This window comes from Lysobacter sp. MMG2 (assembly GCF_016735495.2).
Lineage (GTDB): Bacteria > Pseudomonadota > Gammaproteobacteria > Xanthomonadales > Xanthomonadaceae > Lysobacter_J.
Map to the genome: position 1 here is coordinate 632849 of NZ_JAERQY020000001.1, position 57671 is coordinate 690519.

Below are 57671 nucleotides of genomic sequence, written 5' to 3' on the forward strand. Positions count from 1 at the left end.
CTTCCCCGGCTACTTCCTGATCGTGGCGGACTTCATCAACTGGGCGAAGGACCACGATATCCCGGTCGGCCCGGGCCGCGGTTCGGGTGCCGGTTCGCTGGTGGCGTGGGCGCTGGGCATCACCGATCTGGATCCGCTGCCGTACGACCTGCTGTTCGAGCGATTCCTCAATCCCGAACGCGTGTCGATGCCCGACTTCGACATCGACTTCTGCATGGACCGTCGCGACGAGGTCATCGACTACGTCGCGCGCAAGTACGGCCGCGACCGCGTCTCGCAGATCATCACCTACGGCACCATGGCCGCGAAGGCCGTGGTGCGCGACACCGGGCGCGTGCTCGGCCATCCGTACGGCTTCGTCGACGGCATCGCCAAGCTCATCCCGAACACGCTGGGCATCAGCCTCGACGACGCGATGGGCGAGTCGGAAGCGGCCAAGCAGGACAACACGCTCGCGTCCTCCGACCTCATCCAGCGCTACCACAGCGAGGAAGACGTCCGCGACCTGATGGACCTGGCGCGCAGCCTGGAAGACCTCACCCGCAACGCCGGCAAGCACGCCGGCGGCGTGGTGATCGCGCCGAGCCCGCTGTCGGACTTCTGCCCGCTGTTCGCCGAACACGACGGCGAAGGCCGCGGCCGCAACCCGGTCACGCAGTTCGACAAGGACGACGTCGAAGCCGTCGGCCTGGTGAAGTTCGACTTCCTCGGCCTGCGCACGCTGACGATCATCGATTGGGCGGTGAAGGCGATCAACAAGCGCCTGGCGAACACGGCCGTCGAACCCGGCCCGGCGATGGCCTACACGTTCAAGGACGTCGCCACGCCGCAGTTCGACATCGCCGCGCTGCCGCTGGACGACAAGCTCAGTTACGAGCTGTTCGCGCGCGGCGACACGGTCGCGGTGTTCCAGTTCGAATCGCGCGGCATGCGCGAGCTGCTCAAGCGCGCCCGGCCCGATACGTTCGAAGACATCATCGCGCTGGCCGCGCTGTTCCGTCCCGGCCCGCTGGGCTCGGGGATGGACCGCGAATGGGTCGATCGCAAGCACGGCAACACCGAAGTCACCTACCCGCACGAATCGCTGGAACCGGTGCTGGCGCCGACCTACGGCGTCATCGTGTACCAGGAACAGGTGATGCAGATCGCGCAGGTGCTGGCGGGCTACACGCTCGGCGGCGCCGACATGCTGCGTCGCGCGATGGGCAAGAAGAAGCCCGAGGAGATGGCGAAGGAACGCGCCAAGTTCGAGACCGGCTGCAAGGAGCGCGGCATCGAACCCAGGGTCTCCAGCCCGATCTTCGACCTGATGGAGAAGTTCGCCGAGTACGGCTTCAACAAGTCGCACTCGGCCGCCTACGCATTGGTGGCGTACCAGACGGCGTGGCTGAAGGTGCACTACCCGGCCGAGTTCATGGCCGCGGTGCTGTCCTCCGACATGGACAACACCGACAAGGTCACCGCGTTCCTCGACGAATGCCGCGTGATGGGCCTGACCGTGCTGCCGCCGGACGTGGATGCCTCGGCGTACATGTTCGAAGCCAAGGACGCCAGCACGATCCGCTACGGCCTGGGCGCGGTGAAGGGCGTCGGCCGCGGCGCCTGCGAGGCGATCGTGGAAGCGCGCCGCGCCGGTCCGTTCGATGCGCTGCTGGATTTCTGCAAGCGCGTGGACAGCGGCAAGCTCAACCGCCGCGCGCTGGAAGCGCTGACGCATGCGGGCGCGCTCCACAAGCTCGGCAAGAACCGCGCAAGTCTGATGCTGCAGCTGCCGGAAGTGCTCAAGGCCACCGACCAGCTGGCGAAGGAGCGCGAGGCCGGTCAGGTGTCGCTGTTCGGCGGCTCCGAAGCCTCCACGCCCGCGCTGCATCTGGACCTGCCGGAAACCGACGAGTGGCCGCTCACGCAGATCCTGCACGGCGAGCGCGAAACGCTGGGGCATTACCTCAGCGGCCACCCGTTCGATCCGTATCGCGATGAAGTGCGCGGGTTGATCGGCAACGACCTCAGTGCGCTGGAGAAGATCTGGGAAAACCGCCCCGAACAGCGCGGCTGGCGTCAGGAAGTGGAGACGGTGGTCGCCGGCCTCGTCGTCGGCCTGCGCAAGAAGGGCGACAGCCAGATGTTCGTGCAGATCGAGGACGGTCGCGGCCGCCTGGAATGCGCGTTCTTCTCCGAGACCTACACCGAATTCGCATCGCTGCTGGTGCGCGACCGCCTGCTGGTGATCCAGGGCGGACTGCGCGAGGACAGCTTCAGCGGCGGCTTCGCGCTGCGCGCCGCGCGTGCGTGGAGTTTCGAGCAGATCTGCGAGAAGCATGCGCAGCGCCTCTCGCTGCGACTGGACCTGCGCGAGGCGGGCACGATGCAACGCGTGGATGCGCTGCTGTCCTCCTTCCGCCCCGGTTCCACGCCGATCCGCATGGATCTGCTGGTGCGCCGCGGCGCGGCCGGTTCGCTGGACCTCAACGGTACGCAATCGATCCGCATCGACGCGGAGCTGCCTTCGCGCCTGCGCGCGACGCCGGGCGTGCGTGCGGTGAAGCTGGCGCTGTCGAAGCCCTGGGCGAATTGAGTGAGTAGCCGCGACGCGGCCCTGGCCCGTAACGCAAGGGCATCCCTTTCGCGTGAACTACCTCACCGTCATTCCCGCCTTCGCGGGAATGACGGTGAGGTGGGTTTCCGCAACGGGAGTGCCCGCAGGTTGTGGGCCTGGGTCCCGGCCTTCGCCGGGATGACGATGCAGCGCCGTAGCCCGGGTAAGCGAAGCGCACCCGGGAAGCCGGGCGGGCGTGCCCCGGGTGCGCTTCGCTTACCCGGGCTACGGGACGACCTTGAGCATCAGAACACCACCTCGACACCCCAATCACGCTTCGCTTCAACCACGTCGAACACCACCGTCTTCGCACGCGCATCGAACGTCCACTTCGACAGCGAACGCCCCTCCACGCGCACGTCCACCGGGCGACGCTCTACACCGAACAGCGTCACCCTCGCCTCGCGCCACCACGGCGCGAAGCCATCATTCGATACGCGCGAACGCAGCACGAACGAGCCTGCACCGACCTCGCATTCGTACGCCACGCGCAACAACGCGCCGTCGCGGTACGCGAAGCTCTCGCCGTCGTCCTGGTACAGCGTGCCGCGGCAATCCTGCGCGCCGGCATCGGGCAGGTAGACCTGCAGTTCCAGCGGCCCCTGCGGCGTTTCGCCGGTGTGCTGGACCAGCGGCTGCATCGGAATGATCGCGCCGGCACGCGCATACAGCGGCGTGCTCGAAGGGCGTGGGTCGATCTTGATCGGTTCCTTCGCCGCGACGAACCGCTGCGAGGTGCCGAACGCATACCACGCACCCGGCGGCAACGACACCGCATGCGCATCCAGGCGTTCGTCGACGACCGGCGAGACGAACAGATCGCCGCCGAACAGGAAGTCGCGATCGTTGCCGTAGAACGCGTCGGCCTTCGGATAAGCCAGGAACACCGGCCGCATGATCGGCATGCCCGTACGCGCGTTCTCTTCGGCCGCGGTGTAGAGGTAGGGCATCAGGCGATAGCGCAGTTCGATCGCATCGCGCCGCAGCGTTTCGTGCTTCGGGCCGTCGACCCAGGCTTCGTGCGGGCGCGTGTCGGTGGCGGCGTGGTTGCGGAATACGGGATTGAACGCGCCCAGCTGGAACCAGCGCGTCAGCAGGTCCGGCGGCGGCGAGCCGATGAACCCGCCGACGTCGTCGCCCGCCAGCGCCATGCCGGACAGGCCCAGGCTCATCAGGTTCGGCGTGCTCTGCGCGAGGTGGTGCCAGCCGGCGGTGTTGTCGCCGGTCCACGTTGCCGCGTAACGCTGCGCACCCGCGTACGCCGCGCGAGTGAGCACGAACGGCCGCTGCGCCGGTTGCAGCTTCAACAGACCTTCATACGTCGCGCGCGCATTGAGCATGCCGTACACGTTGTGGATCGCGCGGTGGTCGCGCGCCGTGCCGTCGTCCATGCGGTGCACGGCATCGAGCGACATCGTGTTGCCCGGCACCTTGAACACCGACGGCTCGTTCATGTCGTTCCAGTAACCGGCCGCGCCCATCGACGCGAAATCGCGGTACAGCCCGCCCCACCAGTCGCGCACGCGCGTCAGCGTGAAATCCGGGAACACCGCATCGCCCGGCCACACCTCGCCGATGTAGAGCGAGCCGTCCGGCTTGCGGATGAAGGCATCGGCCGCCATGCCGGAATCGAACGCGCCGTAGCCTTTTCCCGGATCGTGCTTGATGTGCAGGTCGGTGATGAGCACCGTGCGCAGGCCTTGCTTGCGCAGGTCGGCGATCATGTCCGGGAAGTGCGGGAACTGCGCGCGGTCGACGGTGAACGGCGCGTAGCCTTGCTGGTAGTCGATGTCGAGGTAGATCGCGTCGCTGGGGATGCGGTGCTCGCGCAGCTGCTTGGCAATCTCGCGCACCTTCGACTCGGGGTTGTAGCTGTAGCGCGATTGCTGGAATCCCAGCGACCACAGCGGCGGCAGCGGCGTGCGTCCGGTGAGCGCGGTGTAGCGCTCGATCACCTGCGCCGGCTGCGGGCCGGCGATGACGTAGTAGTCCAGCGCGCCGCCTTCGGCGCCGAAGCTGAAGAAGGCGTCCGACTCCTTGCCGAAATCGAAGCCGCTGCGGTGGGTGTTGTCGAAGAACACGCCATACGCCACGCCGCCGCGCAGGCCGATGAAGAACGGGATCGACTTGTACAGCGGGTCACTGTAGCCCTGCCAGGCGTAGGCATCGACGTTCCACATCGCGAAGGCGCGGCCGCGGCGGTCCAGCGGGCCGGCCTTGTCGCCCAGGCCGTAGTAGTGCTCGTCGTTCGGCATGGATTTCCATGCGCGCACGCGCGTGCCGTGCGCCGTGGGCATCCACGCCATCGGCAACTGGGCTTCATCGGCGAGCAACGGGCGCCCGTCGCGATCCACGAAGTCCACGCGCAAGGGCGATCGGTGCACGATCGCGACGACTTCGCCCGCTTCGATGCGAACGGCCTGGCGTGTTTCCTGCACCGCAACGGCCGGTGGCGCGGCGGCCTGGACGACGGCCCAGGAGGCATCGCCCTCGAAGCGCCCTTCCGGCGCCAGGCGCACGCGGAACACGCCGGGCGCGTGGGCGCTCACCTGCAACCGGGCCGGCCCGCTGTGGACGATCACCCCGTCCGCGCGACGCTCGACCTTCCCCGCATCGCCCAGGTGGCGCCAGCCGGCGGCCTGGACCGGCCCGACCAGCCCCCACGCCAGCAGCGCGCAGGCCGCCCATCCCCATGCCTTCATCCGACGATCCCCGTTCGAGTCCCTGGCCGGATTCAAGCACGGGCCCGGCACCGTGCGGCCCGTGGAGGCCATGAAGTCGTTTTCAGTGCCGATTCCGTACTGCAAACACACCTCTCGGTACGGTCACCCGGCCTCGGCTAGACTGTCGGCCGTTTCCGGCCAACGGCCCCCGCATGAATCCGAACTACCTCGACTTCGAGCAGCCCATCGCCGACCTGGAAGCCAAGATCCAGGAGCTGCGCCACGCCAGCAATGCCCCGGCGGTGGACGTGGACGCCGAAGTGCATGCGCTGCAGGACAAGCTGCGTATCCGCACCGCGCAGATCTTCCGCGACCTCTCGCCCTGGCAGGTGTCGCAGCTGGCCCGCCATCCGGCGCGCCCGTACACCAACGATTACATCCGCGTGATGTGCGACGAGTTCCAGGAACTCGCCGGCGATCGCGCGTATTCCGACGACGCCGCCATCGTCGGCGGCCTGGGCCGCATCAACGGCCGCAGCGTGGTGATCATCGGCCACCAGAAGGGCCGCGACACCAAGAGCAAGATCAAGCGCAACTTCGGCATGCCGCGTCCGGAGGGCTACCGCAAGGCGCTGCGCCTGATGAAGCTGGCCGAGCGCTTCCGCCTGCCCATCCTCACCTTCATCGACACCCCGGGCGCGTACCCGGGCGTCGGCGCGGAGGAGCGCGGCCAGTCCGAGGCCATCGCGCGCAACCTGCTGGAGATGAGCGAGCTGAAGGTGCCGGTGATCTGCACGGTGATCGGCGAAGGCGGCTCCGGCGGCGCACTCGCGATCGGCGTGGGCGATCGCACGATGATGCTGGAATACAGCACCTACTCGGTGATCTCGCCCGAAGGCTGCGCTTCGATCCTGTGGAAGGACGCGGGCAAGGCCAAGGACGCCGCGGAACAGCTCGGCCTCACCGCCAAGCGCCTGCTCGGCCTGGGCCTGGTCGACAAGATCGTGCGCGAGCCCATCGGCGGCGCGCACCGCAATCCCAAGCAGATGGCCACGCGCCTGAAGGCCGTGCTGCTCAATGAACTCGACGCACTGGAGCAGTTGCCGGTGGAAGAGTTGCTCGAGCGGCGCTATCGGCGTCTGCGCGGGTATGGGGCGTACGAGGCGGCGTAAGGTCGATCGAGCGGACGGCGATCGCTACGACACACGGTCGTACCGAACGCCGTCATCCCGGCGAAGGCCGGGACCCAGGCCCGTAACTCGGGGGCACTCCTTTCGGATGAACGACCCTCATCGTCATCCCGGCGAAGGCCGGGACCCAGGCCCGTAGCTCGGGGGCACTCCGTCTCGGGTGAACTGCCTCACCGTCATTCCCGCGAACGCGGGAATCCAGGGACGTTCCACGCTTTCCCGATTGCGCTTGAACGACAACAGCTAAGGGCTTGCCGCGGCTGACATGCAGCAGATAGAGCCTGAAAAGTCCCTGGATTCCCGCGTTCGCGGGAATGACGGTGAAGGCAGCTCACTCGAAAGAGAGTGCCCATGCGCTAACGCCTAGGTCCCCGCCTTCGCGGGGATGACGTTGATTGAACGGCCAGGCCACGGGCACAGATCACCACGCCCGCAAATACTGCTCCGGCGCATGCAACTCGCCTGACAGCTCCTTCGCCGCGCGACGCGGGAAATACGGATCGCGCAGCAGTTCGCGCGCGAACAGCACCACGTCCGCCTCGCCGTTCTCGACGATGGTTTCGGCGTGCTCGGGCTTGGTGATGAGCCCGACTGCGCCGGTTGCGATTCCAGCTTCATTACGAATGCGTGAGGCGAACGGCACCTGGTAACCCGGCGAAAGCGGGATCTTCGCGCCGTGCATCAGCCCGCCGCTGGAGACGTCGATGAGGTCGATCCCGCGCGACTTCACGATGCGCGCCAGCTCCACGCTCTGTTCGATGTCCCAACCGCCCTCGGCCCAGTCCGTCGCCGACAAACGCAGCCACAGCGGCAGCCGTTCGGGCCAGACCTTGCGCACGGCGTCGATCACTTCCAGCAGCAGGCGGATGCGGTTCTCGAACGAGCCGCCGTACTCGTCGTTGCGGTGGTTCGACAGCGGCGACAGGAACTGGTGCAGCAGGTAACCGTGCGCGGCGTGGATCTCCGCCAGCTGGAAGCCGGCTGCCTTCGCGCGCCAGGCGGCGCAGGCGAAGTCGTCGACCACGTTCTTCAACTCGCTTTCGTGCAGCGCGCGCGGCAGCGGCGAGGTTTCGCTGAAGGCGACGCCCGAGGGCGCCACCGGCGTCCAGCCGCCGTCCTGCGGCGTCACCGCGATCCCGCCCAGCCACGGCGGCGCGACGCTGGCCTTGCGCCCGGCATGCGCGAGCTGGATGCCCGGCACCGTGCCCTGGCACGCGACGAAGCGCACGATGCGCGACCACGCCTCGGCCTGGCCGTCGTTCCACAGGCCGGTGTCGGAGGGCGAGATACGCCCCTGCGCGGACACCGCGGTGGCTTCGGCGATGATCGCGCCGGCGCCGCCGACGGCACGGCTGCCCAGGTGCACCAGGTGCCAGTCGTTCGGGACGCCATCGACCGCCGAGTACTGGCACATCGGCGCCACCACGAGGCGATTGCGCAAGGTGAGCGAGCGCTGTTCGAGCGGGGCGAAGAGCCGGGCCACGGCGGACTCCTGTAAGGCGATTGCGGGGACAGCCAAATGGTGCGGCCGCGCGGCGCCGGCCGCAGCCCCATCGATGGGTTGCTGCATTCCACCGCCGTGGCACCATCGCGCGATGCCCGCCTCCACGCTCGCCCAGGCCTTGCACGACCGTCCCTCCGCGCCGCTGTGCGTGGGATTCAGCGGCGGCCTGGATTCGACCGCGCTGCTGCACCTGCTCGCCGCCGAACGTCCCGCGTCGGGGCTGCGGGCGATCCACGTGCACCACGGCCTGCACGCCGACGCCGACCGCTGGGCGACTCGCTGCGAACGGGCCTGCGCGTCATTGAACGTTCCGCTGGCGGTGATCCGTGTGAACGTCGTGGCGGCCGGCGACGGCCCCGAGGCGGCCGCGCGTGCGGCGCGGCATGCGGCGTTCGCGCAGGCCCTCGCGTCCGGCGAGGTGCTGGCGCTGGCGCATCACCGCGACGACCAGGCCGAGACCTTCCTGCTGCGCGCCCTGCGTGCCTCCGGGCCGGACGGACTGGCGGCGATGCGGCGCTGGCGGGCGTTCGGGCCGGGTCGGCTGTGGCGGCCGCTGCTCGACATCGACCGCGACACGCTCCTCGCCTACGCGCGTTCGCACGCGCTGGAATGGATCGACGACCCCAGCAACGCCGACACCGCCTTCGACCGCAACTTCCTCCGCCAGCGCGTGCTGCCGCTGCTGCGCGAGCGCTGGCCGCATGCAGGCGATGCGCTGGCGCGCTCGGCGGCGCTGTGCGGACAGGCGAACGATCTGCTGGACGATGGCGACGCGATCGCGCTCGCCGATGTCGCCACGGCCGATCCGCACTGCCTGTCGCGCACGCGCCTGCTCGCCCTGCCCGATGCGCGCCGCGCGCGGGTGCTGCGCCGCTGGATTAATGAACTCGACCTGCCGCCACTGCCGGCGAACGGGATCGAACGCATCGAGCGGGAGATCCTCGCCGCACGCGCCGACGCCGAGCCCGCGTTCCATTGGCAAGGCGCCGTGGTGCGCGCATGGCGCGACCTGCTGCACGTGGAAACCGCGCGCCCTTCGCTGGACGTGGACTGGCGCGCGCAATGGGACGGACGCGCGCCGCTCGCGCTGCCGCACGGCGGCACGCTGGCGCTGGAAGGCGCGGCGGCGTTCGACGCGCCCCTGACCGTGCACGCACGTCGCGGCGGCGAGCGGCTGCTGCGCGCCGGCCGCACGCATTCGCACGCGCTCAAGCACGTCCTGCAGGAACTCGGCGTGCCGCCCTGGGAGCGCGAACGCTTGCCGTTGTTGAGCGATGCGGACGGCGAACTTCTCGCCGCGGGCGACGTGGCCCATTCCGCCGCCTTCGACGCATGGCTGCGCGCACGCGGCGCACGGCTGAGCTGGCATCGCGATGGCCTCGTCGCGCCCGGGACCGTGTCCTGCGCCCCAACCGCCGGCGACGGCAATTGACCCCCGCCGGGGCGCGGTCGCACACTTCACGCATGCCCCGCAAACCCGCCTCCGAAGACGCGCCGGCCACCTCGCCCGTCAGCGATTTCGAGCAGTCCCTGGACGCGCTCGAACAGCTGGTGGAGAAGATGGAACACGGCGAGATGAGCCTGGAAGACTCGCTGGCCGCGTACGAACGCGGCGTCGGCCTGTACCGCCGCTGCCAGAGCGCGCTGGAAGAAGCCGAATTGCGCGTGCGCCTGCTCAGCGACCCGCAGCAGCCCGCAAGCGGGGAGCCGTTCTCCACGCCGCCCCTGCAGAACGGACAGAGCCCCGGCGATGTCTGACCTCGCGCGCTGGCGCGAACGCGCCGACGCCGCGCTGCACCGTGCCCTGCCCGATCCGCACTCGCCGCCGCAGCGCCTGCACGCGGCGATGCGCCACGCCGTGCTGCTCGGCGGCAAGCGCATGCGGCCGTTGCTCGTGTACGCCGCCGGCGCCACGTTCGGCGCGAACGCCGACGCGCTGGACGCACCGGCGGTCGCGGTCGAACTGATCCACGCCTACTCGCTGGTGCACGACGATCTGCCGGCGATGGACGACGACGCCCTGCGTCGCGGCCAGCCGACGGTGCACGTCGCCTTCGACGAAGCCACCGCGATCCTCGCCGGCGACGCGCTGCAATCGCTGGCGTTCGAAGTGCTCGCATCGACCGACGCGCCCGACGCGACGCGCGTGGAGTTGCTGCGCACGCTCGCCGTCGCCTCCGGCGCGGCCGGCATGTGCGGCGGCCAGGCGCTGGACCTGGCGGCGACGGGCAACGGCGCTTCGCTGCCGGTGCAGGCGCTGGAACGCCTGCATTCGCTCAAGACCGGCGCGCTCATTCGCGCTGCCGTGCGCATGGGCGCGCTGTGCGGCGGTGCTTCGGGCGATGAGATCGAACGCCTGGACCGTTACGCCGCCGCGCTGGGCCTGGCCTTCCAGGTGCGCGACGACATCCTCGACATCGAAGGCGACAGCGCCACGCTCGGCAAGACCGCCGGCAAGGACATCGCGCAGGACAAGGCGACCTTCCCCGCGCTGATCGGCCTGGACGCCTCGCGCGCGCGTCTGGACGAACTGCGTCGCGCCATGGACGAGGCGCTGGCACCGTTCGGAGAACGCGCGAACACGCTGGCTGCGCTGGGGCGGATGGCGATCGAACGCGATCGCTGAGGAGCGCACGCGGATGCGGGTGGGGATGCGGACGCGGGCGCTGGCGGTGCGTCCGATATCGTCATCCCGGCGAAGGCCGGGACCCAGGCTGTCACGCCATCAGACACTTCACGTCGTCCGACACATCACGTCATTCCAGCGAAAGCTGGAATGACGGACACCACAAAGAGAACGCCCGCTTCAATGAAGCGGGCGTTCTGTTTTCAAACGAGTCTTCGACGCGTCGCCTACTTCACCAACCGCAACGTGAAGGGATAACGGTACGCCACGCCATCGTTGGCCTTGATCGCCGCGACGATGGTGAACACCAGCCACGCGATGCCGATCACGAACCACGCCGGAATCGCGATCAGGAACCCGATCCCCAGCGTCACGAACACCAGCACCCACAACGCGAAGAACACGATCGCCACGGTGATGTTGAAGTTGAGCGCTTCCTTCGCCTGGTCGTCGACGAAGGGCATCGTGTCCTTCTTGATCAGCCAGATGATCAGCGGGCCGAGGAAGGTGCCCCAGGCGCCGACGCCGGAGGTCAGCACCGCACCGGCGATCGCCGACAGATGCGCGAACATCGCCCACTGCCGCTGCTCGGCGGCCACGCCGCTGGGATGATCCTGCGACGGCGACGGTGGCGGCGGTGGTGTGGAGGTCTGGCTCGGGTCGAACGGATTTTCGCTCATGCCGGTTGCTCCCTGAATGGACAGCCCCACTTTCCGCCCGGCCCGATGACAGGTCAAGCGGCGCAGGTCATGCGCCGCCGCAGCGCGAGGCTCAGCTTTCCGACTCGCCGGCCACCGTCATGCGGCCGACCAGGATGGAGCCGGTGCGCACGTGTGAACGCGGGTCGACGTCACTGCCCACGGCCTCGATCGCCGCGAACATCGACTTGAGATTGCCCGCCACCGTGATGCCATCGACTGGATACTGGATCTGGCCGTCCTCGATCCAGAAGCCCGCCGCGCCGCGCGAGTAATCGCCGGTGACGTTGTTCACGCCCTGCCCCATCAGCTCGGTGACGAGCAGCCCGCGGCCCATGCCGCGCAGCATCGATTCGAAATCGCCCGCGTTCGCCTCGACCTGCAGGTTGTGCACGCCGCCGGCATTGGCCGTCGTCGCAAGGCCGAGCTTGCGCGCCGAATAGCTGCCCAGGATGTAACGCTCCAGCACGCCGTGCTTCACCAGCGACGATTCGCGCGTGGCCACGCCTTCGGCATCGAACGACGCGGAGCGATAACCGCGCGGCAGGAACGGGCGCTCGTCGATGCCGAACCAGTCCGGGAACAGCTGCTGCCCGGCCGAATCGACGAGGAAACTCGCGCGGCGATAGAGCGCGCCGCCGGACACCGCGCCGAGCAGGTGGCCGATGAGCGAACGCGCCATTTCGGCGGCGAACAGCACGGGGTACTCGCCCGTGGCGATCTGGCGCGGATCCAGGCGCGAGGCGGCGCGCTGCGCGGCCTTGCGGCCGATGGTGGCGGCCGATTCCAGGTCGTCCGCCGACAGGCCGATGCTGTACCAGCCGTCGCGCTGCATCGCATCGCCGCGGCCGGCGATCAGCGCGCAGCCCAGGCTGTGCTGCGTGCTGCGCTCGCGGCCGATGAAACCGTGCGAGTTGGCGTACACGCTGATGCTCTCGCCGGTGCCGAGCGAGGCGCCGTCGGAGTTCTCGATGCGCGGATCGGAGTCGCGGCCGGCCTGCTCGCAGGCCAGCGCCAGGTCGAGCGCACGGTCGGCGTCGATGGGCCACGGATGCCAGGAATCGAACTCGCGCAGGTCCGTCGCCATCAGCGCGGCGTCGGCCAGGCCGGCGGCGGCATCGTCCTCGGTGTGGCGGGCGATCGCGCAGGCCTGCTCGACCGTGGAATCCAGGCTGTCCTCGCGCAGGTCGGCGGTGCTGGCGCTGCCCTTGCGCTGGCCGAAGTAGACGGTGACCGAGATGCCGCGGTCGCGCGTGGACTCGACCGTCTCCACCTCGCCCATGCGGACATTGACGCTGAGGCCGGATTCCTCCGAGCACGACACCTCGGCCTGCGTGGCGCCGCGCGCGCGGCAGTGGTCCAGCAGGCGCTGGGACAGGCCGGCGAGCGCCTCCAGGCGCGCGTGGCTGTCGCCGAGCGAGGCGGCGTAGGCGGTCGGGTTCAGGGTGGCGATCTGGCTCAAGAGGGGGTCCTTCGGGGTTTTTCAGGCGCCGGACTCGCAGGATGAACGCGGAAAAGCCCGTGTGAAGTGCTTTATCCGCGGCGATCCGCGAAAATCCGTGCCGGAGACTTTGGAAACAACAGGTGCGCCATGCGCGGTAGAGACGACGAAACCGGTGAATTCTTCAGCCCCAGCCGCAGCCAGAACCGGCGCGAGGCGCTGGAGGTGCTGGCGCTGGGCGAGAAGCTGGTGTCGCTGACGGAGGCGCAGCTGGCCAAGCTGCCCGTGCCCGATTCGCTGCTGCCGCACATCCGCGAGTGCAAGCGCATCACCGCGAACATCGCGCACAAGCGTCAGCTGGCGTACCTGGCCAAGCAGATGCGCCGCGAGGACGACGAGGTGCTGGAGGCGATCCGCGACGCGCTCGACGAGGACGGCGAGGCCGCGCGGCGCGAAGTGGCGGCGATGCATCGCATCGAAGCGTGGCGCGAGCGCCTGATCGCCGACGGCGATGCGGCGCTGGCGCAACTGCTCGACGAATACCCGACGGCCGACCGCCAGCATCTGCGCGCCCTGGTCCGCAGCGCGCTGGACGAGCGCAACAAGAACAAGCCGCCGCGCGCGTTCCGCGAGCTGTATCGGGAGCTGCGCGAGTTGATTCTCGGTGGCGCGAACGCGGCGGACGATGCCGAAGACGACGGCTCCGACGAACGCCTGCAGGACTGATCTGAGCGGCGCCTGCCGAAAAGACGTCAACTCCATCGCAGGATTCGCCATCCCAGCAAAAGCTGGGATCCATCTTGATCTCACGCCGAGCTTCATTCGCTGCGCGTCGAACGCAGAAGCAACATGGATCCCAGCTTTTGCTGGGATGACGAGGCGACCGGGTCCGGCTTGGTCCATTGCCACGTCTCGCTCCTGAATCCCCGCATCAAGCCTGCGTACCGCCCACCGTCAGCTGGTCGATCAGCAACGACGGCTGGCCCACGCCCACCGGCACGCTCTGGCCGTCCTTGCCGCATACGCCGACGCCTTCGTCCAGCGCGAGGTCGTGGCCGATCATCTTCACGCGCTGCATGGTTTCAGGGCCGTTGCCGATCAGCGTGGCGCCCTTCACCGGCGCGGTGATCTTGCCGTCCTCGATGAGGTAGGCCTCGGTCGCGGAGAACACGTACTTGCCGCTGGTGATGTCCACCTGGCCGCCGCCGAAGTTCACCGCGTACAGGCCCTTCTTCACCGAGCGGATCATCTCTTCCGGATCGTGCTGTCCGGCGAGCATGTAGGTGTTGGTCATGCGCGGCATCGGCAGGTGCGCGAAGGATTCGCGACGGCCGTTGCCGGTGGGCGCCATGCCCATCAGGCGCGCGTTGAGCGTGTCCTGCATGTAGCCCACGAGCACGCCGTCCTCGATCAGCGTCGTGCAGTTGGTCGGCGTGCCTTCGTCGTCGACGTTGAGCGAACCGCGACGTCCCGGCAGCGTGCCGTCGTCGACGATGGTCACGCCGGGCGAGGCCACGCGCTGGCCCATGCGGCCGGCATAGGTGGAGGTGCCCTTGCGGTTGAAGTCGCCTTCCAGGCCGTGGCCGACCGCTTCGTGCAGCAGCACGCCCGGCCAGCCGCTGCCGAGCACCACCGGCATCACGCCGGCCGGCGCGTCGATCGCCTCCAGGTTCACCAGCGCCTGGCGCAATGCTTCGCGCGCGAGCTTCTCGGGCTTGTCGCCGTCGAGCAGTTCGGAATAGCTGTAGCGACCGCCACCGCCGGCATAACCACTTTCGCGGCGGCCGTTCTGTTCGACGATCACCTGCACGTTCAATCGCACCAGCGGGCGCACGTCGGCGGCGAGCACGCCGTCGCTGCGCGCGACCAGGATGGTGTCGACGCCGCCGGACAGGCTCACCATCACCTGCTGCACGCGCGGATCGGCCGCGCGCAGCAGCTTGTCGACGCGACGCAGCGCTTCGACCTTGGCTTCGTTGGCGTAGCCATCGATGGGGTCTTCGGGCACGTAGAGTTCGCGACCGCCGCCGCGCACCAGCGAATGCGGCGCCTGCACCGAGCCGTCGCGGGCGATGGCACGCGCCGACTTGGAGGCGGCGAGCAACGCCTGCGTGTTGATTTCATCCGAATAGGCGAAGCCGGTCTTCTCGCCGCTGATGGCGCGCACGCCCACGCCCTGCTCGATCGAATGCGCGCCGTCCTTGACGATGCCGTCCTCCACCGTCCAGCTCTCGCGGCGCGCGTGCTGGAAATAGAGGTCGCCGAAATCCACGCCCGGGCCGAGCAACGTGCCGAAGGTGCGTTCGAGCCCGACCGCGTCGAGCCCGGCGGGCAGCAGCAGGCGGTGTTCGGCGATCTGGATGGGCAGGGTCATTCGGCTTCTCTGGAGTGGATCGGGAGCCCACGGGCCGTGCGCGGATGCGGCGTTCCGGCCGGAAAGCCCGGCGGACACGGCGGTGGAGGGTCAGGAACGAGATGGTGGCACAACCGGCGAACGCAACGGCTTCACGTGGCGGCCGGGCGGCAGGAAACGCGGCATTTTCGGTGTGGGGCACGCGAAAGCAGCTTCTTGCCCCTCTCCCCTCGTCTCGTCCCGCCCGGCCCGAGCGCGTAGCGCTCGGGCGTTCGCCAGCGCGCGAACCCGTGGTTCGCAGGCAGCGCTGGCTCACCCCTCCGGTTTCGGCTCTCCCGCCTTCGCCTGGCCGGACTGGCTGCCCACAACCTCCACCTTCGGCTCCTTCCACGGCCCCGTGACGCGGTACGTCCGCGAGGCCATCTCGCCGATGGGTTTCTGCAGCACCGCATTGGCTGCCGCGCCGATGGCGGCACCGACGGGGCCGGCGGCGATCGCGCCGGCCACGGTCAGCAGGTTGCCGGCCTTCGGGCGTACTTCGATGGTCTGGTCGAAAGTCTGCGCGCGCAGGTTCGCCGTGCCGCGAATGCCGATGGACGCAGCCGGCCCATCAATGGACAGGTTGTCGCTGTGCGCCATGCCGCCGGCGAAGTTCACCTTGCCGCCGGCGCGGTTGAAGGCGAAGCCCTTGTTGAAGAAGTCGCGGAAGTCGAGCATCAGCCGGCGCGGCAGTTGCGCCAGGCTCAGCAGGCCGAGCACGCGGCCCGCGCCGGGTTCGACTTCCAGCAGGCGGCCGTCGCGGATGTCGGCCTCCAGGCTGCCGTCGAGCGAAGCGACGTTGAACGCCGCCGGGCTCCCCGCCCAACCCGCCGCGAAGTGCATCGTCCCGACGCCGCCGCCGAGCTGCCGGCCCATGCCGAACCCGGCCAGCAGGCTGCCCAGGTCCTGGCTGTCGATGCGCACGTCCAGTTGGGTGCGCGCGGTCGCGCCGCGTCCGTTCCAGTCGCCGCTCACGTCGATGCGCTGCTTGTCCGAACGCATCTGCACTTGGTCGATGCGCATGCCGGTCGCGGTCGGCAGCGTGCGCAGCTTCGCTTCCCCCAGGCGCGCGTCAGACACGCGCAGGTCGGCGATGTCGATCGTGAGCGGCGGAATCTTCGCCGGATTGAACGCATCGTCGGCAGGCGGCGCGGACGGAGGCGGTGTCGGCAGGCCCGCGGGCGGTGCGGGTTGCTTCGGCGCGCGCCAGTACATGCGATCGAAACGGCCGGCGATGGCCGCACCTTCGGCCGCCGGAATCAGCACCGCGCCCTGCAGCGCCGCGCCTTCCGCCTGAACTGCAGTGGCGCCCTGTGCCGCCGGCACCACCACCAGATGCGTGTCGTTGAACACGCCTCCCAGCAGGTTCAGGCGCTGCGCGGTCACGTCGATGCGTTGCAGTGACAGGCCTTCGCCGCCACCGCCGCCTTCGAGCAGCGCGATCCAGTCGATCGCATCCAGCTCGTTCGCACGGCCCGTCGCCACCAGTCCGCGCGCGGGCGGCACATCGTCCACGCGGTTGCTGCCGAGCGCCAGGCGCACGCCGGTCTGTCCGTTCTGGCTGCGCGCGCGCACCGCGATGACGTTGCCCAGGTTCACGCGAATGTCGCCGCTGCCCATCGGCAACGGTGTTTCCACCGCCGTCGCCAGCGATTCGTCGGCGTCCTTGCGCAACGGTTCGGGCAGCGTGAGCGCGGTGCCGACCAGGTTGGACTGCAACTGCAACATCGTCGGCGCGGTCTTGCCGGCGGCGACCTTGGGAATCGCGATGCCGACCGTCCACGACGAGCGCCCATCCACGTGCGGCTTCAGCCACGCCATTTCAGGCGCGCGGTCGAGCAGTTCCTTCGTGCCCATCTGCGCGTCCAGGCCGGCTTCGAACGCGTTGCCCTTGTCGCGCACGAACGCCTCGCCGGCGCGCAGCGACAGCGTGCCGGGCTGACCCTCGTGACGCACCTTCAGGCCGTCGGCGCGGAAGCCGCCGCGCGCGTACTCGGCGCGTCCGCTGACCTGGTCGAAGTCGAGCTTCCAGCGCGGATCGCCCAGCTTGGCGTTGTCGAGCTGCACCGTGCCGCCGATCGCCGTGACCGCATTGGGATGCAGCGGCATGTTCATGTCGAACCCGACCTTGGCCGGGCCGCTGGCGACGACGTTCTTGAGCGTCTCGCCGTGTTCCTTCTGCAACGGGCTTCGGCGCAGCAGTTCGAGCAGCTGCGCCGCATCGGCGGCGCCTTGCGCCTGCACGGTGAGTGCGCCGCCGCGGTAATGATCGATGCCGGCGCGGATCTGGCCGATGGCCACGCCCGCAATGCGTCCGCGTCCCTGCACGGTGAAGCCGTCGGCGATGAAGGCCACGTCGGCGTCGAGGTTCTCCGCCGCCGGCCAGTCGGGCTGGAACTTGACCGACGCCCCGTCGAGCTTCGCGGTCGCTTCGAACAGGCCGTTGCGATCGCGGAACGGCCAGTCGTCCAGATCGCCGGACACCACGGCGTGCCCATCGCGCAGGCGCCCGCCGACCAGCGCCGAATCCAGCCAATCCACCACCTTGGGCGACATCAGGTGGCGGACCCAGAAGCCCTTGGCGACGGGCACCTGGGTTTCATCGATGTCGGCGGCGATGTCGATGCGCGGGCGCGAACCGTCGCCCTGCCACCACAGGCCACCGCGTGCATGCACGCCGAAATCGGGGCCCTTGATGGCCAGTGCCGGCGTACCGATGCGCCAGCCGTTGCCTTCGCGCCATCCGGCGACCGAACCCTGCAACGCCACCGTGTGCGCGACGCCGAATCCGCGCGGCCAGTCGAAACGCATCGGCGAGGCGGGATCGAGCTGCAGCGCGAAGCCGTCCGCATCGCCCAGGAATTGCCCGGCCAGTCCGCTCACGCCCGGCGCGTTGCCGACGGCGTCGAAGCCGAACGCCGCGATGCGCGCCTGCGCGCGCAATCCACCGCCACGCACGCCGGCCACTTCGACGTTCTGCAGCGAAACGCGCGGACGCGTGTTGTGCAGCCACACGCGCAGGCCCGGTGCGAGGTGATCGCTCAGGGACGCGGCGGTGAGCAGCGGACCGGCATCGATGCGGTCGGCGAGCAGCGCATAACGGCGGCCACCGGCGACGACGAGGCCGTCGAGCTTCTGCGCTTCCTTGCCGGTGTCGATGCGCAGCGTCTTGGCATCCACGCGCCAGCCGCCGTCGATGACGCGCCAGCGCGCCAGCGCCGCCACGCGCGTGAACTGGACGCGCGGCACCGCGCCGCCCGCGAGCGGCGCGCCGCGCAGGCCGACGCGCTCGAGCGCGACGTCGGCGGTGACCTGGGTGATGCGGTGGTCGCGCAGTTCGGCCCAGGCTTGCGCGCGGCCTTCGCCGGATTCGCTGCCGATGCCGGCGATCTGCAACAGCGGCGCCCATGCCGCCAGATCGGCGCGGCGCGCGCCCATGTAGGCGCGGCCGTCGCCCTTGATGCGGTCGAAATCGAGCACCGTGTCCAGCGTCGAGGACGCAACGCCTGTCGAATTCACGCTGGGCCATGCACGCACGCCGGCGCGCACGCGCGGACCGTCGACACGCAGGCGCAGGTTGATGCGCGGGACTTGCGCATTGATGCCCAGGTTGGGCGCGATCACGGTGATCTTGCCGTCGATCACCTGCAGCTCGCCCAGTCCTTCCAACGCGGAGAACGGATCGCGCTGCGGCTGCTCCTGGCCCGGCAGGCCGCGCACCTTCCAGCGACCGTCGGCGGCGCGTTCCAGCGTCAGGTCCAGTCCACGCAGGCGCAGCTCGGAGAACGCATGCCCCGGCAGCAGGCCGGCGTACACGGAGACGAGCATTTCCGTGTCGCCGACGGTGAACGCCGAATCGCCCGCGCCGATGCGCAGGTTGTCCAGCCGCAACAGCGGGCCGCGGCGCGTCCACGCGGTCTGCACCTTGTCGAACGAGACCGGCCTGCCCGCGCGTTCACTCAACCATGCGGCCACGCGCTGCGGGTTGCTCTCCGCCAACGGCAGCACCTGGCTCGCCACCGCCAGCACCAGCGCGACCAGCACCAGCGAGAGCGCGACGAGATAGCCCAGCCCGCGACGGGCCATGCGCATGCGGCGGCGCATCGGAGTCGGCATCGTTCAGCTCGCGCGCAAAGGGAACCGGGAGACGGAATGGCGCATCCGGCCATTCTCCCGCCACGTACGAGAACGCCGCGTTACCGCGGCGTCGACCCTCCGGTGTTCCCGGCGGCGCATCAGTTCACAGCAGCACGACATCGAACTGCTCCTGCGCGTACTGGTCGTCCGCCTGGAAGCGGATCGACTTGCCCAGGAATTCCTCCAACTCGGCCACCGCGGCGGACTCTTCGTCCGTGATGCGCGCGACGACCTTCGAAGACGCGATCACCATCAGTCGCTGCGCATCGAACTGGCGCACCTGGCGGACGATGTCGCGGAAGATCTCGTAGGTCACCGTTTCGGGCGTCTTCAGCGTGCCGCGCCCGCCGCATTCGTGGCAGGGCTCGCACAGCTGGCGCTCCAGGCTTTCGGTGGTGCGCTTGCGCGTCATCTCCACCAGGCCCAGCGGCGAGAACTCGTACACCGTGGTCTTGGCGTGGTCGCGCGCGAGCGACTTCTCCAACTGCCGCAGCACCTGGCGCTTGTGCTCGGAATCGGTCATGTCGATGAAGTCGATGATGATGATGCCGCCCAGGTTGCGCAGGCGCAGCTGGCGCGCGACCGACTGCGCCGCTTCCAGGTTGGTGCGGTACACCGTCTCTTCGAGGTTGCGCTGGCCGAGGAACGAACCGGTGTTGATGTCCACCGTCGTCATCGCTTCGGTCTGGTCGATGACGAGGTAGCCGCCGGACTTGAGCGGCACTTCCTTGTCGAGGGCGCGCTGGATTTCGTCTTCGACGCCGTAGAGGTCGAAGATCGGGCGCGCGCCGGTGTAGTGCTCGATCTTCTCGTCGAGCCCGGGCATGTACTGCGCGGCGAACACGCGCAGGCGCTCGCAGGTCTCGCGCGAATCCACGCGCACCTTTTCCACGTCCTTGCGCATCAGGTCGCGCACGGCACGCAGCGGCAGGTTGAGGTCTTCGTACACGCGCTCGCCGACGCGGGCGCTGCGCGCGCGTTCCTCGATCAGGCCCCACACGCGGCCCAGGTAAGCGACGTCCTCGGCGAGCTGCTCCTCCGGCTGGCCTTCGGCATTGGTGCGCACGATGTAGCCGTGGCCGTCGCCCGTGGGCGCCAGCGAGGTGATGTGGGTCTTCAGGCGCGCGCGCTCGGCTTCGTCCTCGATGCGCGCCGACACGCCGACCACGCGCGTGCGCGGCAGCAGGACGAGGTAGCGCGAGGGAATGCTCAGCTGCGTGGTCAGGCGCGCGCCCTTGCTGCCGATGGGATCCTTCACCACCTGCACGACGATCTCCTGCCCTTCGCGCAGGAGTTCGGCGATGGGCCGCGTCGGCGTCGGCGGCAGCGGGGCTTCCTCGCCGGCGTTGTCGCCTTCGGCCACCGGCGTGGGCTTGACGATGTCGGCTGCGTGCAGGAACGCCGCGCGCTCCAGGCCGATGTCGACGAACGCCGCCTGCATGCCCGGCATCACGCGCTGGACCTTGCCCTTGTAGATGTTGCCCACCACCCCGCGACGCCAGCCGCGCTCGATGTGCAATTCCTGCAGCATGCCGTTCTCGACGACGGCGACGCGGGTTTCGCGGGGGGTGACGTTGACCAGGATCTCTTCGCTCACTTCACCACTCCGAACTCGCGCAGCAGCGTGGCCGTCTCGTACAGCGGCAGCCCCATGACACCGGAATAGCTGCCGGACAGTCGGGTGGTGAAGGCCTCCGCGAGGCCCTGGATGGCATAGGCCCCGGCGCGCCCGTGCGGCTCGCCGCTGGCGACGTAGGCGTCGATCTGCGCCGGGGTCAGTTCGGCGAACGTCACCTCCGACACCGATACGGCCTGGCCCTCGCGCGCGGGCGAGACCACCGAAACGGCGGAGATGACCTGGTGGGTGCGGCCCGACAGCCGGCGCAGCATCGCGGCGGCGTCCGCCTCGTCGGCGGGCTTGCCGAAGACTTCGCCGTCCAGCACGACCTCGGTGTCGGACCCCAGCACGACCGCGGCGGGGTTGCCGACGACGCGCAGCAGCCCGGCCCCCGCCTTTTCGCGGGCGACCCGGCGCACGTAGTCCTCGGCGGGCTCGCCGGGCTGCGGGTGTTCGGGGATGTCGATGTCCAGGACGCCGAACTCGGCGCCGGGCTGGCTCGAGAGCAGCCGGCCCAGCAATTCGTGACGGCGAGGGGATTTGGAGGCGAGATACAGCATCGAGGAAGAATAACCCGCGCTGACTGACGGACCGAACGGGCATTATCTGCAACCCCGACCGGGCTCACGAATCGTTCACCGGAACGCCAAGACCCTAGGGCCCGTCGCTGACGGCCGGCCCTACCACCCCAAGGAGTTGTCATGCCCCAGCTGTCCCGCCTCTCCCTGCGCCCCCTCGTCATCGCCGCCGCCCTCGCTTTTGGAGCCCTGCCCGCCGTGAGCCCCGCCCAGACCACGCCCTTCGTCGCCACCGACGGCACGCTGCTCAACGTGTCGGCGCAGGCCGAGGCCCGTCGCACGCCGGACATCGCGACCCTGTCCACGGGCGTGGTGACGCAGGCCGCCGACGCCAACGCCGCCATGCGCGCCAATGCCGAACAGATGGCCAAGGTGGTCGCGGCGATCAAGGCCGCCGGCATCGCCGAGCGCGACGTCCAGACCAGCGGCGTCAACCTCAACCCGCAATACAAGTACGGCGACAACCAGCCGCCGACCATCACCGGCTACCAGGCGATGAACAACGTCAACGTCGTGGTGCGCGACATCAACAAGCTGGGCAAGATCATGGACGCGCTGGTGGCCACCGGCGCCAACCAGATCAACGGCCCCACTTTCGACCTGGACGAAGGCAAGAAGGAAGCCGCCTACGACGAAGCCCGTCGCGCGGCGGTGGAGAAGGCCCAGGCCCGCGCCGAGATGTACGCCAAGACGCTGGGCAAGAAGGTGCGCCGCATCGTCAGCATCAGCGAGGGCGGCAACTTCGCCCCGCCGCGCCCGATGCCGATGATGGCGATGAAGGCGATGGATCGCATGGAATCCACGCCGATCTCACCGGGCGAAAACGTTCTGTCGGTCAACATCGACGTGGTGTTCGAACTCGGGAACTGACCATGTCGAAGTCCGGCAAGACCGCTCCGCCCGCCGCCGATCCCAAGCCCGGTCGTAACCCGGGCTACGCGGAGACCGAACCGCGCGATCGCGAGGACGCGCATTCTCCGAAGCCTCGCGACAAACCGCATCCCGACGATGGCGGGTTGGATCGCAAGCCGGAGACGGAACCGGACAAACCCTGACATCGCCGATCGTTCTACAAACGGGCCCGCCACGCGGGCCCGTTTCTTTTGTGCGTCCTCAACCCCGTAACGCGCGCGGGTGCGTTTGCGGTCATGGCACACCCCAGGAGGTCACGCCATGGCACACGCGATCCACTTCCCTTCCGGCACCACGCGCGATCCGATCGACGGCGGCCGCATCGCCGCGAACACGGGAACCCTGCTGATCAACGGCGCGGTGGTGCTCGCGCTGCTGGTGCCGTTGTCCCAGCAGATCGTGCAAGCGCCGGTGCAACGCGACGATGCGATCCAGATCGTGCAACTGGAAAAGCCCAAGCCCATCGTTCCGCTGCCGCCCGACCCCGTCGAGATCGTTCGCAAGCCGCCGCCCCCCACCTCGCAACCGGTGCGCACGCCGCAACCCGTCGCGCGCGTCGAACAGCAGGTCGTGGATTCTCAGCCGGGCGATGTCGCGATCACCGCGCCGGACGTCGCCATCGACACCACACCATCGCTGGAGCCCGTCGCACCGCCGGCCGCGGCGCAGTTGCAGGCGCTGGTGTCGCCGCCTCCGCCGTATCCGGGCGACGCGATGCGCGCCGGACTGAGCGGCACGGTGGAGCTGGAGATCCTCGTCGGTGCCGACGGCCAGCCGCTTGACGTGCGCGTGGTGCGCAGCAGCGGGCACCGCGTGCTCGATCAGGCCGCGCGTCGCACGGTGCTGTCGAAGTGGCGTTTCCAGCCGGCCACGCGCGACGGACGCGCGGTGGAGGCGCTTGGACGTGTTCCGATCGAGTTCAAGCTGTAGTGCGGGGTAGCACCCCCTCGCGTGGATAGCACGCAGCCCGCTGCGTGCTGCCAACCGCATCAGACTTCTTCGCATATCGAAGCAGAAAGCCGGTCAAGACACTGAAGCCGCTCCGGGTGACCGGGGCGGCTTTTTTGTTTGGCAGGCGTATCCGAGTCGCGCGACAGCGACATCCGCCTGCAGGCGTCCGCTCCGCCACGCAAGCGCCTGCGCAGCCACACGTTGCGTGCACACCGTCTTCCAACTTCACAGACAAGGCTTCCGCCATGGAATCTCGCAAGGGAAAACCGAACTTCGCTTTCAACAAGCATCCTCTGGCAAGCATCATCGGCGTGTTCTTCCTCAACAGTAGTCCGGCGGCGTACGCCCAGGCCTGCATCGTTTCTTCGACGTCAGGCACCGACGTCCCGGCCACCGCGTCCTGTACGGCTGGGCAGATGGTCCTATTTGCCAGCGGAAGGGGCAGCAGCATCACCGGCGCTCCCGGCATTGCGCTGGCGACCTCTGGTCCATCAAGAGCCACCGTTCGTGCTCAAGAGGAAGGAGCATTGACGCTCGATGGAGGATCGGTCACCTCCAGCGGAAATTCGGCTATCGCAGTCAGTACCCAGTCGCTTGCGCATGCGTCGCTCAGGAATGTAGTCATCACCTCGACGGGAGATTCCACAGCAGGTCCGACTGGCGGCGTCTTGTCCGAGACTGGATCCACTGCACGCCTGATCGGCGGGTCTGTCAGTTACACCGGCACCAACGGAAACGCTGTGAATGTCTTCAGCGAGGCATCGGATGCGGCGGAGTCCGTCGTAACGCTGGAAGGAACCACCGTCACGGCCAACGGGCTCGGTGCATGGGGCATCAATTTGCAAGGTGGCAAGGCGGTGGTGCGCGATACCACCATCAATACGCGGGGCGAGATCGCCGACGGCATCCACCTGACCGACCATTTCGCCAGGTACGACGACGGGTCCACGCTGGTTCTGGAGGGCAACAACACCATCGTGACGGATGGGGTGCAAGCCAATGGCATCGCCATCAGTGGCGGCGCCCAGCTGACCATCGATGGCACCACCAATCGTCTGCCCGACACCACCGTGAAGGGGAGGCGAAGCGCGGTGCTATACGCGGATCAGGTAAGCGCGCCAGTGGGCGCCGTCTCCCTGATTACCGTTCAGAACGGCACCCGGATAACCAACGGCGGCAGCTACGAAGGGACGATCGGTGTACGGGCGAAGGACGGTGCCCGGGTTTCGCTGATGTCGGGAACGGTCGTCAGCATGTCGGGGACCTCGGTGGAAGGCGTACGCGCCGACAACTTGGGCAGCCGGATCTCGGTTGATCACAGCCAGATCGAAGTCGCCGGCTCCGGAGCACAGGGCGCCCGCCTGGAAAACGAAGGCCGGCTGGAATTGAACGCGAGCACGCTCCAGGCCAGCGGAACGGACGCCACGGCATTGCGCATGATTGGCGTGAGCACCCAACTGGTGAACACCGCCACGCTCGATGCCAGCACCCTGACCAGCACCGACGGGCCGACGATCAGCGTTCTCGGCGGCGATGCCACTGTCGCGGCGACAGACTCGGAGATCACCAACAGCCGCAATGGCATCGTCCTGTCGAGCACACAGGACAGCATCGTGAGGCTCAATGCGGTCAACTCGTCCATCCGCGGCACCGTCCAGACGGAGGCAGGCAGCCGGGCGACACTCGCGTTGGACGCCACAAGCCTGTGGAGCCTCACTGGCAACTCCAGCCTGACCACCCTGACCAATGAAGGCACGATCGCCTTCACCGCTCCCGCGGCAAGCGGCTTCAAGACCCTGGTGACCACGGGCAATTACGCCGGCGACGGGCTGATCGTGCTGAACACTCAGCTCGGCGACGACAGTTCGCCCAGTGACAAGTTGATCGTGAAAGGCGACACCAGCGGCGACGGCCGGCTGCGCGTTCTCAATGCAGGCGGCGCAGGCGCGGCTACTGCACAGGGCATCGAGGTCGTCCAGGTGGACGGCACGTCCACGGGCACCTTTGCGCTCGACGGCCGCGCCGTGGCCGGTGCGTACGAGTACCGGCTGCACCAGGGCGGCAACGCGGCCGCGGGCGGCGATCCCACCGATGGCAACTGGTATCTCCGATCGGAAGCGACCCCTCCTGTTCCGCCCGTTCCGCCTGTACCGCCCGTGCCTCCAACACCGCCGACGCCGCCCGCACCTCCCGTGCCGCCGGTGACGCCCATCACTCCCACTCCGAGCGGCCCGACCTCCCCCATCCCGCTCTACAGACCCGAACCCGCGGCCTACCTCGCCAATCAGGCCGCGTCGACCCGCATGTTCAATCACGCCATGCACGATCGCATGGGCGAGCCGAACCTCGGCCTACACGGCGCCGATGGCCGCACGTCAGCGGCCTGGGTGCGCGTCACGCGGAACCAGATGGACGGACGCACCGGCGAGAATCAGCTCGATGCCGGCACGGACACTTCGGCGCTGCAGATCGGCGGGGAGATCGCACGCTGGAACGATGACAGCCGTTTCCATCTCGGCCTGATGGGCGGCACCGGACGCGCCGAAACCCGCGTGACCTCCACCGCGCTGACATCCGCCGCCAAGGGCAAGGTGATCGGCTACAGCCTGGGCCTGTACGGCAGCTGGTTCGCCAACGCGAAGGACTCCACCGGCCTGTATCTCGACAGCTGGCTGCAGTACGGCCGTTACGACAACAAGGTGCACGGCGACTACCTGGCAGAGGAACGCTACGACTCGCGTGCGCTGGCGGCATCGGTCGAAGCTGGCTACGCCGCACGTTTGAGCTCCGGCGGGAAGACCGACTTCTACATCGAACCGCAGGCGCAGGCGATCTTCAACGACTACTCCGCCTCGCGGCATGTCGAGAACAACGGCACCGTCATCGATCAGGTCAAGGCCGGCGGTTGGACCACCCGAGTCGGTGTGCGCTTCTACGGCCATGCCGCAGACGCGGACGCCAACCTCGTGCAGCCCTTCGTCACCCTCAACTGGTGGCGCGACAGCGATGCACATGCCATGTCGTTCAACGACACCAGGCTGGCGCTGCAACTGCCGCGCGACCGCTACGACGCCAAGCTGGGCGCGCAGGCGCAGCTCGGCGGCGGCTGGACGGGCTGGGGCGACCTGGGCCTCACCTACGGCGCCGGCGATTACCGCGATGTCGCGGGCCAACTCGGCCTGAACTATCGCTGGTAAGCCCGTCACCAGTGGCGATCGCGAAGCCACCCCGGGCATACCGGGGTGGCTTTTTCATTCCAGGGGAACGGCGCCCTCAGGCGCGGTGATACGGATGATTCGCCAGCAACGCAGCCGCGCGATACAGCTGTTCGGCGAGCACCAGCCGCACCAGCATGTGCGGCAGCGTCAGCGGGCCGAGCGACCAGGATTCATCGCCGCGCGCGATCACGTCGGGCGCATGGCCTTCGGGCCCGCCGATCAGGAACGCGAGGTCGCGACCCTGCGCGCGCCAATGTTCGAGCCGCTGCGAGAGCTGTTCCGACGACCATGTGCGTCCGCGTCCATCCAGCGTGACCACCAGCGCGTTCTTAGGCAACGCGGCGATCACGCGGGCCCCTTCGTCGGTTGTTGCGCGCACGGCGTCGCGGCCCTTGCCGCGCAGGCCGGGCTCGATCTCCACCAGTTCCAGCGGCAGCCAGTGCGACAGCCGCTTCTGGTACTCGCCGAATCCCTCGGCCACCCAGCGCGGTGCGCGCTCGCCCACGGCGATCAGTTTCGCTTTCATCGTCACGATGGTAGCGGCTGCGCGTCACGATGCCGCGCATTGACGCGAGGCTGTCATCTTCCGGCCACGCCGCACTCCTAGCGTTCGGGCTTCCCCCAGCCCCGCAGGAGATGCAGATGGATTCGTTCGATCCCTCCCGCCGCCAGGTCCTCAAAGGCAGCGCCGCCGCGATGGCGGTAGGCGCCATCGGCAGCCTGAGCGCGCTGTACACGCGCCAGGCCATCGCCGGTGGCGATCCGACCCGCCTGGCACCGATTCCCAGCCGCTACGGCCCGCTCGCGCCGTCCATTGATCGCAGCACCGGCCTGCCACTGCTGCAACTGCCGCGCGGCTTCAGCTACCGCTCCTTCGGCTGGAGCGGCGACCGCATGAGCGATGGCCAACCGTGCCCCGACCGTCATGACGGCATGGCCGTGGTCGCCGTGCGCAAACCGGGGCGCGGGCACGACCGTCACCCCGGACGCGGGCACGGTCACGGCCATGAGCTCGTCCTGGTGCGCAACCACGAACGCGGCGCCGCCACGCCCATCAACGCACCGGGCATGTACGACAGCGGCGACATCGGCGGTGGCCAGCGCGCCGGCGGCGGCACCACCAACCTGATCCACCGCAACGGCGAGTGGCACAGCATGGAAGCCAGCCTGGGCGGCACGCTGGTCAATTGCGCCGGCGGTCCCACGCCGTGGGGCACGTGGCTGACCTGCGAGGAGATCAAGACCAACGACGCGTCCAGCACCGGACGCCGACACGGCTACGTGTTCGAAGTGCACGCCGATGCGGAGCGCACGAGCGGGCGACCGCTGGTGGGCCTGGGGCGCTTCAGCCACGAAGCGGTGGCGGTCGATCCGCGCACCGGCATCGTCTATCTCACCGAAGACGACCGGAACAAATCCGGCCTGTACCGCTTCATTCCCAACGACCGGGCCGGCCGCTACGGTTCGCTCGAACACGGCGGGCGCCTGCAGGCCGCACGCGTTCGCGGCAAGCGCAACGCCGATCTCACCGTGGCGAAGATCGGCGACGAATACGCGCTGGAATGGGTGGACATCACCGATCCGGACCTGGACACCATCGCAGCGCCCGCGGGCTTTCCCGACATCTCCGCGGGCGAGACGCTCAGCGGCCCGTTCGCGCAGGCGTGGAGCGATGGCGCGCTGCGCATGAGCCGCGGCGAAGGCATCTGGCACAGCTACGGCAAGCTGTTCATCGTCGACACCAGCACCGGCGTGGACGAACAGGGCCGCCGCGGTCGCGGCAACGGCTCGGTGTGGGTGCTCGACCTGCTCACGCAGCGCATGCGTGCGCTGTTCGTGAGCGGCCACCAGCTGGCCGCGCACAACCCCGACAACATCACCGTGAGCACGCGCGGCGGCGTGTTGCTGTGCGAGGACGGCGGCGAAAGTCCGGACGAATACGGTCCCGGCGCGCGTCTGATCGGCCTCACGCGACGCGGGGAGTCGTTCTATTTCTGCAAGAACAACATCGAGCTCACCTCCACGCAGATCGCCAACGCCGGCAAGACGATCGCGGAAGGCGACTATCGTGAGAGCGAGTTCTGCGGCGCCTGCTGGGATCCGTGGAGTCGCACGATGTTCGTCAACATCCAGACGCCGGGCATCACGTTCGCGATCACGGGACCGTGGGAACGCGGGGATCTGTAAGGCAGTCTTCGCCGATGTGGTCTGAAACCCCTCTCCCGCTCGCGGGAGAGGGGTCGGGGTGAGGGCGCAGAGCCATCGCGGCGACAGCTCGAGGTCGCCAGTTCGCACCGTGGTCCAAAAACACGAACGGCGCCCAAGGGCGCCGTTCGTCGTTCAAGCCACGATGTCGCAGCGCCTCAGAGGCGCTCTTCCATGTCCGTCTCGACTTCCTCGTCGTCCGCGCCCGGCGGCTGGTCGCCGACCGTCCACAGACGTTCCAGTGCATAGAACTCGCGCACGCGCGGCAGCATGACGTGGACCACCACGTCGCCCAGGTCGACCAGCACCCATTCGGCCTCCCGCTCGCCTTCCACGCCCAGCGGCTGGACGTCGAGCTTCTTGGAGAACTTGACCACTTCGTCGGCGATCGACTTCACGTGGCGGGTCGAGGTGCCCGAAGCGATGACCATGTAATCGGTGACGCTGCTCTTGCCGCGCACGTCGATTTCGGTGACATCGCGCGCCTTGAGTTCCTCTACGGCCGCATGCACGGTCTTCAGCAGGAGGTCCACCGGCGGCGGCGGGTTGGGCAGGCGGGTCTTGATGACTTGCGCTTCGGTACTCAAGGGGCGTTGGCTCTCTTCTGGCGACTGCGGTGCTTGGAGATTATAACGAAGCCGGCGTGACGCCCCGGACGCGGTACAGGCCGTGGCGGCGGATGTACTCGGCCACGGTCGCGGGCACGCCGTCTTCCCAGGCCTCGCCCGCGGCGATGCGCTGGCGCAGCTGCGTCGACGACTCCGGGCGTTCACGCTGCAGCCGGAACACGGCGAATCCACCCGCCGCGCGGCTGTTCAGGTCGATGGCCTGGCACCGTCGCGGGCCGATTTCGGCCTCGACCTCCGGCGCCCGCGCGGCCACCGCAACCGCCTCCAGATGCGCTCCCGGACGTGCGACCGCCAGCAGGTGCGCCAGATCGAACAGCTCGCGCCAGCGATTCCACGTATGCAACTGCAGCAAGGAATCGCCGCCGATCATCCACACCAGCGGAACGTCCGGGCCGAGTTCCTCGCGCAGGCCGCGCAGCGTGTCGACGGTGTAGGACGGGCCCTCGCGGCGCAGCTCGCGGCGGTCGACCTTCAGGCCCGGCTCGCCCGCGATGGCCAGGTCGAGCATGCGGGCACGGGCCTGTGCGTCGGCATGGGTGACGTCCTTGTGCGGCGGGTCGGCCGCAGGCACGAGGAAGACCCGCGCCTGAAGCGCGTCACGCACTTCGCATGCGACGGACAGGTGTCCCGCATGCACGGGATCAAAGGTGCCGCCGTAGTAGACGCGCAGGCCCATGCGCAGCGCGCGTCAGCCGGCGACCAGGCGCGTGGCGCGCGGTTCGGCCACGGCGAGCAGCAGGCGTTCCAGCGCCAGCCAGGCGTCCGCGGGCTCCTCGCCCAGGCGCGGGCGGCCCTTGGCGATGCGATCCACGCGACCGGCTTCGGCCACGAACGCGTCCCAGCGCGGCGCGGCATGGCGGGCCAGCGCGCGCTTGTACATCGGCTGCTTGGAATCCCAGATGCGCTGCGCCTTGAATTCGGCGACGAGGTTGCCGCCACGTGCCTGCACGCGCGCGAGCGCCGCGGCGCGCTGCAGTTCCATGACGATCATGCCGAGCAGGCCCGGCACCGCCTCGCCTTCCGCACGCAGGCCGGCGAGCATGCGCGAGACCTGCGCGCCCTGTCCGTTCATCGTTGCGTCGACCAGGCGGAACACGTCGAAGCGCGCGGCGTCGGCGACCAGTTCGGCCATGCGTTCGCGATCCAGCGACTGACCGTCGGACAGCAGCGCGAGCTTGTCGATTTCCTGCGCCGCCGCGAGCAGGTTGCCCTCGACGCGATCGGCCAGGCTCTGCACGGCTTCGTGGTCGGCACGCAGGCCGCGCGCGCGCAGACGACGTTCGATCCAGTCGGGCAGTTCGTGCGGCTTGATCTGCCACGCAATCGCGATCTGGCCGATGCGGCCGATCGCCTCGCTCCATTTGCCGCCGTGCTGCTTGCTCCACTCTCCGGCGGTGATGAGCAGCGTCACGTCCTGCGGCGGATCGGCGCAGAAGTCCGAGATCACTTCCGCGCCTTCCTTGCCGGGCTTTCCGCCAGGCAGGCGCAGTTCGACGAGACGGCGGCTGGCGAACAGGCTCGGTGCACGGAACGTGGCGGACAACGCGTTCCAGTCGGGTTCGCGCTGGTTGCCTTCGGCCTCGAACACTTCGCGCTCGGCGATGCCCGCACGACGTGCGGCGACGCGCACGGCGTCGGCCGCTTCGAGCACGCGCAGCGGCTCGGGGCCGGCGATGAGGTAAGCCGGATGCAGCGCGGCAGGCTCGGGCCGGTCGAGGCCGAGCTGGGCGACGAGCTGCTCCGGACGCAGTTCCATCAAGGGGTGGTCGTGTTGGACGCCGGCGGTGCGGTCTCGTCGACCGGAGTCGGAGTCGGAGTCGGAGTCGCAGCCGCCGGAGCTGCAGCGGCCTCGGCGGTGGCGCGGCGCGCGACGGCGTCCAGTCGACGCAGCACGGAGGCGACCATCTCGCGGCGCATTTCACCCTGCAGGATTTCGCGCTCGCCTTCCGTGCCGATGGCCTGCACGGGATTGGACACGTAGTCGCGTGCCAGTTCGATCGTCTGGCGCGGCACCGGCGTGGTGCCGTCGGCTCGGCGCAGTTCGAACGTCACGGCATAGCGCAGCGAGTACTCCTGCGCGCGGCCGAATTCGTCGAGGCTGATCGGGCGATCGCCCCATTGCTCGTTGATGAGGTCGAGCACGGTGGCGTCGACCGTCTGCTCGGTGGCGGGCACCGCGCCGGCGCGGGTCAGTGCCTGCGCGAGCGATTCGGCCAGCGGGCTGTAGCGATCGACCGAGACGACGCGAACCGGGCCGAGGTCCGGCGGCAGTACCAACGCGCTGCGCAGATGGAAGCCACAGGCCGACAGGGCCAGCACCAGGGCAACGGGGATGGCGCGCTTGAACAGGGATCGGGTCATGCGGGAAGTCTGGACGAGGCGTCGGCCACCATCAATAGCGAACGCCTCGCTCTCGTTCAGTGAAACCCCGGCGAGGCCATGGCCGGCATGCTTTTGCCCTAGCCCCTGAGTCAGGGGCGGTTCGCGCCGCAGGCGCGAAAGGGCGGGTATGGCACTAGAGGCGCGCGGCCCAAAGTTTGCCACGCAAACTTTGGGGGTTGGTCCGCCGCAGGCGGACTAACCCGCGACGATGTTGACGATCTTTCCCGGCACCACGATCACCTTGCGCACCGTCATGCCTTCCATGTACTTGGCCACGTTCGGCTCGGCCAGCGCGAGGCGTTCGGCTTCGGCCTTGTCGATGTTGACCGGCACGTCGATCGTGCCGCGCAGCTTGCCGTTGACCTGCACCGCCAGCGTCACCGCGTCGCGCTCCAGCGCGGCCGTGTCGGCGACCGGGAACGGCACGTCCTCCAGCAGCGTTTCCTTGTGACCCAACGCCTGCCACAGCGCATGGCAGACATGCGGCGTCACGGGGTTGAGCAGCAGCACCATCGCCTGCAGCGCTTCGTGGCGCACGGCGCGGCCCTGGTCGCTCATGTCGTCGAACTTCGACACGTGATTGAGCAGCTCCATCAGCGCCGCGATCGCGGTGTTGAAGCTGTGGCGGCGGCCGTAGTCGTCGCCGACTTTCTGGATGGCCTCGTGCAGCTGGCGGCGCAGCGTCTTCTGTGCGGCGTTGAGCTGGGCGACGTCGACTTCCGGATGATCCGGCTGCGACACATGCGTGAGCACTTCGCGCCAGAAGCGGCGCAGGAAGCGCGCCATGCCTTCAACGCCGGCTTCGTTCCATTCCAGCGACTGTTCCGGCGGCGCGGCGAACATCGAGAACAGGCGCACCGTGTCGGCGCCGAACTTGCCGACCATCAGTTGCGGATCGACGCCGTTGTTCTTCGACTTCGACATCTTTTCCGTACCGCCGATGACGACGGGCTTGCCGTCGGCCTTCAGCGTCGCACCGGTGATGCGGCCGCGCTCGTCGCGGATGACTTCCACGTCGGCCGGGTTGATCCAGTCCTTCGAGCCGTGCGCGTCCTCGCGATAGAACGTTTCGGCGATGACCATGCCCTGCGTGAGCAGGTTGGTCGCCGGCTCGTCGCTGTTCACCAGGCCCTGGTCGCGCATGAGCTTGTGGTAGAAGCGGAAGTACAGCAGGTGCAGGATCGCGTGCTCGATGCCGCCGATGTACTGGTCGACCGGCGTCCAGTACTTCGCGCGCTCGTCCACCTGCTGTTCGGCGCCCGGCGAGGTGTAGCGTGCGTAGTACCAGCTCGACTCCATGAAGGTGTCGAAGGTGTCGGTCTCGCGCTCGGCCGCGCCGCCGCACTTCGGGCACGTGGTCTTGCGCCATTCCGGGTCGGACTTGATCGGCGAGGCCACGCCCGAGAATGCGACGTCTTCCGGCAGCACGACCGGCAACTGGTCTTCCGGCACCGGCACATCGCCGCACGACGGGCACAGGATGACGGGAATCGGGCAGCCCCAGTAACGCTGGCGGCTCACGCCCCAGTCGCGCAGGCGGTAGTTCACGCGGCGCTGGCCGCGGCCTTCGGCCTCGAAACGCGTCGCCAGTGCGTCCAGCGCCTGCTGGAAATCCAGGCCGTCGTACTCGCCGGAATTCACCAGCCAGCCGCGCTCGGTGTACGCGCCTTCTTCGCGGATGCGACGTTCGAATTCCTCCACGACCTGCACGGCCGCCGAGGTTTCGTACACATCCGAGCGCGCGCCGCCGAGCGCGCTGCTCATCGGGTCTTCGTGCTTGGCCAGATCGCCCGCGATTTCGGCGAGCGCATCGCCCACCTCCGGCGGCACGATCACCATGCGGATCGGCAGCGCGTACTTGCGCGCGAATTCCCAGTCGCGCTCGTCGTGGCCGGGCACCGCCATCACCGCGCCGGTGCCGTAGTTCATCAGCACGAAGTTGGCGACGAAGACCGGGATCTGTTCGCCGGTGATCGGATGGACGGCGCGCAGGCCGGTGTCCATGCCGCGCTTTTCCTGCGTTTCCAGTTCGGCTTCGGTGACGCCGCCCTTCTTCAGGTCGTCAAGGAACGCCGCCAGGTCGGGATTGTTCGCCGCCGCCTGCTGCGCCAGCGGATGCTCGCCGGCGATCGACACGAAGGTCACGCCCATCAGCGTGTCGGGACGCGTGGTGAACACGTGCAGCGGCTCGATCGCACGGCCGTCGGCGTCGACGACGTCGAAACGGATATCCAGGCCTTCGCTGCGGCCGATCCAGTTGCGCTGCATCGTCTTGACCGCGTCCGGCCAGCCCGGCAGCGCGTCCAGGCCGTCGAGCAGTTCCTGCGCGTAGTCGGTGATCTTGAGGAACCACTGCGGGATCTCGCGCTTTTCCACCAGCGCGCCGGTGCGCCAGCCGCGGCCGTCGATCACCTGCTCGTTGGCCAGCACGGTCTGGTCGACCGGATCCCAGTTCACGACCGAATTCTTGCGGTACGCCAGGCCCTTCTTCATTAGGCGCACGAACATGCGCTGCTCGTGCACGTAGTACGACGGCTGGCAGGTGGCGAACTCGCGCGACCAGTCGATCGCGTAGCCCATCTGCTGCAGCTGCGACTTCATGTGCGCGATGTTGGCGTAGGTCCACTTGGCCGGCGCGGTCTTGTTCTTGATCGCGGCGTTCTCGGCCGGCAGGCCGAAGGCGTCCCAGCCCATCGGCTGCAGGACGTTGTGGCCGGTCATGCGCTTGTAGCGGCTGATGACGTCGCCGATGGTGTAGTTGCGCACGTGGCCCATGTGCAGCGCGCCCGACGGGTACGGCAGCATCGACAGGCAGTAGTACTTGGGCTTGTCCGAGGCCTCGTTCACTTCGAAGGCACGCGTGCCCTCCCAGAAGCGCTGCGCATCGCCTTCGATGGCCTGCGGGTCGTAGGGGCGGGTTTCGGTTGCGGCTTCGACGGACACGGCGTTCTTCGGGGCGTGGGGGAAAGACCTTCAAGCCTACCGCAGCGCAGCAAGGCCCGCCACGCGAAGGCCGCGCCATGCCCGATCTGCGCCGCCGGTCGCCTCCGCCGCGCCGGGCCTGTGCTTCAATCGACCGTTCCAGGGGACGAACAATCGGGGAGTCGTACGTGTTGAAGCCGCTCAGTCTTGCGCTGCTGGCCGCGATGGCCAGTGTTCCAGTTCATGCCGCCCAGCCTGCCGCCGGAGCGGCCAAGGATGCGCTCCAGGCGCTCCAGTGCGGCCAGGTGTTCGACGCCCGCACCGGCAAGCTCACCGGCCCGCAGACGCTGGTCGTCCGCCAGGGGAAGATCGAGCAGGTCGTCGGCGGCACCGCCGCGGACATCGCCGGCGCCACCCGCGTCGACCTGAGCGGCCACACCTGCATGCCCGGCTGGACCGACCTGCACGTGCACCTGGGCAGCCAGTCCAGCCCGCAGAGCTATTCCGAAGGCTTCCGCCTGGATGACGTGGACTACGCCTTCCGTTCCGTGGATTACGCGAACAAAACGCTGATGGCCGGCTTCACCAGCGTGCGCGACCTCGGCGGCGAAGTCAGCCCGCACCTGCGCGACGCGATCAACCAGGGCCTGGTCGACGGCCCACGCATCTGGGCAGCCGGCAAGTCCATCGCCACCACCGGTGGCCATGCCGATCCCACCAACGGCTACAACGACGCGCTCTCGCACCTGATTGGCCCGCCCGGCCCGACCGAAGGCGTCATCAACTCCATCGACGACGCCCGCCAGGCCGTGCGCCAGCGCTACAAGGAAGGCAGCGACGTCATCAAGATCACCGCCACCGGCGGCGTGCTGTCGTACGCCAAGTCCGGCGATGCGCCGCAGTTCACCGTCGAGGAAGTGAAGGCCATCGTCGACACGGCCAAGGACTACGGCTACCGCGTCGCCGCGCACGCGCACGGCGAGGAAGGCATGAAGCGCGCGGTGCTCGGCGGCGTCACGTCCATCGAGCACGGCACCTACATGAGCGACGACGTGATGAAGCTCATGAAGCAGCACGGCACCTGGTACGTGCCCACCATCTACGCCGGCCGCTTCGTCGCCGACAAGGCCAAGATCGACGGCTACTTCCCCGATGTCGTGCGCCCGAAGGCGCAGCGCATCGGCGCGCTCATCCAGGACACCGCCGGCAAGGCCTACAAGAACGGCGTGAAGATCGCCTTCGGCACGGACATGGGCGTGGGCCCGCACGGCGACAACGCGCGCGAGTTCATCTACATGGTGGAAGCGGGAATTCCCGCGCCGGTCGCGTTCCAGGCCGCGACCATCCGCGCCGCCGAAGTGCTGGGCGTGGACGACCAGGGCGTGATCGAAGTGGGCAAGCGCGCCGACATCGTCGCCGTGCCGGGCAATCCGCTGGAGGACATCCAGCAGGTGATGAAGGTCGACTTCGTGATGAAGGACGGTACGGTCTACCGCACGCCGGAAGCCTGATCCTTGCGCGCGTCGGGGTCGCCTAGCGCGACCTCGACGCGACGACCACGCTCGCCAGCCACACCAGCAGCAACAACCGCTGCGCGAGCGGGCCGACGAGCACCGCGGGCGGCAGCACATTGAGCACCACCGCAAGCGCACCGGCCACGAGGAACACCACCGCCACGTGCCGCCATGCGTGCTCACGCAGCACGCCCATGCCCAGCAGCAGCGCGCCCGGCGCGAACGCCAGCCACCACAGCAGCCAGGCCGTGGCATGGCGCTGGCTGACCGCGCCGTCCAGGTCGTGCGGGTCCAGCGTCAGCAGCCCCTGCGCGGCGAACGCCAAGGCCGAGATCACCAGCATCCAGGCGCCCAGTGGCGCGAGGCGGCCGATGCCGTCGGGCAAGCGCCCACGCAGCCGCACGAACGTCCACGCCGCCAGCAGGCCGGGCAGCACGAATCCGAGCAGGTTGAAGAACACCGCACCCGGGACACCGCGCGCGCCCAGCAATCCCAGCGGGTGCTGCGCATGCGAAAACGCCGGCAAGGCCGCCGCGAATCCCAGCACCGCCACGACGCAGCAGGCGGCGGCCAGCCAGCCGGCAAGGCCATCGAACCGGGACGGAGATTGCGCGCTCGGACGACTCATGCCCGCATGCTAGCGTGACCGCCCGCATGGCGCCCGTCCCGGCTTGGCAAGGACACGCGCCGTCCCCATCTCCCGAGCATTGCCCACGAGCCCCCGCCGATGATGTCCGACGCCTCCGCCCACGCCCACGTTTTCGACGCCACCGCCGACAATTTCGAGACCGAAGTCCTGCAGAAGTCGCTGCAGACGCCGGTTTTGGTCGATTTCTGGGCCGAATGGTGCGGTCCGTGCAAAACGCTCGGGCCGATCCTGGAGAAGCTCGCCGCCGACTACCACGGCGCGTTCCGCCTGGCGAAGGTCGACGTGGACAAGGAGCCGCAACTGGCGGGTGCGTTCCAGGTGCGTTCGATCCCGACCGTGTTCCTGGTGAAGGACGGGCAGCTGGTCGACGGCTTCCCCGGCGCGCTGCCCGAAGGTCAGCTGCGCGAGTTCCTCGCCCATCACGGCATCCAGCCCGCGCCGGCGAACGACGAGTCCACCGACGTCGCGCTGGAGGAAGCCGCCGCGCCGATCGATCCGCATGCGGAAGTGGTGCGCCTGCGTCATGAATCCGAAGCGGCGCCCGACAACGCCGAGCTCAAGCTCGACCTTGCCCTGGCCCTGCTGCGCACCGGCGCGGCGCAGGAAGCCGAGCAGCTGCTCGACGCCCTGCCCGCCAATCTCGCCACCGACGACCGCGCCCAGCGCGCCCGCTCGCGCCTGGGCTTTGCCGCGCTGCTGAAGGACGCGCCGGCGCGGGAAGTGCTCGAAGCGGCCATCGCCGGCGATCCCGACGACCTGCGCGCCCGTCACCTCCTGGGCGTCCTGCGCCTGGTCGACGGCGATGCCGAGGCCGGGCTGGAGCAGTTCCTGGAAATGCTCCGCCGCAACCGCGGCTACGAGGACGGCCTGCCCCGCAAGGCCCTGATCGACGCCTTCCGCGTGATCGAGGACGAAGACCTGGTGGGCCGCTACCGCCGGAAGATGTCGTCGCTGCTGTTCTGATCGACGGCAGCACGTAGCCCGGGTAAGCGAAGCGCACCCGGGGACGCTCGCCGCCGAACGGTCCAAACCCGGGTGCGCTCCGCTTACCCGGGCTATCACGATACGCATCCGTATGGCAGGCTGTGCGCCCCACACGCAGCCCCGCTCCGAATGAAAGCCAGTGTCCTGCGCCGCGGCCTCAACTTCTGGCCGCCGTTTCTTTTCAGCGGCATCCACGTCACGCAGATCTCCGACGACTACCGCCACGCGCACGTCGAACTGCGCATGCGCCCCTGGAACCGCAACTACGTCGGCACGCATTTCGGCGGCAGCCTGTTCGCGATGACCGATCCGTTCTGGATGCTGCTGGCGATGAATGCCCTGGGCCGCGAGTACTGGGTCTGGGACAAGGCCGGCGAGATCGAATTCGTGAAGCCCGGTCGCGGCACCGTGCACGCCGACTTCCGCCTGCGCGATGAAGCGCTCGACGAACTTCGCGCCGCCACCGCGAACGGCGAGAAGGCACTGCGCTGGTTTGACACCGATATCACCGATGCACAGGGCGAGGTCGTCGCACGCGTGCGCAAGCAGCTCTACGTGAGGCGCAAACCCGCACATCGCGAAGGCGCCGACAGCGTGTAGGAAACGGCAGAAACCGCCCAAAATCCGGCCGTTTCCGACAAAAACTGACGCTGTGCGTCATCACACTGAACCAACGATCGTGCGCACATCGTGGATGTGATGGGCACGTCGTGAGCTTTCCCCTCTCTCGGCGTATGCTCCTGCTTCGCGACAGGGGGCCGCGATGTCCGGTTCTGCAGGCAACAACGACAACACATCGCCATTGCCGGAGATCGCCGGTTATCGCCTGCACAAGGTGATCAACCACGGCGGCATGTCGACCGTGTACCTGGGAAACCAGCTTGCGCTCGCGCGCGAGGTGGCGATCAAGGTGATGTTGCCGCTCGCGCTCGCCGACGAAGTCAGCCGTCGTCGCTTCGAGAACGAAGTGCGCACGATCGCGCGACTGGAACATCCCAACATCGTCGGCATCCACGAAGTGGGCCGCACGTTCGACGGCCTGCCCTACTACGCGATGCCCTACCTGCCGCGCGGCCACCTCGGCCAGCGCGAGCTGAGCAAGGATGAACCGCGCGCGATCGAGATCGCGCTGACGCTGCTTCAGGCGCTGGACTACGCGCATGCGCGCGGCGTCGTGCATCGCGACGTCAAGGCCGAGAACGTGCTGTTCGACGAAAGCGAGCGCGTGCTGCTCGCCGATTTCGGCATCGCGCTGCGCCGAGGCTTCGGCCCGCGCGTTACGACGGCGGGCCTTGCCGTGGGCAGCACCGCGTACATGGCGCCCGAACAGGCGCGCGGCGAAGACGTCGACGGCCGCGCGGACCTCTACAGCATGGGCGTGCTGCTGTGGGAAATGCTCACCGGACGCCTGCCCTTCGAAGCCGCCGACGCCTTGTCGATGGCGGTGATGCACGCACAGGATCCGATTCCGAAACTTCCGCAGCATCTGCGCCACTGGCAGCGCTTCATGAATCGTGCGCTGTCCAAGCAGGCCGCGCATCGCTTCCAGGATGCGACGCAGATGGCCAACGCGATCCGCGGCGTGCAACAGCGCAAGCCGTGGACCGGCGCGGTGGAGAGTCTTCGCCGCCTGCGCCCGACGCAGCGCTGGGCGATGCCGGTGTGGGCGACGCTCGGCGTGACCGCGGTGACGCTGGTCGTGCTCGCTTTCAGCCTGGGCCGCGACGAGGCCGAAAAACCCGCGCCGATGACGCCCATCGCGACGGCACCGCAGGCGACGCCGTCGGTCGACCCGACCGCCGCGATGCTGCAACCGCTGCCCGAGGCGCCGCTGCAGCATGCGCTGGAGGACGCGCGCCAGCAGATCGCGCGCGGCCGCCTGACCGAGCCGGAGGATGCCAATGCCTTCGACAGCGTGCTCCTCGCCTGGCACACCGACAGCACGCATCCCGACGTGGCCAAGGCCATCGACCAGCTCACGGCGGCGTTTTCCGATCACCTCGTTCGCGCAGTGAAGGACGGCAAGGACGATCGTGCTCGCGAACTGGCCTCGCGCGCGGCCGCGCTGGGCCAACAGACGGGCACCGCCAATTCGGCGGCGCAGCAGCAGTTGCGTGAGGCGACCGGCAAGGCGCTCGACGCGCGCCTGCAGAAGGCCGTCACCCGCCGCGATGCCGCCGACGCGCAGCGCCTGACCGCGCTGGCCGAACAGTTGCAGATGCCACGCAAACTCGACCCGCGCCTGATCGCGCAGGCCAAGGCGCTGCCGAAGGGCCTGGCGCGCGGCAGCAAGATCGAGACGGCCTCGCTGAGCAGTGCAAAGGTCAGCGTCGCGCTGACGCCACGGCCAGTGAGCCGCCGCGAATACGCGCGCTTCGCCGCAGCCAACGGCCGCGAGCCAGCGCTGTGCCGCGAGCGCGCTTCGTTGTTGCGCGTGCTCGATCCGCGCGACTGGCAGTCGCCCGGTTTCCGCCAGGACGAAAACGACCCGGTGGTCTGCATCTCCCTGGAAGACGCGCAGGCCTACGCGCACTGGTACAGCGCGCAGACCGGACGCCGTTACCGCCTGCCGAGCGCGGAAGAGATCGCGCAGACGGGGGTGGAGATCGACGGCCGCGCGGTGTCGCTGTGGCTGCGCGATTGCGGCCAAAACTGCCAGCAGCGCCAGGTCAGCGGCGGTTCCTGGCGCAGCCACGAGGGCCAGCGCACGCTCGCGGCAGCGCGCGGGTACGACGACGTCGGGTTCCGCCTCGTGCGCGAGCGCTGAGGCGCCGCCGTCCACGCCAACGGCCGCCGAGCGCGGCCCATGCGACGCTGCGATCCGCCCGCGTATGCCAACTGCGGGTGGTCGATCGCCTTACAATCCGCGCCATGCCGACCTCCCCCGAGTCCCCCGCCGCCGCGCCGATCCGGCCCGCCGCGCCCAAGCCGAGCCTGCAGAAGCTCTTCCTCACCGGCCTTCTGACCCTGCTGCCGATCTGGCTGACCTGGGTCGTGGTCAAGTTCGTGTTCGTGATGCTGTCGGACATCAGCCAGCCGTTCATCACGCCGATGCTGCAGAACCTGGCGACGACCTACCCGCGCCTGCACTGGCTGGACGACCAGTGGGTGCGCACCGTGCTCGCGTTGCTGGCGACGCTGGCGGTGATCCTCTTCTCCGGCGTGATGGCGCGCTACGTGCTGGGGCAGCGCCTGCTGCGCTGGTTCGAGGCGCTGATCGGGCGCATTCCGCTGGCGAGCATCGTCTACAGCAGCGCACGGCAATTGCTCGACATCCTGCAGACCAAGCCCGACGGCACGCAGCGGGTGGTGCTGGTGGATTTCCCGCACAAGGAAATGAAGTCGATTGGTTTTGTCACGCGCGTGATCCGCGAACACGGCACCGGCCGTGAACTCGCCGCGGTGTACGTGCCGACCACGCCGAATCCGACCTCCGGGTATCTGGAAATCGTGCCGGTGGAGAAAATCACGCCGACCGACTGGACCGTGGATCAGGCGATGAGTTTCATCATCTCCGGCGGCGCGGTGGCGCCCGACAGCATTCCGTTCTCGCCGCCTTCGGTGGACGAAAAGCCGCACTGACAACCGCACCGACGTCGCGTGAAGGGGAGAAGCGCACCGTGAGCGAACCCGTGTCCCAATTCGTCGTCGCACGCACGCTCGACGATCGCGCGGTGCGACTGTTCATCGTGCTTGCCGGGTTCTTCTGCGTGAACGCGGTGCTGGCCGAGTTCATCGGCGTGAAGATCTTCGCGCTGGAAGAAACGCTGGGCATCGATCCGCTGCACTGGAACCTGTTCGGCCAGACCGGTTCGCTGAGCTTCACCGCCGGCACGTTGCTGTGGCCGGTGGTGTTCCTGATGACCGACGTCATCAATGAGTTCTTCGGCCGTCGCGGCGTGCGCATGATCTCGTGGCTCGCGGCGGGCCTGATCGTGTACGGCTTCGTGTTCGCCTTCGCCGCGATCGCCATCGCGCCGGCGGACTGGTGGGTGAAGGCCGCGCAGTCGCAGGGCGTGGACGACTACCAGGCGGCGTTCGCGGCGGTGTTCGGTCAGGGGCTGTGGACGATCGCCGGCTCGCTGGTGGCTTTCATGATCGGCCAGCTGATCGACGTGGCGGTATTCCACCGCATCCGCAGCGTCACCGGAGAGAAGTGGGTGTGGTTGCGCGCGACCGGTTCGACCGCCGTCTCGCAGCTGGTGGACAGCTTCGTCGTGCTCTACATCGCCTTCGTGCTGGGGCCGCAGAAGTGGCCGACCTCGCTGTTCCTCGCGGTCAGCACGGTCAATTACGCCTACAAGATGCTGGCGGCGATCGCGCTGATTCCGCTGATCTATCTGGTGCGCGCGGGCATCACGCGCTACCTGGGCGAGGCGCGCGCGCAGGAGCTGCGCGAGCAGGCGGCCGCGTAGGGATTGTTGCCGTCATCCCCGCGAAGGCGGGGATCCAACCATCCGGACCATCACGCCTTCTGGAGAGGGTGATACGCCTGCGCGTTGGATGGTGCCGCCATGCGGCGGCCCAAAAACACCCCGCCTTCGCGGGAATGACAGCTATCGCCGCATGCCCTGCAAAACGCGACGGCTGCCCCGCACGCATGACCTTCGGCCCATGCCACCCCGGGGTGGCCGGGCGAGCCTTCGGGGTCGCCCGTCAACCCGGACTTTCCCATGCCGCATCCTGCGCGCCCGTTCCTCCGCCTTCCGCTCGCCATTGCCCTCGTCCTGGGCGTCACCGCCGCCCTGCCCTCCGCCGCCTTCGCGCAGGCGCCGGCCGCCACTGCCACGCAGAGCGCCAAAGCCACGCGTCTGAACGCGATGTACGAGCAGTACTGGGATGAGTTGCTCAAGCTCAACCCGCTGCAGGCGACGTTCCAGGGCGACAACCGTTACAACGACCAGTTGCCGAACACGCTGTCGGCGCAGTACCGCCAGCAGATGCACGAGTTCAACACGCGCTGGCTCAAGTCGGTGAAGGACGTGGGCAGCGACGGGTTGTCGGGCCAGGACCTGCTGAGTTACGAGATCTTCGTGCGCGATCGCGAGGATTCGCTGGAGGCGGAGAAATTCCCGACCTGGCAGCAGCCGATCAATCAGTTCTACAACTTCGCCGCGACCTTCGTGCAGTTGGGCACCGGCACCGGCGCGCAGCCGTTCAAGACGGTCAAGGATTACGACAACTGGCTCAAGCGCGCCGCGCAGGCGCCGGCGATCTTCGACCAGGCCATCGCCAATTCGCGCGAAGGCATGAAGAGCGGCGTCGTGCAGCCGCGCGCGCTGATGGTGAAGGTGATCCCGCAGCTGGACGCGCTGATCAAGGACAAGGCCGAGGACACGCTGTTCTGGGGGCCGGTCAAGAACTTCCCCGCCGATTTCAGCGACGCCGACAAGCAGCGCCTCACCTCGCAGTACAAGCAGCTGATCGAGAAGCAGCTGATGCCGGCGTATCGCGAACTGCGCGATTTCATCGCCAACGACTATCTGCCCAAGACGCGCGCCACGTCCGGCCTGGATGCACTGCCCAACGGCGCGGCGTGGTACGCCTTCAATGCGCGCAACTCGACGACGACCGACCTCACGCCCGCGCAGATCCACCAGATCGGCCTGGACGAAGTGAAGCGCATCCACGGCCAGATCGAGGGCGTGATGAAGCAGGTGGGCTTCAAGGGGTCGATGTCGGACTTCTTCAAGTTCATGCAGAACGACCCGCGCTTCTCGTTCGCCGATGAGCCGTCGCTGCTGGCGTACTACCGCGGGCTGGAAGACAAGATCAACCAGAAGATCCCGGAGCAGTTCTCGCTGATTCCCAAGGCGGCGTTCGAGATCCGCCCGGTCGAGCCGTTCCGCGCGCAGTCGGCGGCGGGCGGTTCGTACATGCGCCCGAGCCAGGATGGCAGCCGTCCGGGCATCTTCTACGTCAACACCTACGACCTGCCCACGCGCAAGACGTGGGATGCGGAAGACCTGTACCTGCACGAGGCGATCCCGGGCCACCACTTCCAGCTCGCGCTGCAGCAGGAGCTCACCGGGCTACCGAAGTTCCGCCGCTTCGGCAGCGAGATCGCTTTCAGCGAAGGCTGGGGGCTGTACGCCGAGTCGCTCGGCAAGGACCTGGGCGTGTACACCGATCCGTACAACTACTTCGGTTACCTTCAGAACGAACTGTGGCGCGCCATCCGCCTGGTCGTCGATACCGGCCTGCACAGCAAGGGTTGGACGCGCGAGCAGGTGATCAAGTACATGCTCGACAACTCCGCCGAAAGCGAAACCCAGTCCACCGCCGAAGCCGAGCGCTACATGGCCATTCCCGGCCAGGCGCTGGCGTACAAGATGGGCGAGCTGAAGATCAAGGAAGTCCGCGCGAAGGCCGAGAAGGCGCTGGGCCCGAAGTTCGACGTGCGCGAATTCCATGCCGAGGTGTTGAAGGACGGCTCGGTGCCGCTGGAAATCCTCGAAGGCAAGATCGACCGCTGGATCGCGGAGAAGAAGGGCTGATGACTACTCCCTCCCCTGCGAATGCAGAGGAGGGTTGGGGAGGGGCGAAGTGGTTCGCGGTACGCTCGGCGCTGGCGCGCCTCAACCCCCTCCCAACCTCCCCCTGCGCGCAGGGGGAGGAGCAAACCCCACCAGACACCACCAGGAGAACTCCATGAAGTTCCGTCCGCTGTTGCTTGCCCTCGCCGTCTCCGCGGCCGTCGCGGGCTGCTCCAAACCCGCCACCGACACCGCCGCCACCGGCACGCCCGCCACCACGCAGAACGCGCAGGCCAAGGCCGATCAGCTCAACAAGCTCTACACGGATTTCTGGGAGGCGTACCTGAAGCGCAACCCGGTGCTGGCGACCTTCACCGGTGACACGCGTTACAACGCCGAGCTGCCCGACTTCGGTTCGCAGCAGTACCGCGACGAGTCGAAGAAATTCCTCGAAGACTGGCTGGCCAAGGTCCAGGCCGTGGGTTCCGAGGGCCTGACCGGCCAGGACCTGCTCAACTACGAGATCTTCACCAAGGACGCGAAGGATCAGATCGAATCCTTCCAGTTCCCGGGCTGGATGACGCCGGTGAACCAGATGGACAGCACCGCCAGCCTCGCCGTGCAGTTCGGTTCGGGCAGCGGCGCGCAGCCGTTCAAGACCGTGCAGGACTACGACAACTGGCTCGCCCGTGGCGCGCGCATCCCGGTGCTGTTCGACACCGAGATCGCCAACATGAAGCAAGGCATCGCCGCCGGCGTCGTGCAGCCCAAGGCCCTGATGGAGAAGGTCGTCCCGCAGCTGGACGCGCTGATCAAGGACAAGCCGGAAGACACGCTCTTCTGGGGTCCGATCACCAACATGCCCAAGGACTTCAGCGACGCCGACAAGACGCGCCTGACGGAGGCCTATCGCAAGATGATCGCCGAGCAGCTGATGCCGGCGTACAAGAAGCTGCGCGTCTTCATCAACGACGAATACCTGCCCAAGACGCGCGACACCTTCGGCCTGGACAAGCTGCCCAACGGTGCGGCGTGGTACGCCTACAACGCCAAGCAGAGCACCACCACCGACCTGACGCCGGCGCAGATCCACCAGATCGGTCTGGACGAGGTCGCACGCATCCACGGCGAGATGCAGAAGGTGATGACGGAAGTGGGCTTCAAGGGCTCGCTGCAGGACTTCTTCAAGTACGTGCAGACCGACAAGAAGTTCGAGTTCAAGAGCCAGGATGAGCTGCTCAAGTACTACCGCGGCCTGGAAGCGAAGATCAACGAGAAGGTCCCGACGCAGTTCTCGGTGATCCCGAAGTCGCCGTTCGAGATCCGCCCGGTCGAGCCGTTCCGCGAGAAGTCCGCGGCCGGCGGCCAGTACTATCCGCCGAGCGAAGACGGCACGCGCCCGGGCATCTTCTACGTCAACACCTACGACCTGCCCTCGCGCAAGATCTGGGACGCGGAAGACCTGTACCTGCATGAGGCGATCCCGGGCCATCACTTCCAGATCGCCACGCAGATCGAGCTGAAGGACATGCCGGCGTTCCGTCGCTGGAGCATCCAGAGCGCGTTCGCCGAAGGCTGGGGCCTGTACGCCGAATCGCTGGGCAAGGACCTGGGCGTGTACACCGATCCGTACTCGTACTTCGGTTACCTGCAGAACGAACTGTGGCGCGCGATCCGTCTGGTCACCGATACCGGCCTGCACAGCAAGGGCTGGACGCGCGATCAGGTCATTGCGTACATGAAGGAGAACTCGGCCGTCAGCGACACCACCGCCGTGGCCGAAGCCGAGCGTTACATCGCATGGCCCGGCCAGGCGCTGGCGTACAAGATCGGCGAGTTGAAGATCAAGGAACTGCGGGCGAAGGCCGAGAAGGAACTGGGCGCCAAGTTCGACGTGCGCGAGTTCCACAATGAAGTGCTCAAGGACGGCGCCGTGCCGCTGGCGGTGCTGGAGCAGAAGATCGACCGCTGGATCGCAAGCAAGAAGGGCTGATGGCCGCGGCGCGATGCGTCGCGCCGTCGCTCAAATACGAAACGGCCGGGCCGCGAGGTCCGGCCGTTTTGTTTGCTGCGGTCTCCCATGCGCTTGCTGCGCCCGGCCCTCGCTGTACGGCGGATTCGGGGCTCCGCGTCCATTGGCGCCAGCGCGTTCATCTGCCTGAACTGAACCGCGCGTCCCCGATCACCCGCGCTCGCCTTGCAACACGCCGTGAGGGACCTATATTCGCCATTCCTGCGCCTGTGCGGATGCCGCTCCGGGTGCCTCCGTCGATGCCTGCATCGACCCGCACCTTCCCTTGCCATGCCCGCCGCACTTCGTCTTCTCTTCGCCGCCGCCACCCTGCTTGCCGTGCCTGTCCTTGCGCAGGCCGATCGTGTCGGGCCGCCGCGCAAATCCGTCTCGATGCTCCCGACCTTGCCTGCTCTCGAGCCGGGTGGACGCTGGTTGTCGCGTCTGGCACCGGGTGCCGATCCGAAGGTGCTCGACCTCGCCGTCTCGGCCATGGAGTGCGCACAGGCCAGCGGCATCGGCGCCGCCGCCCGGCGACTGGCGGTGATCGATTACAGCCGCCCCTCGCTCGTGCCGCGCCTGTGGGTGTTCGATCTAAACGCCGGAAAGCTGTTGTACGAGGAAGTCGTCGCGCACGGACAGGGCTCGGGCGACAACCTCGCCACGCGGTTCTCCAACCGCGATGGGAGCCACCAGTCCAGCATCGGGCTGTTCGTCACCGCCGACACGTACACCGGCAAGAACGGGTATTCGCTGCGCATGCGCGGTCTCGAGCCGGGCGTGAACGATGCCGCCATGGCGCGCGCGATCGTGATGCACGGCGCTCCGTACGTCGATCCCGAACAAGGCCGGCGCATGGGCCGGCTCGGCCGCAGTTGGGGCTGCCCTGCCGTGCGCAGCGTGGTCGCCAAACCGATGATCGACCTGCTCAAGGACGGCCAGTTCGTGTTTTCGTACTACCCCGACCAGGCATGGCTGGCACGCTCGGCGCTGCTCAATTGCCCTGCGGTGCGAGCCCAGCGCGAAGGGTTTGCGCATCGGCCCGACACCGGACACCCGGCATCGGGCTGAATCCTGCGCGCGTGAGGGCGGTGCGTCGGCCGTCAGCTCGCCGCACGCAATCGCTGACGGTTCGCTTGCCACGCCGCATCGCGGGATGGCACCGGGATGGTCGACGCCCACTGGCGGCTCGCCTGCTCCCACAGTTGCAGCAACGGCGCATCGGCTCGTCCGTCGATCTGCAATCGCGCGGCGGCTTCGCAGTGTTCGCAGGCCGTGCGGGGGTCGCCGTCGCGCAGGGCAAGCCTGGCGAGCGCCTGGCGCGCGCGAACGTCCTGTAAGCCCATTTCGCTCAGTCGCTGCCGTACGGCCGTGTCCACGGGCTGCGCCAATCCCAGCTTCGCTTCAACGTGGCAGCGCATGGCGGGAACGGCCAGCGCCCCATGGTTCAGCAATGTCGCGACGAGTCCATCCACTCGGATGAAATCGTCGTGTGCCTGCGCGGTCGGGAGGCAGGCGGCACGTTCGAGCATCAGTTCGGCGGCTTCCAATCGCAGTTGCGGCTCGCCGGCCCGGTCGACGAAGGGGACCACGCACTGCAGCGCGTCGGTCAACACGTTCGCTCGCGAGCCCTCGCCGGCATGGGCAGCGCGGCGGCGAAGCAATCGCGCACGCGCGTGTGCGACGTGCGGGTTGCCAGGAAGCATCGCTTCCAGGCGCTGCAGGATCGCATCACCCTCAGTGAAGCGCGCGCGTGCGGCATCCCCGCGCAAATGGGTGATTTCCAGCGTGATGAGTTCCAGCCAGCTCAGCATCATGTCCGGCGTGGCACCGGGGCCCGTGAGGACGTCGCAGTAGCTGTTACGGAAGTTGCGCAGATGCAGCACGCGCGTGGCGCCTCCCGCGAGGGCGGCATGCGCCAGTTCGTTCTCCACCTTCGCCGCGTACCAGAGCGCGCGGTGGTCCGCTTCTACCGTCTTGAGGCCGGCGGCGAGAAGCGCATCGACCTCCATGCGAAGCTTCGCCGCATCCGACGACGCCGAAGCACGTGCCTGTGCCTGCAGTGCTTCCTGCAGGTTCCAGTGGCCGCTCGAGGCCGGATCGCGAAGGAGATTTGCGGCGTCGCGGTACGCCACGGCAGCTTCGGCGAACCCTGCGGCCTTCCGCTCCTGCCCCTCGTCCGAGGGCGTGGCTGCCGCCTGCTGCGCCAGCGCTTCGCCGAGCGCGAGGAGACTGTCGGGATCGGCCCGCTCCGACCGGTCCACGGCCCGCTGCATGGCGACGACGGCCGACTCCAGCGTCTGGCGCTGGTCCGCGCCCCGCTCGGCACCGGCCTGATGCAATCGGTAGTGCCCTATCAGATGCCAGCCCGCCGGATGTTCCGGATCGTGTTCGAGGAGTTGCTCCAGCGCATCGGCCGCCCGGGCATACGCCGTCGACGCGCCACTGTCGCGCGCGATTAACGACCAGGCGCAGGCACTGAGCTCCAACGCGTCCATCGACGCTTGCGACGGGACCTGCACTGAATCCAGCACGGCCAGCGCCTGATGCGGATGGCCCGCCTCAAGAAGCGCCCGCGCTTCTTCAAGAGAAGCATCGGCGGAGGGAGTCGGAACGCTGGCATGCGGAATGTCGGGCGTCGGCTCCGGTGCCGCAGCGGGGAGCGGCTCCGCGGCGGAGTGGGCGGGCTCCGCCACGAGTGACTCCGTGGCGCGGCCGGGCGTCGCGAGAATGCCCAGCGCCTGCAGATCGACCAGCGGCACGGAAACGGAGGGCGTCGCTTTCGCTGACGCGCCGTTGCCCTGCTCGTCCGGATGCGTTGCGACTGCCGGCGATTCGTTGAAGAAGGAGGGAGGCGCAATGCGGTTCGCGGTGCCTTCGGGCATCGCGGCCTGTGCGTTGACGATCGCTTCGAGCCTGTCGTTGACGACGTGCGATTCAGCCGTGGGCGCGGCCGTGACCGATGTGCTCCGTTCGGCGGGGACAGACGCCGCTGCGCTTGAATCCATTGCTTGCGCGGCCGCAAACACCAGAGGAGGACCGGGCCGGACGGGTTCCACGGTCGCGTGAACGGATTCGAGCAGCATCGGCGTAACCGGCCTGGGTGCGGTCGCCGCCGATTCGGCGCTCTCGCTCTCGATGTCTTCGACGAACAGCAGGCCGGCTGCCGCCTCGCTGCCGGCCCGGAATCGATGCGCGAAGCCCGCCTCTGTGCTCGACGGCGCTTCCCACGGGGCGCGGTGGGACTCGTGGTTCGGCTCCCAAGTCCCTTCTCCGGCCAACATCTGCACCTTGGCGCCGATCGCATGCCCGGTCTGTTCGTTCGGGATCGGATCCGAGGGCGGTGCATCCAAGTTCCGGTTATTCATTTTCAGTGTTCTCTGACGTTTTCGCCTCGCGATGCCGGGCAGGAACAGGCCGAATGCGGCAAGGCCGGCGACGGGCAGCACGAGCTTCCATGGAACGGCCGACGCGAACCCCATGCCAGCGCCCTCGCGGCCGATACTGGCCGTAGCTGCCGCCACGACGCTCGAATCCTCAGGTGCTACGGAGGCGCGATTGATTACTGTGGGGGATGGCGCGGGAGGAGTTGCTTCACGACCAACTGCATTGGCGGCAACTACGGGGGCCGGCGCTTGTTGCGTATCGCCGCCGCCCGTTTCCTCGACATCGCGCGTGTCGAAGAAGGACGTCACGTAACTTGGCCGCTCTGAGGCTTTGCGCAGCGGCTCGTCGTTTGCCAAGGGAAGCGGCCCTGCGCTTTCCGTCACCGCATTCGCGGTTACTTCGCCACCCGACTCGACGGGCGTCGCTTGGAGTTCGACCGCTGGACGAACCACGCCCGCGTTCCTCTGGCGGACACGCACGGCTGAGGTCGTCGCATGCCGCGCACTCCCGGCCCGCCGATCAGCACGGACAGGTCGGGGCGGCGTGGATGGCGGAGGCAATGGCTCCACCTTATCGACAGTCTCGGCGACGGGACTGGCGACCTCCGACCAGCCGGCGCCCCCGGGGTATTGCCCGAACCCGCTGATGGGCGCACGAGGCGGCGGACTGACGGGTCTTGGCGGAGCGGGTTTCTTGCGCCGCCAGAACATCCACGACCTGCGCTTCGTGGGCTCACCAGCGGTTGGAGCGGTCGGGGTCGGGGTCGCCCCCTTCGCCGCGCCAAGGTAGGTCGGCGGAGGGGGCTGGCCTTGTTCGACAGTTGCGGAATCCGCGGGGGGCGATGCCGGGGCGGCCCCGTGCATCGAGAACATCAGTGCAACGAATGAAGCCGGAACCAGCGTTGCCCTGATGCGCGGAGCAAGCCCGGTCGCAATCCTCCGCCTCTTCCCTGCTGTCGTCATCCCCGCCCCCCGCTCCGGTCAGACTCGCCGGCCGTTACAGCTCGATCAGTCTCTCGAAGATCACACCGCCTTCCTGAGGTACGGCGATCACGTTCTGATACACGCGACCCGGGAAGATGTTGAGCGCGTTACCGACCTGGTTGTTGCGCGAATACAGGTACGGCAGGTGCGACCAGCAGCGGTAGCCGAGGTCCTTCACGCGACGGATTTCTTCCTCCGCCATGTCCTGATCGCCCATGCGGAAATACAGGGCCGGGCGGTGCTTGCGGATGGTGGCGGCCGCGCCATCGAGGACCGAGCAAAGCTCTCCCGCATAGTTGATCTTGAGCAGGTGCAGCGCATCGAGGTTCAGGTCGTCGAGCGTCTTGACCGGCACTCGTTCGCGGCGCTCGCTGACGCTTTCCACGCTCGGCACCAGCGTGCCGAGTTCGGCCACGCCTTCCATGCGACCCAGCCACATCGGGTGCGTGTGCACATTCGATAGGCCATTGAGCGCGACGTTGGCGCACAGCTGCTGCATCACCATGCGGCGCGGTTCGATGACGTGGACCTGGCCACGATCGCCCACGGCGCGCGCGAACCAGAGCGCATGCGCACCGTATTCGCTGCCCATCTCAAGCACGAACTGGTGGTCGGACACGATCTCGCTGAGCAGGTCGAGCTCCTGTTCGATCCACTCACCGTACTGCGCGAGCGAACGGGAGGCCGGGCAGCGACCAGGAACGGAATTCATGACGCCGTAGCGCGTCTTCCAGAGCTGGGGAATGCCTTCGGTGGGGCTGTGCAGGTTGTTCATGCGGCGACTCAGGATATGAAACGACAGGGAAACCGACCCGCAAGGGTGCTCGGCTATGGCAACAGATCTTGGAGGTCGAGCGCACCAAGAAAAATGAGAACCGTCTGAAAAAGCGGCCGGGCGCGGGCGGTGGCAGAAGGGATTGGCTTCACGCTACGCTGCCCAACCCGTCGAATGGATATCGCGATGACACGCCTGCTCCTGGCCCTGTCACTCACTCTGTATGCCTGCCTCGCGGACGCGGCGGTTCCGATGTGGGGTGCGCGGCAATCCAGCCCCGCCGGCACGGCGCCGTCGCAACTCAAGCCGGGCGAGTGGATCTGGGGCGGCGACAATCGCGCCGGCCCGCTGGCCGTCGTGGTGAGCCTGTCGGACCAGCGCGCGGTGGTGTACCGCAATGGCATCCCCATCGGCGTCAGCACGGTCAGTACGGGGCGCAAGGGCTACGAAACCCCGACGGGCGTGTTCACGATCCTCCAAAAGGACAAGGACCATCGCTCCAGCCTCTACAACGCCGCACCGATGCCCTACATGCAACGGCTGACGTGGGACGGCGTCGCGCTGCACGCGGGCGGCCTGCCGGGCTATCCGGAATCGCACGGCTGCGTGCATCTGCCTTCGGAATTCGCGCGGCTGCTGTTCGACTCGTCGAACATGGGCATGGTCGTGGTCGTTTCGCAGGAAGGCCGTTCGCCGGAAGACACCGCGCATCCGGGCGCGCTGATCCCGATCAATCCCAACACGGGCGCCGAGGCCGCGATTCCGCCGCTCCAGGCCGGGCAGAAGTACCGTTGGCGACCGGAAGTGTCGACTGAAGGCCCGGTGTCGATCCTGCTCAGTGCAGCCGATGGCCAGGTGATCGTCTATCGCAACGGCATCGAGATCGGCCGCTCGCGCGTGCTGATCCGGCAGCCGGAACAACCGCTGGGCACGCACGCGTACATCGTCAAGGACGGTTTCATGTCCGGCGACAACCCGCTGCTGCCCGGCACACGGATGCCTAACTGGAGCACGATCGGCATTCCGGGCAACGGCCCGGCGGCCGGTCAGCTGCTGGGACCGGAGACGATCGATCGCGTGGTGATTCCGCACGATTTCGTCGCCGCGGTGCTGCCGCTGCTTACGCCCGGCGTGGTGATGCTGGTCACCGACGAACGCGTGCAGACGCAGACCACCGAAGGCGCCCCGGTGCAGGTGCTCGACTCCGACCCGCCGGAAACCTGAGGCCTCGCCATGGATCCGATCCTCGCCACCTTGCATGCCTATCGGGACGCCGTGCTGGCGAAGGACGTCGAGGCGTTCGTCCGGCTCTACGACGACGACCTGCACGTCTTCGACATGTGGGGCGACTGGTCGCTGCGGGGACTCGCCGCGTGGCGGCGCATGGCACAGGGCTGGTTCGGCTCGCTCGGCGACGAATGCGTTGTGGTCTCGTTCGACGACATCCAGTCATCGAGCGCAGGCGCCATCGCATACGGCCACGCCACCGTCACCTACACCGCGCAGTCGAAGGACGGCGTCGCCCTGCGCTCGCTGTCGAACCGGATGACGCTGGTGCTGCAACGGCGTGGAGAGGACTGGAAAGTCGTGCACGAGCACACTTCCGCGCCGATCGAACACGCAACGCTGAAGGCCGTGTTGCAACGACCGCGCGACGCCTGAGTCGCGCCTCGCGCAACGCACCTCGAAAAGACAAAGGCCCGGTCGACTGACCGGGCCTTCGCATCTTCATGCGATGAAGACGTGCCTCAACCGTTGGCGACGCCGCTGCGCGAGCCGCGGCCCTGGCCGCCGCCGCGATGCTGCTTCGGACCCGCATGCGCGTGGCGCGGCGCAGGCTTGCCGTGCGGACGGTGCGCGGCCTTGCGCGGCGCGCCCTGCTTCTGGCGCGGATTCGGCAGCGGCGCGTTGAACTGGATCGCGCGGCTCGGCGCGAAGCCCTCCACGACCACCAGCTCGACTTCCGACTTCAGCATGTTCTGCACCTGGCGCAGCAGGCCGCCCTCTTCCGGCGCGACCAGCGACAGTGCTTCGCCGCTGGCGCCGTTGCGGCCGGTGCGGCCGATGCGGTGCACGTAGTCTTCGGCGACCATCGGCAGGTCGTAGTTGATGACCAACGGCAGGTTCGGGATGTCCAGGCCGCGCGCGGCGACGTCGGTGGCCACCAGCACGCGGGCCTTGCCGGCCTTGAACTGGTTCAGCGCCTTCTGACGCTGCGCCTGGCTCTTGTTGCCGTGGATCGCGACGGCAACCAGGCCCGACTCTTCCAGCTGCTCGGCCAGGCGGTTGCAACCGTGCTTGGTGCGACCGAACACGATGGCCTGGTCGGTGTGGCGCGCGCTCAGGATCGACACCAGCAGGTCACGCTTGCGGGCGACGTCGACCGGATGGGCGCGATGCGTGATCGTCTGGACCACGGCGTTCTGCGCGGCAACCTGCACCTGCTTCGGCGAGCTCATGAACTCCATGGCGAGCGCCTTGAGCTGCGATTCGAACGTCGCCGAGAACATCATCGTCTGGCGATCGCGCGGAAGCTTGCCGAGGATGCGCTTCATCGCCGGCAGGAAGCCCATGTCGAGCATGCGGTCGGCTTCGTCGAGCACCAGCAGCTCGATCGAATCGAGCTTGACGGTGCCGCGATCCAGATGGTCGATCAGGCGGCCCGGCGTGGCGACGAGCACATCGACGCCACGGCGGAACATCTCCACCTGCGGGCCCATGCCGGCGCCGCCGAAGATGGCGCTGATGTTCATGCGCAGATGCCTGGCGAAGCCGCGCAGGTTGTCGTTGACCTGCACCGCGAGTTCACGCGTGGGCACCAGCACCAGCGCGCGCGGACGACGGAAGCCGTTGGGCGAGGTCTGCTTGGACAGGCGGTGCAGCAGCGGCAGGCCGAACGCGGCCGTCTTGCCGGTGCCGGTCTGGGCGCCGCCCAGCAGGTCGTGGCCGGCCAGCGCCATCGGGATGGCCTGGGCCTGGATCGGCGTCGGGGTGGTGTAGTTCTGTTCGGCCAGCGCGCGCAGCAGCGCGGGCGAAAGCCCGAGGGTTTCGAACGTCATGCGATGTAGCTCCGTATGCGCGCCATCGCGCCGTGCCGGCTGAACGCAGCAGGCACGGACGAAACGTCGCGTGATGCCCCCGGCGTTCCCTGAACCGCGCCGGCGGTGATCGTGTTGGCCGGCGACCGGATGCTCCGGGCCGTGTCTGCGCTACGAAAGACGTGCGGGATAGAAGCCGTTTGCTCGAACCGCAATGCGGTCCACGGCGGGCATACCTGGGAAACGTACCCTTGCGGGGGAGGCAGCCGTGCGCTGAACGGGGCGGACTCTACGCGAAAGCGGCCGGTCCCGCCACCCATGTAGGCTGCGCGGGCCGGTGCGATTCATATGGAATGAGGACGAACGATGGCGGATGTGGGGTCGAACGATCTGGTCAAGGTGGTGGCCCTGCTTGGGGCGGCCGTGGTGGCGGTGCCCGTGTTCAGGCGCCTGGGGCTGGGCTCGGTGCTGGGATACCTGGCCGCCGGGCTGGTGATCGGCCCCTTCGGCCTGGGCTGGTTCTCCGACCCGCAGGCGATCCTGCACGTCGCCGAGCTGGGCGTGGTCATGTTCCTGTTCCTGATCGGCCTGGAAATGCGCCCCTCGCATCTATGGAGCCTGCGCAAGCAGATCTTCGGGCTGGGCACCCTGCAGATCGTCGCCTGCACCGCCGCCCTGACCGGCGTGGGCCTGTTGTTCGGCTATGCGCCGGTGGTCGCCTTCATCGGCGCGATGGGCTTCGTGCTGACCTCCACGGCCATCGTGATGCAGCTGCTGGCCGAGCGTGGCGACATCGCCCTGCCCCCGGGCCAGAAGATCGTGTCCGTGCTGCTGTTCGAGGACCTGCTGATCGTGCCCCTGCTGGTGCTGGTGGCGCTGCTGTCCCCCGCCGAGCCGAGCGCCGACACCTCGCGCTGGGCCTCGATAGGCATAGGCGCCGGCGTGCTGGCCGCGCTGGTGGCGGCGGGCATCTGGCTGCTGAACCCGCTGTTCCGGCTGCTCGCAGCGGCCCGGGCGCGCGAAGTGATGACCGCCGCCGCGCTGCTGGTCGTGCTCGGTTCGGCGCTGCTGATGCAGTTGGGCGGGTTGTCGATGGCGATGGGCGCCTTCCTGGCCGGCGTGCTGCTTTCCGAATCCACCTTCCGCCATCAGCTTGAGGCCGACGTCGAACCCTTCCGCGGGCTGCTGTTGGGGCTGTTCTTCCTCGGCGTGGGCATGGCACTGGACCTGGCCGTGGTGCGCGAGAACTGGGTGCAGATCCTCGGCGCCGTGCTCGCGATGATGGTGGTCAAGGCGCTGTGCATCTATGCGGTCGCGCGACTGTTGGATTCCAGCCATCACGAAGCCCTCGAGCGCGCCACGCTGATGGCGCAGGGCGGCGAGTTCGCCTTCGTCCTGTACTCCACCGCCGCCGCCAGCGGCGTCATCGCGGCGACGCAGAACGCCAACCTCACCGCCATCGTCGTGCTGTCGATGGCGCTGACGCCGCTGGTGACGCTGGCCGTGCGGCCGTGGTTGAAACGCGACGAGGTCACGCTGGGGGACGATGTCGATGTCGCCGACGGCCTGAGCGGCAGCGTGCTGATGATCGGTTTCGGCCGGTTTGGCCAGGTGGTCAGCCAGTCGCTGCTCGCGCGCGGCGTGGACGTGACCATCATCGACAACGACGTGGAGATGATCCGCAGCGCCAGCACCTTCGGATTCAAGATCTACTACGGCGATGGCACGCGCCTGGACGTGCTGCGTGCGTCCGGTGCGCATACCGCGCAGGTGATCGCGGTGTGCATCGACAACAAGGATGCCGCCAACCGCATCGTCGAAGTGGCCAAGGCGGAATTCAGCCAGGCCCGGCTGTTGGTGCGTTCCTACGATCGCGAGCATTCGTTGGAGCTGATCAATGCCGGCGTCGACGTGCAGGTGCGCGAGACGTTCGAGTCGGCGATGAAGTTCGGCCATGCCGCGCTGTGCCAGCTCGGCGTGCCGAAGGAGGACGCGCTGGAGATCGTCGAGGACGTCCGCCGTCGCGATGCCGAACGCGTGCAGTTGGAGTTGTCCGAAGGCCTGCGCGCGGGCACGAGGCTCCTCATCGGCAACGTGGCGCACGGGCCGACGCCGACGCCGTTCACCCGTCCTCGGCATGCGGCCACGCCCCTTACCGCGGAAACCGCGGAGGCGACGCGCGAACCGTCCTGATCGCGCGCGCCCGCATTGCATCCCGGCACACGTGCCGGGATGCGCGCCTCACACCTGCAACGTCAAGCCCGGCCGCGCCAGCGTGGCGTGCATGCCCCAGGCATCGCCGATCTCGCCGGCCAGCGCTTCGCGCGCGCGATCCTCGCCGTGCACCAGCGCCAATGGCGGATGCGCGATGCCCTCGCCGCCGGCGATGGCGCCATACCAGGCCATCAAACCGCGCTGATCGGTATGCGCCGAAAGCCCGCCGACCGTATGTCGCTGCGCGTTCACGCGCACATCGTGTCCATGGATGCGCACCCAACGCGCACCATCGACCAACCGCCGGCCGAGCGTGCCTTCGGCCTGGTAACCGACGAACACCACATGCGTCTGGCGCCGGTCCAGGCGATGGCGGAAGTGATGCAGGATCCGCCCTGCGTTCGCCATGCCGGAGCCGGCGATCACGATCGCCCCGCGCTCGATCCGGTTGATCGCCATGGACTCATCGCGCGTCTGCGTGAAATGCAGATTGGGCAGACGGAACGGCGTGGGCTTGTCGCGCCACACGCGCTGCGCATCCTCGTCGAAGAGGTCGGCATGGCGGTCGTAGATCGCCACCACCTTCTGCGCCATGGGGCTGTCCAGGAAGATGCTCCAGCGCGCCAGGTTCCATTCGTCCCAGTGGCGCGCGAACCAGTACAGCAATTCCTGGCTGCGCCCCACGGCGAAGGCCGGGATCAGCACGTTGCCGCCTTCGCGCCAGGCCGTGTCGAGGATGGTGCCCAGTTCGCGGATCGTCTCGGCGCGATCGCGGTGCAGTCGATCCCCGTACGTCGACTCCATCAGCACCAGGTCGGCGCGGTCGATCGGGGCGGGGTCGCGCAGGATCGGCGTGCCCTTCGGCCCCAGGTCGCCGGAAAAGAGCAACCTGCGACCGTCCGCTTCCAGCTCGACGCTGGAGGAACCGAGGATATGTCCGGCCTCGCGGAACGTGAGTTCGACTCCCGGCAGGATCTG

Annotated in this window: 42 protein-coding genes (2 of these 42 running past the window's edge); 23 read left to right on the forward strand and 19 right to left on the reverse strand. The window is 68.2% G+C overall.

Annotated features, from left to right (window positions below; genetic code table 11):
- On the forward strand, positions 1-2575 hold the 3' portion of the coding sequence (gene dnaE / locus JI752_RS02750) for a DNA polymerase III subunit alpha (RefSeq protein ID WP_216958831.1). The gene continues 992 nt to the left of window position 1, outside the view; 2575 of the gene's 3567 nt are visible here — the last part of the coding sequence; the start codon falls outside the window, past its left edge; it ends in the stop codon at positions 2573-2575.
- A 266-nt stretch (positions 2576-2841) separates the two neighbouring features.
- Here dnaE and JI752_RS02755 read toward each other — a convergent pair whose 3' ends face one another.
- Positions 2842-5298 (reverse strand): TIM-barrel domain-containing protein, encoded by a 2457-nt coding sequence (locus JI752_RS02755; RefSeq protein ID WP_216958834.1) that lies wholly within the window; start codon positions 5296-5298, stop codon positions 2842-2844.
- Between the two features lie 173 nt (positions 5299-5471).
- Here JI752_RS02755 and JI752_RS02760 point away from each other — a divergent pair, with 173 nt between their 5' ends.
- Positions 5472-6431: an acetyl-CoA carboxylase carboxyltransferase subunit alpha gene (locus JI752_RS02760; RefSeq protein WP_216958837.1), complete on the forward strand. Its 960-nt coding sequence runs from the start codon at positions 5472-5474 to the stop codon at positions 6429-6431.
- Between the two features lie 439 nt (positions 6432-6870).
- On the opposite strand, the gene JI752_RS02765 is transcribed toward JI752_RS02760, so the two are convergent.
- The gene (locus JI752_RS02765) at positions 6871-7932 is read right to left on the reverse strand and encodes an NADH:flavin oxidoreductase/NADH oxidase (RefSeq protein ID WP_345777313.1); all 1062 of its coding nucleotides are present in this window, start codon (positions 7930-7932) and stop codon (positions 6871-6873) included.
- Positions 7933-8044: 112 nt separating this feature from the next.
- Between JI752_RS02765 and tilS the strand changes: the two genes are divergently transcribed.
- Genes tilS through ispA form a run of 3 tightly spaced genes read left to right on the forward strand, consistent with a single transcriptional unit; the run spans position 8045 to position 10579 of the window.
- Complete coding sequence (tilS, locus tag JI752_RS02770) at positions 8045-9385, forward strand: tRNA lysidine(34) synthetase TilS (protein WP_254200167.1); 1341 nt, start codon at positions 8045-8047, stop codon at positions 9383-9385.
- 32 nt (positions 9386-9417) lie between these two features.
- Positions 9418-9711 carry an exodeoxyribonuclease VII small subunit gene (locus JI752_RS02775; RefSeq protein WP_216958845.1) on the forward strand — a complete coding sequence of 98 codons (294 nt, stop codon included), beginning with the start codon at positions 9418-9420 and terminating at the stop codon, positions 9709-9711.
- Positions 9704-10579, forward strand: coding sequence for a (2E,6E)-farnesyl diphosphate synthase (gene ispA, locus JI752_RS02780; RefSeq protein WP_216958847.1), 876 nt, complete (start codon positions 9704-9706; stop codon positions 10577-10579). The genes JI752_RS02775 and ispA overlap by 8 nt, the downstream gene beginning before the upstream one ends.
- A 227-nt stretch (positions 10580-10806) precedes the next feature.
- On the opposite strand, the gene JI752_RS02785 is transcribed toward ispA, so the two are convergent.
- Together JI752_RS02785 and pmbA are read right to left on the reverse strand one after the other, a co-directional pair.
- Positions 10807-11259 (reverse strand): DUF4870 domain-containing protein, encoded by a 453-nt coding sequence (locus JI752_RS02785; protein WP_256448096.1) that lies wholly within the window; start codon positions 11257-11259, stop codon positions 10807-10809.
- Between the two features lie 91 nt (positions 11260-11350).
- Positions 11351-12721 carry a metalloprotease PmbA gene (pmbA, locus tag JI752_RS02790; RefSeq protein WP_216961753.1) on the reverse strand — a complete coding sequence of 457 codons (1371 nt, stop codon included), beginning with the start codon at positions 12719-12721 and terminating at the stop codon, positions 11351-11353.
- A gap of 147 nt (positions 12722-12868) precedes the next feature.
- Here pmbA and yjgA point away from each other — a divergent pair, with 147 nt between their 5' ends.
- The gene (gene yjgA / locus JI752_RS02795; RefSeq protein ID WP_216958849.1) at positions 12869-13444 is read left to right on the forward strand and encodes a ribosome biogenesis factor YjgA; all 576 of its coding nucleotides are present in this window, start codon (positions 12869-12871) and stop codon (positions 13442-13444) included.
- A 205-nt stretch (positions 13445-13649) separates the two neighbouring features.
- Here the strand turns inward: yjgA and tldD are convergent, their stop codons facing one another.
- From tldD to JI752_RS02815, 4 genes are all read right to left on the reverse strand, one after another.
- Positions 13650-15092 (reverse strand): metalloprotease TldD, encoded by a 1443-nt coding sequence (tldD, locus tag JI752_RS02800; protein WP_216958852.1) that lies wholly within the window; start codon positions 15090-15092, stop codon positions 13650-13652.
- Between the two features lie 291 nt (positions 15093-15383).
- Positions 15384-19226 (reverse strand): YhdP family protein, encoded by a 3843-nt coding sequence (locus JI752_RS02805; protein WP_216958855.1) that lies wholly within the window; start codon positions 19224-19226, stop codon positions 15384-15386.
- A gap of 124 nt (positions 19227-19350) precedes the next feature.
- Positions 19351-20844 (reverse strand): ribonuclease G, encoded by a 1494-nt coding sequence (gene rng, locus JI752_RS02810; protein ID WP_216958858.1) that lies wholly within the window; start codon positions 20842-20844, stop codon positions 19351-19353.
- On the reverse strand, positions 20841-21425 hold the full coding sequence (locus JI752_RS02815) for a Maf family protein (protein WP_216958860.1): 585 nt from the start codon (positions 21423-21425) through the stop codon (positions 20841-20843). The genes rng and JI752_RS02815 overlap by 4 nt, the downstream gene beginning before the upstream one ends.
- A 141-nt stretch (positions 21426-21566) precedes the next feature.
- Here JI752_RS02815 and JI752_RS02820 point away from each other — a divergent pair, with 141 nt between their 5' ends.
- The 4 genes from JI752_RS02820 to JI752_RS02835 all read left to right on the forward strand — a co-directional run bounded on the left by JI752_RS02820 (position 21567) and on the right by JI752_RS02835 (position 26503).
- Positions 21567-22313: an SIMPL domain-containing protein gene (locus JI752_RS02820; protein WP_216958863.1), complete on the forward strand. Its 747-nt coding sequence runs from the start codon at positions 21567-21569 to the stop codon at positions 22311-22313.
- Positions 22314-22315: 2 nt separating this feature from the next.
- On the forward strand, positions 22316-22498 hold the full coding sequence (locus JI752_RS02825) for a hypothetical protein (protein ID WP_216958866.1): 183 nt from the start codon (positions 22316-22318) through the stop codon (positions 22496-22498).
- Positions 22499-22616: 118 nt separating this feature from the next.
- Positions 22617-23285 carry an energy transducer TonB gene (locus JI752_RS02830; protein ID WP_216958869.1) on the forward strand — a complete coding sequence of 223 codons (669 nt, stop codon included), beginning with the start codon at positions 22617-22619 and terminating at the stop codon, positions 23283-23285.
- Positions 23286-23551: 266 nt separating this feature from the next.
- Positions 23552-26503: an autotransporter outer membrane beta-barrel domain-containing protein gene (locus tag JI752_RS02835; RefSeq protein ID WP_216958872.1), complete on the forward strand. Its 2952-nt coding sequence runs from the start codon at positions 23552-23554 to the stop codon at positions 26501-26503.
- 76 nt (positions 26504-26579) lie between these two features.
- On the opposite strand, the gene rlmH is transcribed toward JI752_RS02835, so the two are convergent.
- Complete coding sequence (gene rlmH, locus JI752_RS02840; protein WP_216958875.1) at positions 26580-27050, reverse strand: 23S rRNA (pseudouridine(1915)-N(3))-methyltransferase RlmH; 471 nt, start codon at positions 27048-27050, stop codon at positions 26580-26582.
- 116 nt (positions 27051-27166) lie between these two features.
- Here rlmH and JI752_RS02845 point away from each other — a divergent pair, with 116 nt between their 5' ends.
- Positions 27167-28711, forward strand: coding sequence for an alkaline phosphatase PhoX (locus JI752_RS02845; RefSeq protein WP_216958878.1), 1545 nt, complete (start codon positions 27167-27169; stop codon positions 28709-28711).
- Positions 28712-28887: 176 nt separating this feature from the next.
- Here JI752_RS02845 and rsfS read toward each other — a convergent pair whose 3' ends face one another.
- The 5 genes from rsfS to leuS form a co-directional block, all read right to left on the reverse strand.
- The gene (gene rsfS / locus JI752_RS02850) at positions 28888-29316 is read right to left on the reverse strand and encodes a ribosome silencing factor (RefSeq protein ID WP_216958880.1); all 429 of its coding nucleotides are present in this window, start codon (positions 29314-29316) and stop codon (positions 28888-28890) included.
- Positions 29317-29356: 40 nt separating this feature from the next.
- Positions 29357-30034 (reverse strand): nicotinate-nucleotide adenylyltransferase, encoded by a 678-nt coding sequence (gene nadD, locus JI752_RS02855; RefSeq protein ID WP_216958884.1) that lies wholly within the window; start codon positions 30032-30034, stop codon positions 29357-29359.
- A gap of 12 nt (positions 30035-30046) precedes the next feature.
- The gene (holA, locus tag JI752_RS02860; RefSeq protein ID WP_216958887.1) at positions 30047-31114 is read right to left on the reverse strand and encodes a DNA polymerase III subunit delta; all 1068 of its coding nucleotides are present in this window, start codon (positions 31112-31114) and stop codon (positions 30047-30049) included.
- Positions 31114-31719: an LPS assembly lipoprotein LptE gene (gene lptE, locus JI752_RS02865; RefSeq protein ID WP_216958890.1), complete on the reverse strand. Its 606-nt coding sequence runs from the start codon at positions 31717-31719 to the stop codon at positions 31114-31116. Before lptE ends, holA begins: the two co-directional genes overlap by 1 nt.
- Before the next feature lie 216 nt (positions 31720-31935).
- Positions 31936-34683 carry a leucine--tRNA ligase gene (gene leuS, locus JI752_RS02870; protein ID WP_216958893.1) on the reverse strand — a complete coding sequence of 916 codons (2748 nt, stop codon included), beginning with the start codon at positions 34681-34683 and terminating at the stop codon, positions 31936-31938.
- A 167-nt stretch (positions 34684-34850) separates the two neighbouring features.
- On the opposite strand from leuS, the gene JI752_RS02875 reads away from it, so the two are divergent.
- Positions 34851-36173: an amidohydrolase family protein gene (locus JI752_RS02875; protein ID WP_345777314.1), complete on the forward strand. Its 1323-nt coding sequence runs from the start codon at positions 34851-34853 to the stop codon at positions 36171-36173.
- A 22-nt stretch (positions 36174-36195) separates the two neighbouring features.
- On the opposite strand, the gene JI752_RS02880 is transcribed toward JI752_RS02875, so the two are convergent.
- Positions 36196-36804, reverse strand: coding sequence for a DUF998 domain-containing protein (locus tag JI752_RS02880; RefSeq protein ID WP_216958899.1), 609 nt, complete (start codon positions 36802-36804; stop codon positions 36196-36198).
- 102 nt (positions 36805-36906) lie between these two features.
- On the opposite strand from JI752_RS02880, the gene trxA reads away from it, so the two are divergent.
- The 8 genes from trxA (at position 36907) to JI752_RS02920 (ending at position 47367) form a co-directional block, all read left to right on the forward strand.
- Positions 36907-37788: a thioredoxin gene (gene trxA / locus JI752_RS02885; protein WP_216958903.1), complete on the forward strand. Its 882-nt coding sequence runs from the start codon at positions 36907-36909 to the stop codon at positions 37786-37788.
- A gap of 150 nt (positions 37789-37938) precedes the next feature.
- On the forward strand, positions 37939-38409 hold the full coding sequence (locus JI752_RS02890) for a DUF4442 domain-containing protein (protein ID WP_216958905.1): 471 nt from the start codon (positions 37939-37941) through the stop codon (positions 38407-38409).
- Positions 38410-38572: 163 nt separating this feature from the next.
- Positions 38573-40576 (forward strand): bifunctional serine/threonine-protein kinase/formylglycine-generating enzyme family protein, encoded by a 2004-nt coding sequence (locus JI752_RS02895; protein WP_216958907.1) that lies wholly within the window; start codon positions 38573-38575, stop codon positions 40574-40576.
- Positions 40577-40680: 104 nt separating this feature from the next.
- Positions 40681-41391 (forward strand): DUF502 domain-containing protein, encoded by a 711-nt coding sequence (locus tag JI752_RS02900; protein WP_216958910.1) that lies wholly within the window; start codon positions 40681-40683, stop codon positions 41389-41391.
- Positions 41392-41441: 50 nt separating this feature from the next.
- Positions 41442-42224, forward strand: coding sequence for a queuosine precursor transporter (locus JI752_RS02905; protein ID WP_216958914.1), 783 nt, complete (start codon positions 41442-41444; stop codon positions 42222-42224).
- Between the two features lie 258 nt (positions 42225-42482).
- On the forward strand, positions 42483-44306 hold the full coding sequence (locus JI752_RS02910; protein WP_216958917.1) for a DUF885 family protein: 1824 nt from the start codon (positions 42483-42485) through the stop codon (positions 44304-44306).
- Between the two features lie 154 nt (positions 44307-44460).
- A complete protein-coding gene (locus JI752_RS02915) occupies positions 44461-46278 on the forward strand; it encodes a DUF885 family protein (protein WP_216958920.1) in 1818 nt (605 codons plus the stop codon).
- Positions 46279-46689: 411 nt separating this feature from the next.
- Positions 46690-47367, forward strand: a complete 678-nt coding sequence (locus tag JI752_RS02920) for a murein L,D-transpeptidase catalytic domain family protein (protein WP_216961757.1) — start codon at positions 46690-46692, stop codon at positions 47365-47367.
- A gap of 32 nt (positions 47368-47399) precedes the next feature.
- On the opposite strand, the gene JI752_RS02925 is transcribed toward JI752_RS02920, so the two are convergent.
- Together JI752_RS02925 and JI752_RS02930 are read right to left on the reverse strand one after the other, a co-directional pair.
- The gene (locus tag JI752_RS02925; protein WP_216958923.1) at positions 47400-50135 is read right to left on the reverse strand and encodes a hypothetical protein; all 2736 of its coding nucleotides are present in this window, start codon (positions 50133-50135) and stop codon (positions 47400-47402) included.
- Positions 50136-50679: 544 nt separating this feature from the next.
- A complete protein-coding gene (locus JI752_RS02930; protein WP_216958925.1) occupies positions 50680-51441 on the reverse strand; it encodes an FkbM family methyltransferase in 762 nt (253 codons plus the stop codon).
- 186 nt (positions 51442-51627) lie between these two features.
- On the opposite strand from JI752_RS02930, the gene JI752_RS02935 reads away from it, so the two are divergent.
- Positions 51628-52665, forward strand: a complete 1038-nt coding sequence (locus JI752_RS02935) for a L,D-transpeptidase (RefSeq protein WP_216958929.1) — start codon at positions 51628-51630, stop codon at positions 52663-52665.
- 9 nt (positions 52666-52674) lie between these two features.
- Positions 52675-53103 carry a nuclear transport factor 2 family protein gene (locus JI752_RS02940; RefSeq protein ID WP_216958931.1) on the forward strand — a complete coding sequence of 143 codons (429 nt, stop codon included), beginning with the start codon at positions 52675-52677 and terminating at the stop codon, positions 53101-53103.
- Positions 53104-53189: 86 nt separating this feature from the next.
- Here the strand turns inward: JI752_RS02940 and JI752_RS02945 are convergent, their stop codons facing one another.
- Positions 53190-54500, reverse strand: a complete 1311-nt coding sequence (locus JI752_RS02945) for a DEAD/DEAH box helicase (protein WP_216958934.1) — start codon at positions 54498-54500, stop codon at positions 53190-53192.
- Between the two features lie 345 nt (positions 54501-54845).
- On the opposite strand from JI752_RS02945, the gene JI752_RS02950 reads away from it, so the two are divergent.
- Positions 54846-56672, forward strand: coding sequence for a monovalent cation:proton antiporter-2 (CPA2) family protein (locus JI752_RS02950; protein ID WP_216958936.1), 1827 nt, complete (start codon positions 54846-54848; stop codon positions 56670-56672).
- Positions 56673-56720: 48 nt separating this feature from the next.
- Here JI752_RS02950 and JI752_RS02955 read toward each other — a convergent pair whose 3' ends face one another.
- A protein-coding gene (locus JI752_RS02955) for an MBL fold metallo-hydrolase (RefSeq protein WP_216958939.1) crosses the window boundary here: on the reverse strand, positions 56721-57671 show its 3' portion. The gene runs 438 nt beyond the window's last position; only the last 951 of its 1389 coding nucleotides appear in the window; the start codon falls outside the window, past its right edge; the stop codon is at positions 56721-56723.

What these genes read in the sequence shown, in the direction of transcription:
- JI752_RS02755 (WP_216958834.1), bottom strand. Translation starts at nt 5,298, where the DNA reads ATGAAGGCATGGGGATGGGCGGCCTGCGCGCTGCTGGCGTGGGGGCTG.
- JI752_RS02760 (WP_216958837.1), top strand. Translation starts at nt 5,472, where the DNA reads ATGAATCCGAACTACCTCGACTTCGAGCAGCCCATCGCCGACCTGGAA.
- tilS (WP_254200167.1), top strand. Translation starts at nt 8,045, where the DNA reads ATGCCCGCCTCCACGCTCGCCCAGGCCTTGCACGACCGTCCCTCCGCG.
- JI752_RS02775 (WP_216958845.1), top strand. Translation starts at nt 9,418, where the DNA reads ATGCCCCGCAAACCCGCCTCCGAAGACGCGCCGGCCACCTCGCCCGTC.
- ispA (WP_216958847.1), top strand. Translation starts at nt 9,704, where the DNA reads ATGTCTGACCTCGCGCGCTGGCGCGAACGCGCCGACGCCGCGCTGCAC.
- JI752_RS02785 (WP_256448096.1), bottom strand. Translation starts at nt 11,259, where the DNA reads ATGAGCGAAAATCCGTTCGACCCGAGCCAGACCTCCACACCACCGCCG.
- yjgA (WP_216958849.1), top strand. Translation starts at nt 12,869, where the DNA reads ATGCGCGGTAGAGACGACGAAACCGGTGAATTCTTCAGCCCCAGCCGC.
- tldD (WP_216958852.1), bottom strand. Translation starts at nt 15,092, where the DNA reads ATGACCCTGCCCATCCAGATCGCCGAACACCGCCTGCTGCTGCCCGCC.
- JI752_RS02805 (WP_216958855.1), bottom strand. Translation starts at nt 19,226, where the DNA reads ATGCCGACTCCGATGCGCCGCCGCATGCGCATGGCCCGTCGCGGGCTG.
- JI752_RS02815 (WP_216958860.1), bottom strand. Translation starts at nt 21,425, where the DNA reads ATGCTGTATCTCGCCTCCAAATCCCCTCGCCGTCACGAATTGCTGGGC.
- JI752_RS02820 (WP_216958863.1), top strand. Translation starts at nt 21,567, where the DNA reads ATGCCCCAGCTGTCCCGCCTCTCCCTGCGCCCCCTCGTCATCGCCGCC.
- JI752_RS02825 (WP_216958866.1), top strand. Translation starts at nt 22,316, where the DNA reads ATGTCGAAGTCCGGCAAGACCGCTCCGCCCGCCGCCGATCCCAAGCCC.
- JI752_RS02830 (WP_216958869.1), top strand. Translation starts at nt 22,617, where the DNA reads ATGGCACACGCGATCCACTTCCCTTCCGGCACCACGCGCGATCCGATC.
- JI752_RS02835 (WP_216958872.1), top strand. Translation starts at nt 23,552, where the DNA reads ATGGAATCTCGCAAGGGAAAACCGAACTTCGCTTTCAACAAGCATCCT.
- rlmH (WP_216958875.1), bottom strand. Translation starts at nt 27,050, where the DNA reads ATGAAAGCGAAACTGATCGCCGTGGGCGAGCGCGCACCGCGCTGGGTG.
- JI752_RS02845 (WP_216958878.1), top strand. Translation starts at nt 27,167, where the DNA reads ATGGATTCGTTCGATCCCTCCCGCCGCCAGGTCCTCAAAGGCAGCGCC.
- nadD (WP_216958884.1), bottom strand. Translation starts at nt 30,034, where the DNA reads ATGGGCCTGCGCGTCTACTACGGCGGCACCTTTGATCCCGTGCATGCG.
- holA (WP_216958887.1), bottom strand. Translation starts at nt 31,114, where the DNA reads ATGGAACTGCGTCCGGAGCAGCTCGTCGCCCAGCTCGGCCTCGACCGG.
- lptE (WP_216958890.1), bottom strand. Translation starts at nt 31,719, where the DNA reads ATGACCCGATCCCTGTTCAAGCGCGCCATCCCCGTTGCCCTGGTGCTG.
- JI752_RS02880 (WP_216958899.1), bottom strand. Translation starts at nt 36,804, where the DNA reads ATGAGTCGTCCGAGCGCGCAATCTCCGTCCCGGTTCGATGGCCTTGCC.
- trxA (WP_216958903.1), top strand. Translation starts at nt 36,907, where the DNA reads ATGTCCGACGCCTCCGCCCACGCCCACGTTTTCGACGCCACCGCCGAC.
- JI752_RS02890 (WP_216958905.1), top strand. Translation starts at nt 37,939, where the DNA reads ATGAAAGCCAGTGTCCTGCGCCGCGGCCTCAACTTCTGGCCGCCGTTT.
- JI752_RS02895 (WP_216958907.1), top strand. Translation starts at nt 38,573, where the DNA reads ATGTCCGGTTCTGCAGGCAACAACGACAACACATCGCCATTGCCGGAG.
- JI752_RS02900 (WP_216958910.1), top strand. Translation starts at nt 40,681, where the DNA reads ATGCCGACCTCCCCCGAGTCCCCCGCCGCCGCGCCGATCCGGCCCGCC.
- JI752_RS02910 (WP_216958917.1), top strand. Translation starts at nt 42,483, where the DNA reads ATGCCGCATCCTGCGCGCCCGTTCCTCCGCCTTCCGCTCGCCATTGCC.
- JI752_RS02915 (WP_216958920.1), top strand. Translation starts at nt 44,461, where the DNA reads ATGAAGTTCCGTCCGCTGTTGCTTGCCCTCGCCGTCTCCGCGGCCGTC.
- JI752_RS02920 (WP_216961757.1), top strand. Translation starts at nt 46,690, where the DNA reads ATGCTCCCGACCTTGCCTGCTCTCGAGCCGGGTGGACGCTGGTTGTCG.
- JI752_RS02930 (WP_216958925.1), bottom strand. Translation starts at nt 51,441, where the DNA reads ATGAACAACCTGCACAGCCCCACCGAAGGCATTCCCCAGCTCTGGAAG.
- JI752_RS02935 (WP_216958929.1), top strand. Translation starts at nt 51,628, where the DNA reads ATGACACGCCTGCTCCTGGCCCTGTCACTCACTCTGTATGCCTGCCTC.
- JI752_RS02940 (WP_216958931.1), top strand. Translation starts at nt 52,675, where the DNA reads ATGGATCCGATCCTCGCCACCTTGCATGCCTATCGGGACGCCGTGCTG.
- JI752_RS02945 (WP_216958934.1), bottom strand. Translation starts at nt 54,500, where the DNA reads ATGACGTTCGAAACCCTCGGGCTTTCGCCCGCGCTGCTGCGCGCGCTG.
- JI752_RS02950 (WP_216958936.1), top strand. Translation starts at nt 54,846, where the DNA reads ATGGCGGATGTGGGGTCGAACGATCTGGTCAAGGTGGTGGCCCTGCTT.